Source organism: Paenibacillus sp. BSR1-1, assembly GCF_030403775.1.
Classification (GTDB): Bacteria; Bacillota; Bacilli; order Bacillales; family Cytobacillaceae; genus Neobacillus.
This window is the reverse complement of the sequence record NZ_JAQMWQ010000033.1, coordinates 1-55,637: the sequence shown is the minus strand read 5'-3', so window position 1 is coordinate 55,637 and position 55,637 is coordinate 1. Positions and strand designations below refer to the sequence as shown.

The 55,637-nt window shown below is 35.1% G+C and carries 60 protein-coding genes and 4 pseudogenes; 18 read left to right on the top strand and 46 right to left on the bottom strand.

Annotated features, from left to right (window positions below):
* Positions 1-713: 713 nt before the first annotated feature.
* The 7 genes from PH210_RS27850 to rpmG form a co-directional block, all read right to left on the bottom strand.
* Complete coding sequence (locus PH210_RS27850) at positions 714-1,748, bottom strand: NADH:flavin oxidoreductase (protein WP_289989680.1); 1,035 nt, start codon at positions 1,746-1,748, stop codon at positions 714-716.
* A 182-nt stretch (positions 1,749-1,930) separates the two neighbouring features.
* Positions 1,931-2,263, bottom strand: a complete 333-nt coding sequence (locus PH210_RS27845) for an ArsR/SmtB family transcription factor (protein WP_289989678.1) — start codon at positions 2,261-2,263, stop codon at positions 1,931-1,933.
* Positions 2,264-2,671: 408 nt separating this feature from the next.
* Complete coding sequence (locus PH210_RS27840; protein WP_289989676.1) at positions 2,672-3,196, bottom strand: MMPL family transporter; 525 nt, start codon at positions 3,194-3,196, stop codon at positions 2,672-2,674.
* Between the two features lie 372 nt (positions 3,197-3,568).
* A complete protein-coding gene (locus PH210_RS27835) occupies positions 3,569-4,567 on the bottom strand; it encodes a DUF3231 family protein (protein WP_289989674.1) in 999 nt (332 codons plus the stop codon).
* A gap of 259 nt (positions 4,568-4,826) precedes the next feature.
* A complete protein-coding gene (locus PH210_RS27830) occupies positions 4,827-5,318 on the bottom strand; it encodes a hypothetical protein (protein ID WP_289989671.1) in 492 nt (163 codons plus the stop codon).
* Between the two features lie 213 nt (positions 5,319-5,531).
* Positions 5,532-6,731, bottom strand: coding sequence for a GTP-binding protein (locus PH210_RS27825; protein ID WP_289989670.1), 1,200 nt, complete (start codon positions 6,729-6,731; stop codon positions 5,532-5,534).
* A 120-nt stretch (positions 6,732-6,851) separates the two neighbouring features.
* On the bottom strand, positions 6,852-7,001 hold the full coding sequence (gene rpmG, locus PH210_RS27820; RefSeq protein ID WP_289989668.1) for a 50S ribosomal protein L33: 150 nt from the start codon (positions 6,999-7,001) through the stop codon (positions 6,852-6,854).
* A gap of 313 nt (positions 7,002-7,314) precedes the next feature.
* On the opposite strand from rpmG, the gene PH210_RS27815 reads away from it, so the two are divergent.
* Both PH210_RS27815 and PH210_RS29995 read left to right on the top strand, forming a co-directional pair.
* Positions 7,315-7,446: a hypothetical protein gene (locus tag PH210_RS27815; protein ID WP_289989666.1), complete on the top strand. Its 132-nt coding sequence runs from the start codon at positions 7,315-7,317 to the stop codon at positions 7,444-7,446.
* A 413-nt stretch (positions 7,447-7,859) separates the two neighbouring features.
* On the top strand, positions 7,860-8,189 hold the full coding sequence (locus PH210_RS29995; RefSeq protein ID WP_502306731.1) for a heterocycloanthracin/sonorensin family bacteriocin: 330 nt from the start codon (positions 7,860-7,862) through the stop codon (positions 8,187-8,189).
* A gap of 240 nt (positions 8,190-8,429) precedes the next feature.
* Here the strand turns inward: PH210_RS29995 and PH210_RS27805 are convergent, their stop codons facing one another.
* Positions 8,430-8,837 (bottom strand): DUF6210 family protein, encoded by a 408-nt coding sequence (locus tag PH210_RS27805; RefSeq protein ID WP_289989662.1) that lies wholly within the window; start codon positions 8,835-8,837, stop codon positions 8,430-8,432.
* Positions 8,838-9,599: 762 nt separating this feature from the next.
* Here PH210_RS27805 and PH210_RS27800 point away from each other — a divergent pair.
* Positions 9,600-10,604 (top strand): DUF3231 family protein, encoded by a 1,005-nt coding sequence (locus PH210_RS27800; RefSeq protein ID WP_289989659.1) that lies wholly within the window; start codon positions 9,600-9,602, stop codon positions 10,602-10,604.
* Between the two features lie 182 nt (positions 10,605-10,786).
* Here the strand turns inward: PH210_RS27800 and PH210_RS27795 are convergent, their stop codons facing one another.
* The 4 genes from PH210_RS27795 to PH210_RS27780 form a co-directional block, all read right to left on the bottom strand.
* Entirely contained in the window at positions 10,787-10,957 is a 171-nt protein-coding gene (locus PH210_RS27795) for a hypothetical protein (RefSeq protein WP_289989658.1), read from the bottom strand.
* A 138-nt stretch (positions 10,958-11,095) separates the two neighbouring features.
* The gene (locus PH210_RS27790; protein ID WP_289989656.1) at positions 11,096-11,371 is read right to left on the bottom strand and encodes a hypothetical protein; all 276 of its coding nucleotides are present in this window, start codon (positions 11,369-11,371) and stop codon (positions 11,096-11,098) included.
* A gap of 306 nt (positions 11,372-11,677) precedes the next feature.
* Entirely contained in the window at positions 11,678-12,370 is a 693-nt protein-coding gene (locus tag PH210_RS27785) for a Na-translocating system protein MpsC family protein (protein ID WP_289989653.1), read from the bottom strand.
* 258 nt (positions 12,371-12,628) lie between these two features.
* Positions 12,629-12,802 (bottom strand): hypothetical protein, encoded by a 174-nt coding sequence (locus PH210_RS27780; RefSeq protein WP_289984067.1) that lies wholly within the window; start codon positions 12,800-12,802, stop codon positions 12,629-12,631.
* Positions 12,803-13,139: 337 nt separating this feature from the next.
* Here PH210_RS27780 and PH210_RS27775 point away from each other — a divergent pair, with 337 nt between their 5' ends.
* Positions 13,140-13,319, top strand: coding sequence for a gamma-type small acid-soluble spore protein (locus PH210_RS27775; protein ID WP_289989651.1), 180 nt, complete (start codon positions 13,140-13,142; stop codon positions 13,317-13,319).
* Between the two features lie 457 nt (positions 13,320-13,776).
* Positions 13,777-13,983 carry a DUF1657 domain-containing protein gene (locus PH210_RS27770; RefSeq protein WP_098576330.1) on the top strand — a complete coding sequence of 69 codons (207 nt, stop codon included), beginning with the start codon at positions 13,777-13,779 and terminating at the stop codon, positions 13,981-13,983.
* 349 nt (positions 13,984-14,332) lie between these two features.
* On the opposite strand, the gene PH210_RS27765 is transcribed toward PH210_RS27770, so the two are convergent.
* The 8 genes from PH210_RS27765 to PH210_RS27730 all read right to left on the bottom strand — a co-directional run bounded on the left by PH210_RS27765 (position 14,333) and on the right by PH210_RS27730 (position 19,868).
* On the bottom strand, positions 14,333-14,512 hold the full coding sequence (locus PH210_RS27765) for a hypothetical protein (protein WP_289985984.1): 180 nt from the start codon (positions 14,510-14,512) through the stop codon (positions 14,333-14,335).
* 129 nt (positions 14,513-14,641) lie between these two features.
* A complete protein-coding gene (locus tag PH210_RS27760; RefSeq protein WP_289989644.1) occupies positions 14,642-14,884 on the bottom strand; it encodes a hypothetical protein in 243 nt (80 codons plus the stop codon).
* A 620-nt stretch (positions 14,885-15,504) separates the two neighbouring features.
* Complete coding sequence (locus PH210_RS27755) at positions 15,505-15,684, bottom strand: hypothetical protein (RefSeq protein WP_289989643.1); 180 nt, start codon at positions 15,682-15,684, stop codon at positions 15,505-15,507.
* 161 nt (positions 15,685-15,845) lie between these two features.
* Positions 15,846-16,406, bottom strand: a complete 561-nt coding sequence (gene ybiA, locus PH210_RS27750) for a riboflavin biosynthesis intermediates N-glycosidase (RefSeq protein ID WP_289989641.1) — start codon at positions 16,404-16,406, stop codon at positions 15,846-15,848.
* 176 nt (positions 16,407-16,582) lie between these two features.
* The gene (locus tag PH210_RS27745; RefSeq protein WP_289989640.1) at positions 16,583-17,113 is read right to left on the bottom strand and encodes a dual specificity protein phosphatase family protein; all 531 of its coding nucleotides are present in this window, start codon (positions 17,111-17,113) and stop codon (positions 16,583-16,585) included.
* A 252-nt stretch (positions 17,114-17,365) separates the two neighbouring features.
* Positions 17,366-18,217, bottom strand: coding sequence for a hypothetical protein (locus PH210_RS27740; RefSeq protein WP_289989637.1), 852 nt, complete (start codon positions 18,215-18,217; stop codon positions 17,366-17,368).
* A gap of 280 nt (positions 18,218-18,497) precedes the next feature.
* Positions 18,498-18,971 carry a DinB family protein gene (locus tag PH210_RS27735; protein ID WP_289989635.1) on the bottom strand — a complete coding sequence of 158 codons (474 nt, stop codon included), beginning with the start codon at positions 18,969-18,971 and terminating at the stop codon, positions 18,498-18,500.
* Positions 18,972-19,244: 273 nt separating this feature from the next.
* Positions 19,245-19,868: a DUF3885 domain-containing protein gene (locus tag PH210_RS27730; protein WP_289989633.1), complete on the bottom strand. Its 624-nt coding sequence runs from the start codon at positions 19,866-19,868 to the stop codon at positions 19,245-19,247.
* A 520-nt stretch (positions 19,869-20,388) separates the two neighbouring features.
* Between PH210_RS27730 and PH210_RS29990 the strand changes: the two genes are divergently transcribed.
* Together PH210_RS29990 and PH210_RS27720 are read left to right on the top strand one after the other, a co-directional pair.
* On the top strand, positions 20,389-20,733 hold the full coding sequence (locus tag PH210_RS29990; protein WP_502306730.1) for a heterocycloanthracin/sonorensin family bacteriocin: 345 nt from the start codon (positions 20,389-20,391) through the stop codon (positions 20,731-20,733).
* A gap of 742 nt (positions 20,734-21,475) precedes the next feature.
* Complete coding sequence (locus tag PH210_RS27720; protein ID WP_289989629.1) at positions 21,476-21,694, top strand: hypothetical protein; 219 nt, start codon at positions 21,476-21,478, stop codon at positions 21,692-21,694.
* Positions 21,695-21,903: 209 nt separating this feature from the next.
* Here the strand turns inward: PH210_RS27720 and PH210_RS27715 are convergent, their stop codons facing one another.
* From PH210_RS27715 to PH210_RS27705, 3 genes are all read right to left on the bottom strand, one after another.
* Positions 21,904-22,299 carry a hypothetical protein gene (locus tag PH210_RS27715; RefSeq protein WP_289989627.1) on the bottom strand — a complete coding sequence of 132 codons (396 nt, stop codon included), beginning with the start codon at positions 22,297-22,299 and terminating at the stop codon, positions 21,904-21,906.
* Positions 22,300-22,531: 232 nt separating this feature from the next.
* Positions 22,532-22,990 (bottom strand): SRPBCC family protein, encoded by a 459-nt coding sequence (locus PH210_RS27710; protein ID WP_289989626.1) that lies wholly within the window; start codon positions 22,988-22,990, stop codon positions 22,532-22,534.
* Positions 22,991-23,474: 484 nt separating this feature from the next.
* Complete coding sequence (locus PH210_RS27705) at positions 23,475-24,371, bottom strand: DMT family transporter (protein ID WP_289989624.1); 897 nt, start codon at positions 24,369-24,371, stop codon at positions 23,475-23,477.
* A gap of 116 nt (positions 24,372-24,487) precedes the next feature.
* On the opposite strand from PH210_RS27705, the gene PH210_RS27700 reads away from it, so the two are divergent.
* Entirely contained in the window at positions 24,488-25,360 is an 873-nt protein-coding gene (locus tag PH210_RS27700; RefSeq protein WP_289989621.1) for a LysR family transcriptional regulator, read from the top strand.
* Positions 25,361-25,670: 310 nt separating this feature from the next.
* Here PH210_RS27700 and PH210_RS27695 read toward each other — a convergent pair whose 3' ends face one another.
* Positions 25,671-26,075 (bottom strand): hypothetical protein, encoded by a 405-nt coding sequence (locus PH210_RS27695; protein ID WP_289989618.1) that lies wholly within the window; start codon positions 26,073-26,075, stop codon positions 25,671-25,673.
* Between the two features lie 510 nt (positions 26,076-26,585).
* Positions 26,586-27,062: a hypothetical protein gene (locus PH210_RS27690; protein WP_289989616.1), complete on the bottom strand. Its 477-nt coding sequence runs from the start codon at positions 27,060-27,062 to the stop codon at positions 26,586-26,588.
* Positions 27,063-27,263: 201 nt separating this feature from the next.
* On the opposite strand from PH210_RS27690, the gene PH210_RS29860 reads away from it, so the two are divergent.
* The 3 genes and pseudogenes from PH210_RS29860 (at position 27,264) to PH210_RS27680 (ending at position 29,156) form a co-directional block, all read left to right on the top strand.
* Complete coding sequence (locus PH210_RS29860) at positions 27,264-27,434, top strand: DUF4083 family protein (RefSeq protein WP_354670030.1); 171 nt, start codon at positions 27,264-27,266, stop codon at positions 27,432-27,434.
* Between the two features lie 490 nt (positions 27,435-27,924).
* Positions 27,925-28,726 (top strand): annotated as a pseudogene (locus PH210_RS29945) (tyrosine-type recombinase/integrase).
* Between the two features lie 178 nt (positions 28,727-28,904).
* The gene (locus PH210_RS27680) at positions 28,905-29,156 is read left to right on the top strand and encodes a hypothetical protein (RefSeq protein WP_289989614.1); all 252 of its coding nucleotides are present in this window, start codon (positions 28,905-28,907) and stop codon (positions 29,154-29,156) included.
* Between the two features lie 265 nt (positions 29,157-29,421).
* On the opposite strand, the gene PH210_RS27675 is transcribed toward PH210_RS27680, so the two are convergent.
* From PH210_RS27675 to PH210_RS27655, 5 genes are all read right to left on the bottom strand, one after another.
* Positions 29,422-29,685, bottom strand: coding sequence for a hypothetical protein (locus PH210_RS27675; protein ID WP_289989612.1), 264 nt, complete (start codon positions 29,683-29,685; stop codon positions 29,422-29,424).
* 131 nt (positions 29,686-29,816) lie between these two features.
* A complete protein-coding gene (locus PH210_RS27670) occupies positions 29,817-31,022 on the bottom strand; it encodes an oxalate decarboxylase (RefSeq protein ID WP_289989610.1) in 1,206 nt (401 codons plus the stop codon).
* 544 nt (positions 31,023-31,566) lie between these two features.
* Positions 31,567-32,376 carry an ATP-grasp domain-containing protein gene (locus PH210_RS27665; protein ID WP_289989608.1) on the bottom strand — a complete coding sequence of 270 codons (810 nt, stop codon included), beginning with the start codon at positions 32,374-32,376 and terminating at the stop codon, positions 31,567-31,569.
* Between the two features lie 434 nt (positions 32,377-32,810).
* Positions 32,811-33,023 (bottom strand): hypothetical protein, encoded by a 213-nt coding sequence (locus tag PH210_RS27660; RefSeq protein ID WP_289989606.1) that lies wholly within the window; start codon positions 33,021-33,023, stop codon positions 32,811-32,813.
* Positions 33,024-33,084: 61 nt separating this feature from the next.
* Positions 33,085-33,999, bottom strand: a complete 915-nt coding sequence (locus PH210_RS27655; RefSeq protein ID WP_289989604.1) for a hypothetical protein — start codon at positions 33,997-33,999, stop codon at positions 33,085-33,087.
* A gap of 514 nt (positions 34,000-34,513) precedes the next feature.
* Between PH210_RS27655 and PH210_RS27650 the strand changes: the two genes are divergently transcribed.
* Together PH210_RS27650 and PH210_RS27645 are read left to right on the top strand one after the other, a co-directional pair.
* A complete protein-coding gene (locus tag PH210_RS27650; RefSeq protein ID WP_289989602.1) occupies positions 34,514-35,530 on the top strand; it encodes a DUF3231 family protein in 1,017 nt (338 codons plus the stop codon).
* A 9-nt stretch (positions 35,531-35,539) separates the two neighbouring features.
* Positions 35,540-35,993: pseudogene (locus tag PH210_RS27645) on the top strand (hypothetical protein).
* 413 nt (positions 35,994-36,406) lie between these two features.
* On the opposite strand, the gene PH210_RS27640 reads toward PH210_RS27645, so the two are convergent.
* From PH210_RS27640 to PH210_RS27610, 8 genes are all read right to left on the bottom strand, one after another.
* Positions 36,407-36,904, bottom strand: coding sequence for an HPP family protein (locus tag PH210_RS27640; protein WP_289989683.1), 498 nt, complete (start codon positions 36,902-36,904; stop codon positions 36,407-36,409).
* Positions 36,905-37,993: 1,089 nt separating this feature from the next.
* Positions 37,994-38,479 carry a hypothetical protein gene (locus tag PH210_RS27635; protein WP_289989600.1) on the bottom strand — a complete coding sequence of 162 codons (486 nt, stop codon included), beginning with the start codon at positions 38,477-38,479 and terminating at the stop codon, positions 37,994-37,996.
* A 341-nt stretch (positions 38,480-38,820) separates the two neighbouring features.
* Positions 38,821-39,048, bottom strand: a complete 228-nt coding sequence (locus PH210_RS27630; RefSeq protein WP_289989598.1) for a hypothetical protein — start codon at positions 39,046-39,048, stop codon at positions 38,821-38,823.
* 138 nt (positions 39,049-39,186) lie between these two features.
* Positions 39,187-39,531, bottom strand: a complete 345-nt coding sequence (locus tag PH210_RS27625) for a hypothetical protein (RefSeq protein ID WP_289989596.1) — start codon at positions 39,529-39,531, stop codon at positions 39,187-39,189.
* A 127-nt stretch (positions 39,532-39,658) separates the two neighbouring features.
* The gene (locus PH210_RS29845) at positions 39,659-40,180 is read right to left on the bottom strand and encodes a CBO0543 family protein (protein ID WP_354670028.1); all 522 of its coding nucleotides are present in this window, start codon (positions 40,178-40,180) and stop codon (positions 39,659-39,661) included.
* Positions 40,181-41,010: 830 nt separating this feature from the next.
* Positions 41,011-41,214: a cold-shock protein gene (locus tag PH210_RS27620; RefSeq protein ID WP_098536551.1), complete on the bottom strand. Its 204-nt coding sequence runs from the start codon at positions 41,212-41,214 to the stop codon at positions 41,011-41,013.
* A 452-nt stretch (positions 41,215-41,666) separates the two neighbouring features.
* On the bottom strand, positions 41,667-42,281 hold the full coding sequence (locus tag PH210_RS27615; protein WP_289989593.1) for a hypothetical protein: 615 nt from the start codon (positions 42,279-42,281) through the stop codon (positions 41,667-41,669).
* Positions 42,282-42,721: 440 nt separating this feature from the next.
* Positions 42,722-43,237, bottom strand: a complete 516-nt coding sequence (locus tag PH210_RS27610; protein ID WP_354670031.1) for a TetR/AcrR family transcriptional regulator — start codon at positions 43,235-43,237, stop codon at positions 42,722-42,724.
* A 393-nt stretch (positions 43,238-43,630) separates the two neighbouring features.
* Between PH210_RS27610 and PH210_RS27605 the strand changes: the two genes are divergently transcribed.
* On the top strand, positions 43,631-45,853 hold the full coding sequence (locus PH210_RS27605; protein ID WP_289989589.1) for an MMPL family transporter: 2,223 nt from the start codon (positions 43,631-43,633) through the stop codon (positions 45,851-45,853).
* 436 nt (positions 45,854-46,289) lie between these two features.
* Positions 46,290-46,757, top strand: a complete 468-nt coding sequence (locus PH210_RS27600; RefSeq protein WP_289989587.1) for an HAD domain-containing protein — start codon at positions 46,290-46,292, stop codon at positions 46,755-46,757.
* A gap of 206 nt (positions 46,758-46,963) precedes the next feature.
* Here PH210_RS27600 and PH210_RS27595 read toward each other — a convergent pair whose 3' ends face one another.
* Positions 46,964-47,236 (bottom strand): stage V sporulation protein S, encoded by a 273-nt coding sequence (locus PH210_RS27595; RefSeq protein WP_289989585.1) that lies wholly within the window; start codon positions 47,234-47,236, stop codon positions 46,964-46,966.
* 255 nt (positions 47,237-47,491) lie between these two features.
* On the opposite strand from PH210_RS27595, the gene hbs reads away from it, so the two are divergent.
* The gene (hbs, locus tag PH210_RS27590) at positions 47,492-47,770 is read left to right on the top strand and encodes a non-specific DNA-binding protein Hbs (protein ID WP_179602077.1); all 279 of its coding nucleotides are present in this window, start codon (positions 47,492-47,494) and stop codon (positions 47,768-47,770) included.
* A gap of 232 nt (positions 47,771-48,002) precedes the next feature.
* On the opposite strand, the gene PH210_RS27585 is transcribed toward hbs, so the two are convergent.
* The 5 genes and pseudogenes from PH210_RS27585 to PH210_RS27565 form a co-directional block, all read right to left on the bottom strand.
* Positions 48,003-48,203 carry a cold-shock protein gene (locus tag PH210_RS27585; RefSeq protein WP_007083691.1) on the bottom strand — a complete coding sequence of 67 codons (201 nt, stop codon included), beginning with the start codon at positions 48,201-48,203 and terminating at the stop codon, positions 48,003-48,005.
* Positions 48,204-48,996: 793 nt separating this feature from the next.
* Positions 48,997-49,677 (bottom strand): glycosyltransferase family 2 protein, encoded by a 681-nt coding sequence (locus PH210_RS27580; protein WP_289989581.1) that lies wholly within the window; start codon positions 49,675-49,677, stop codon positions 48,997-48,999.
* 589 nt (positions 49,678-50,266) lie between these two features.
* Positions 50,267-50,583: pseudogene (locus PH210_RS27575) on the bottom strand (MMPL family transporter); the annotation flags it as partial.
* Positions 50,581-50,775: pseudogene (locus tag PH210_RS27570) on the bottom strand (FMN-binding negative transcriptional regulator); the annotation flags it as partial. The pseudogenes PH210_RS27575 and PH210_RS27570, both read right to left, overlap by 3 nt.
* A 68-nt stretch (positions 50,776-50,843) precedes the next feature.
* The gene (locus PH210_RS27565) at positions 50,844-51,788 is read right to left on the bottom strand and encodes a DMT family transporter (RefSeq protein WP_289989580.1); all 945 of its coding nucleotides are present in this window, start codon (positions 51,786-51,788) and stop codon (positions 50,844-50,846) included.
* Positions 51,789-51,951: 163 nt separating this feature from the next.
* On the opposite strand from PH210_RS27565, the gene PH210_RS27560 reads away from it, so the two are divergent.
* Complete coding sequence (locus PH210_RS27560) at positions 51,952-53,328, top strand: aminotransferase-like domain-containing protein (RefSeq protein ID WP_289989578.1); 1,377 nt, start codon at positions 51,952-51,954, stop codon at positions 53,326-53,328.
* Positions 53,329-53,830: 502 nt separating this feature from the next.
* Here PH210_RS27560 and PH210_RS27555 read toward each other — a convergent pair.
* The gene (locus PH210_RS27555; protein ID WP_289989575.1) at positions 53,831-54,031 is read right to left on the bottom strand and encodes a cold-shock protein; all 201 of its coding nucleotides are present in this window, start codon (positions 54,029-54,031) and stop codon (positions 53,831-53,833) included.
* Between the two features lie 333 nt (positions 54,032-54,364).
* Here PH210_RS27555 and PH210_RS27550 point away from each other — a divergent pair, with 333 nt between their 5' ends.
* The gene (locus PH210_RS27550) at positions 54,365-54,757 is read left to right on the top strand and encodes a hypothetical protein (protein ID WP_289989574.1); all 393 of its coding nucleotides are present in this window, start codon (positions 54,365-54,367) and stop codon (positions 54,755-54,757) included.
* 229 nt (positions 54,758-54,986) lie between these two features.
* Here PH210_RS27550 and PH210_RS27545 read toward each other — a convergent pair whose 3' ends face one another.
* Positions 54,987-55,442, bottom strand: coding sequence for an SRPBCC family protein (locus PH210_RS27545; RefSeq protein ID WP_289989572.1), 456 nt, complete (start codon positions 55,440-55,442; stop codon positions 54,987-54,989).
* Positions 55,443-55,637 lie beyond the last annotated feature (195 nt).

The window sequence follows — 55,637 nt, the reverse complement described above, 5'->3', positions numbered from 1 at the left end:
CCTATTTATTATTACGACTAAACTACCCTGTCCACTTTAAAACTATAATTTTATTAAAAAAGATATTGACTAATCGTAAGAAAAAGACCGCCGCAGCGATCCATCTTGAACTCTTGCACCCGTTTGTTTAAGTGTAATCCTTCACAATCTCTTCTACACCTTAATATAACTCTAATCCCTATTAAGTATTGTTCCCGAATCCAGTACCCTACAAAAAGACGCCTTCTTATTCAAGAAAAGCGCCCGATTGTTGCATATCACATTAGTCTATTGAATAGTATCGTTGTACTGTGCATTAATATCTTGTACACAATATTTCATTCTCACATTTACTGCATTGACATACTGATAAAATGTTTTCGGTAGTATTATCAACTTCTATATCCCAGTATTCTATTGAGAATCCATGTTCTAATCCTCTAAGACATCGCATTTGAATCTTGTAGCACCAGTTGAGTCTTTCCAAACTGTGTTCAACTAAGCAAGGAAATCGAGTAAACTAGGCGGGTCGCAGGGACAGGCACTTTGCGACTCGGATTCACGAGCATTAATATCCAAAATAAAGGCTCCGCAGAGTAAAATTATCTCTGTGGAGCCTTTTAAATGAGTAATAGAATCTAATGTCCCATTTACGAGGAACCCATCCTTTAAATTTTCAGTAAATAAGATAAATCCTTAAAAATGAGTATAGGAACCTGTCCCTAAAACACAGATTAGCTCAGCGTACCAAGTGCCTCACGGGTAAATGCTTGAAGTTCATCATTGCGGCCATCGCGAATTTTGACTGCCCATGCCGGGTCGTTCAAGAGTGCGCGGCCTACCGCAACTAGGTCGAATTCTCCGCGTTCAATGCGTTCAATCAGGCTATCGATACCGGTAATTTGTCCACCTTTTCCTGATTCAAACAAGCTAGTGAATTCGGAATCAAGGCCAACTGATCCAACTGTGATGGCTGGTTTGCCAGTTAGCTTGCGTGTCCAGCCTGCCAAGTTAAGGTCAGAGCCTTCAAATTCTGGTTCCCAAAAACGGCGTGTGGAAGCGTGGAAAATATTGACGCCTGCTTCAGACAATGGTTTAAGGAAACGTTCCAGTTCTTCAGGAGTTGCAGCCAGCTTTGCTGTGTAATCAACCGGCTTCCATTGGGAGAAACGGAAAATAATTGGGAAGTCAGGACCGACTGCAGCTCTCACCGCGTCGATAACCTCTACCGCAAATCGGGTACGGCCAATCATATCGCCGCCATACTCATCTGTTCGCTTGTTGGTCACTTCCCAGAAAAACTGATCGATGAGATAACCGTGTGCGCCGTGAATCTCCACCGCATCAAAACCGATGCGCTTTGCATCTGCAGCCGCTTGTGCATAGCTTTGAACAAGACCGCGGATTTCCTCGGCTGTCAGCGGATCAGATACTTGTTTTCCAGTCAGACTCAAGCCGGATGGGCCGATTGGATCGGCATCTGAATCAGGAAATTTCTTTCTTTCGCGAGCCGTGCCAGTATGCCAGATTTGTGGAGCAATTTTGCCGCCTGCTTCATGTACTTCCCGAACAACGTGTGCCCATCCTTCAAGTGCTTCTTCACCATAGAAGTGGGGCACATTATGGTCGGCCGGTGCTGCAGGATGGTTGATAACCGTTCCTTCTGTAATAATAAGACCGACACCATTTTCTGCTCTGCGGCGATAATATCCAGCCACATCGGGACCCGGAACGCCATTTGGGGAAAAGCAGCGTGTCATGGGAGCCATGACAATGCGGTTTTCTAGCTTCAGATTGCCGCCGTCAAAAGCCTCAAATAAAGGTGCTGGTGCTGCTACTTTGGATAAGTTCATCGTACTCTCTCCTCATATCGCTGTTTTTTTAAATCTATAAAAATGAATATACAGATATATAGATTAATATGCAAATAATAAAGCCGTACATTATTAACTTAATCCACTTTTGCGTGCAATCCAGCTGCGAATTGTTCCAAAAACTCAGCAATTGCTTCTTCATTGCGCCTGTAATATGTCCACTGGCCGAAGCGGCGTGACTCAAGCAAGCCAATCTTCTGCATGGAAGACAGATAAGAGGAAATAACAGACTGTGCGAGGCCGGACTTCTCTTGAATGCTTCCTACACATACACCGCCTGGAAATTCTTCTTTGATGGCCGTGGGCAGGTACGCGTTCATTTCTCCTGGTTCCTTCAGCCAACAAAGAATATTGAGTCGCGTCTCATTGGACAGAGATTTCAGCACAGCAAGTATCTCTTCGTTCTTCATGTATTGACACCCATTTCTACTTTGTTTAACTCAGTATACCACAGATGGTTTTTGGGCACAGGTCCTAGATATTGCTTCCACAAAGATAGAAATCTATCACTTTTGTTATCATTACTTACGTTGAATACGGTGGATTTTCATACTATAGATAGCTGCCCTTTATTTTAAGTGAAAAGCTTCACAATATCACAAACTTTGATATTAAAATATGAACAAAACTTAACGAATTTTTGTTCATATTTTCCACAATTAGGAATTGTTGCTGCACAGTATAGGTCTACTACGTAATACATGAGTTACTCCACAATCTGGCCCGATTGTTGAACACAAGTTAAACACCACTCTTCAACTAAACTAACACTTAATATATCAGTATTTGCCAATGTTTGTTTAAGCTGATCTAGATAATCAGCAATTCCAGCACCAGCTGCCCAACCCTGCCAATCTTTTTTGAATTCCGGGAAAAACTTTCAGGGAATTAATGTGGTGGCCAAAAATCCCCAGAAGGGCAGGCAGGAGTGTGCAAGACAGTGTCATTGCAGAGAAAACGACGAGGACCCCTCCTAAACATAGTGAATAAATAATAGGCAATTTAATAAATAACATCCCAAACATTCCAATTAGCACAGCAAAACCTGAAAAATATACAGACTGCCTAGCCGTGGTTGCCGCCATTGCTACCGCTTCTTCCACTGAAGTCTGATGCTTTAATTCCTCGCGAAAGCGGCTGACAAAAAACAATGCATAATCCACTCCGATTGCCAGCCCCAGCATCATCACAATATTCGGCAAAAAATTGGAAATGGAATAATAACCAGTTATAAAGTATGTAATTCCGAGTGTTAAAGAAACGCTGAAAATACCGATAATAAGAGGCAGTATCGCTGCCCATATGGTCCCGAATATAAACAAAAGGACTGTACTTTTGTACATCCTCAAGACCTCCCAGGGTAAGGCAACTATCTTTCCTCTTTTACTCGCCTGATTTACTCTACAAAGTTACGCACATCTTTTGGACTTTAACTTGCTTAGGAGTCTAATCACTTTGCAGAGCCTTAGTATCAGATTTCTGTTCGTCGAGCCAAGATTTTATTCCACGCTTCCTCCAGCCCTTATCTCACGATAAGTACCTTGCGCTTCCTTAGTGGTTGGCTGATGTGTACCCCCACAGTGGACTTTCACCACCTAGATAGTTGCCATGCCTGGCACACTAAGAAAAGGAAGCCTTAATAAGCAGCCATATCTTTAAGGAAAACACCCGTTATTTGAATAGGATCACCGTCTTGTCTTTGTAAGTAAATCTTTTCATTTATTAATGATTTTCCTGTCATCAGCATTAGGGGGCTGCTCCATCCAGTTTCGTTTAATGATTAATTTACCGAAACTACTATATATGAGCAAATCATCTATTATAGCCTTTTCACAATGCATGACAATATCTGCTCTCATACTATAAATCGCAGCAGAACCGTAATAGGATATTGCTGCAGCAAATAAAAATCCCGAATGAAACAGCATTAGTTTTTCAGAAAATGGTGCAACATTTGAATTTGTTATTTCTAAGTCATATGTACGAGGTAAATGAAGGTCTTCTTTAAGTAATAACGTTGTAAATGTCCCAATGTGTTTATTTGCTGCATTAAGACATTTTTCTAAAAACTTAATTATCGCTTTGTCTTTACATACTTGTTTAAAGGCGATAAGACATGCTTTTGTGATTAAGCTTTTCTCTATATTAAAATAGATATTACCACATTCAATAGAATTCATGCTTCTTTTGCTGCCTAATAAATCAGTTACATAATCAAGGGTATTAATAAAATGAATCTTATCTGGTGTTGAATAATAAGGCGGTCTATCAAGAAGTTTTTTTGCTATAAGTACCTCAATGGATTGGTTATATAATTCCATTGTATCTATATTACATTGGTAATAAAAATTTCTAAGGTCTTGGCGAATCGAAAGGGTAAATGCCAGACTATAAGATTGGCTCCCATGCATTGCCATCGTGTGAATATAATATAAGCAAAAATGATCCGTAAACAATGGTGGGGCATCCAAATTAACATCTTCTTCATTAAACCCTTTAGGAACAGGAAAATTTTCTTGATGAAACAACTTCTTCAGTTTGTTTAAATGCTTTTCACAAAGTCCATATGCAGTTTGAAAAACATGATGTATCTGAGGGTCTTGAATGGTATTTAACATGTACTTGATTACACAAAGTCCCATTGTCTCACGTATATAATGAGTCCATAAATTTGCAATTTCTGATGAGGTTAATCTTTCTTTGCTTTGATTCATTTTTTTCACCCTATAATGTTGGAATGTATGATTATTTTCATCTATTTTCCAAGACATTATGTGTTATAAATTTCTTATTTCTAAAAGGGATAATTAAATTCTCTTGTTTAATGTCCTTAGTTGAATAAGTAAAACGCTTTACCACTAATTGAATTAAAGCACCCAGTTAGTTTAAGTACATTCCTTCACAAAGTCGAAAAAGGCAGCCAGAGTGATAATTGTCGGAAGTCATTATTGCTACCTCATCTAATGCTAAACTCTACTTAATTGTTTCTACTTCTTGTATTGCATTTTTCCTTTTATTTTCGTCAACTAAAAGACGGACATAGAATTCACAATTCGGTATTGAAATATACTCGGAGTTATCATTAGTCTTGTTAAAAAAAATAGAGTATTTATTACCGTTGCTCGACTTGAAATTCCATCCCATCCCTAATGCTTCGTTGTTTAAGATTGTATTGTTTGTAATTTTGACAGCATAATATCCATTTGCATCTTTTTTTAATTCCCCAACAAAATATGTATTTGCATCTACTTGAGTTAGTAACAGCTGGTCCCCTTTTGTTGTTTTAATTAAAACAACACTGCCATCAATATTTTCTTCTTTAATATAATTTTGAAATGCTTTTTCTTTTGAAGAGAAATGCACGATTCTGGTATCGTTATTGGAGACATCTGAGCTACAAGCCGTTATAAGAAAAACAGCTATAGTTACCAAAATAACATTCAATTTCTTTTTGTTTCTTCTCATTTTGTGCCATAAAAACAGATACACCACTCCTATTTACAGTAAAATACAATTTCTTTTATTTTCGCCATCCATATGATTTATTCCTTCTTCAGCAAAAACTGCCCCGTTAGCACCACAAGCAAAAAGGATCGCCACAGCGATCCCTTCTTTAACTCTTGCACCTGTTAGCATAAATACATTTTTTCACAAACTTGTTTTTATTAAAAAGATATCTTACACTGCTGTCGTAATAGTCCATACAAAAGGATCATTCATTTCATTCCAATTTTGTGTGATCTCCTCATCGGTCAACAAACATCTGTCTAAAGAGGCTTTTACAAGATTTTTATCCATGTCGATTCCAATGAGGACAAGTTCATTTTTCCGATCTCCATACTTTTCATCCCAATCATCTCTTAATTCAGGATTTTCTTCAAAATACTGAGCTTGCTGTTCAGAAGGTAAAGAAGCTATCCAGTAAGAAACAGGCTCCAATTGTATCGATGGACCAGCTTGCGAGAATAATAAAGCTAAGTCATTTCTAGTTGCACACCATACAATTCCCTTTGCCCTCACAATGACTTCAGGCATTTCCTCTACCCATCGATTAAATCTTTCAGAATGAAATGGAACCGAACTTCTATAAACAAAGGAGCTTATCCCATACTCTTCCGTTTCAGGGTTATGCTCAGGTGCTGCTAATTCTTTTAACCATCCTGCCGACTGGCTTGCTGTTTCAAAATTAAATAAACCTGTACTCAATACCTCTTTAAGTGGAAGTTTTCCGTTTACGGTACGGTGGAATTTTGCTTCAGGCTGGAGCTTTCTTAAAAATACCTCCAGTTGTCTTAATTGCTCCTCTTCTAGTAAATCACATTTATTTAGGACTAAAACATCACAAAACTCAATTTGGTCTATTAATAAGTCCACTACAGATCGATCATCATCTTCGCTTAATGCCTGATTTCTTTCTAATAGCAGGTCGCCAGAGGCAAAATCGTGCCAAAACCTATTTGCATCAACCACCGTGACCATGGTATCTAGCCGACAATACTTTGTCAGGTCAATCCCTAATTCTTCATCAATATAAGAAAATGTTTGAGCAACTGGTACTGGCTCACTAATACCTGTTGATTCAATCACAATGTAATCAATGTTTCCTTTTTGGACGAGACGTTGCACTTCCTTTAAAAGATCTTCTCTTAAAGTACAACAGATACATCCATTGGTTAGTTCTACCAGCTTTTCTTCTGTCCTATTAAGCCCGCCTCCTTGTTTAACCAATTCGGCATCTACGTTAATTTCGCTCATGTCATTGACGATAACCGCAACTCTTAATCCCTCACGGTTTTGAAGAATATAATTTAATAATGTTGTCTTACCTGCACCTAAATAGCCACTTAAAACGGTTACTGGAATTTTAATATCTTTCATTTTATCATTCCTTCCACTTCTCTTAAATCAAAATCATTACGATTTAAACATTATACTTATCCATGAATCATCGGAACATTCTTAATGTCCATAGACTTAACAAATAACTTTGCAAAATATCTACTTCGTTTCTCTATGTATTGTATAGCGTTTCAAACTAGGAGAATATTTTCTCAATTCCAGTCTTTCAGGATTACTTCTTTTGTTCTTAGTAGTGATGTAATTTCTGTCACCTGATTCTGTACATTGAAGAGTTATTTTCACTCTCATAAAACTGCCTCCTTTCAATAAAACGAAATGATTACGATTTGCATTTTACATTAGTCTCTTTTATGATGTCAAGCTCTATATCAAATTTTTGTTTTTTTAATCGTTTTATTTTTAGAAAATTTACCCTTTTAAAATGAATCCAACAAATGCTGCCCTTTTATGTCAAAAAGAAAAGCAGAAAAAGGCAGCGTAAACCATTAGATAAATTAATGAAATCAATATAGTCTAATCCTTGTTGTTGCTCTTCTTCCGTTAATCCTTCTAATGATCATACCTATCCTTCCTCTTTTGGGAAAAGTTTCTTTCTATATTTATGTTTATTATTCCTATAACCACAGGATTTCTTTTCTCGAACAATGTTCTGGACAGCTCTGTTGCAATGAATAGAACAATTAAATTGGGAGCTACCTCTCAACCGACTGAACAAAATAAAATAATTGAATAGTCCTTGAGGCTTAAATATGACAAACCCATTTAAAATTAATAATAAAAAAAGTCGATTTTCCAAAATTGAGAAGATCGGCTTTCTATTACTTTGTGAAGAAATGTACTAAACTAACCTGCCCCGTTAGCACAAAAAGCAAAAAAGACCGCCGCAGCGATCTATCTTGAACTCTTGCACCCGATAGTTTAAGTGTATTACTTCACAATCCTACTCCGATGCAAAACAAGGGTAGTATTCCACCCTTAGTAAATAGGCTTTTAAACCCGTAACAGCCACCTAATTGGAATCATATTTTGTTGAAGAGTGCACACTTAGTATCGCTCTTTTACAAATAGCTGACAAAATTTCTTCGGTCAAATCCTCTTGTTAGATGTCAGTTTAACCTAATCATTAAATAAACATGGGAGGTAAAAATGCATAATTTTCAAAATGAACTTCAAACTTTGGGAATGGATAATTTCCAAGTTGGTCAGTTAATTCCTATGGATACTCAGAGTCAGGATCCACGCATAATGGGTGCTATGCGTTGCGGTGGCATGATGGGTGGCGGTATGCGTTGTGGTGGTGGCATGATGTGTGGTGGCATGCGTTGCGGCGGTATGCGTTGCGGTGGCTTTCGTTGTGGAGGATTCCGATGTTTCAGTTGCTTCGGCTGCTTCGGCTGTGGCGGTTGTGGCGGCTGTGGTGGTTGTGGTGGTTGTTATAGCGGCTACAACGATTACAACGGTTGGTACAATTACTAATTCGCAAAAGAAAAAATGGATATCTATTGAAATAAAGTGCCCATGCATAATTTGCACAAGGGCACTTCTTTACTGATTATCATTTTGGACAAAAAATCGCACACTAACTGATAGTGCACAATCGTAACGATTAGGAATTCGTTCTTTCACTAACCTGCCCCGTTAGCACAAAAAGCAAAAAGACCGCCGCAGCGATCAATCTTGAACTCTTGCCCCCGTTAGTAAAACGTATTAGCCAACTTAATCACTATTACTCCATGTTATTACTCCTTCATCTTCATCGAATCCATTCAGAAATGTTTTATCTAATGTTTCATAATCAATTATTACATTAAGCCAAGCTTCCATTGAATCGTCAAGTCTTTTCCTGTCTATTGACAGAAACTTCCCCGCGTTGTAAGTCATAAGTAATTTGTCTAAGAAATTTGCATCTTCAAGTGTTAACTTTGTTTTGTTTAAACAATACTTAGAAAGGGTTTGCAATAATACTTTTGTATCATCTTCAAGTATTGCAAGTACACCTTCAATTGAAGGTTGTAAACAAGAATAACCCCCAGCTTGGTTATAGTAAATAGTTCCAGACTTTGCCTTGATAATAAGTGCAAGTTGTTCCAAGCTATGTAGACAGACTTCACGTTTTTTAGGCATGAAATTAACCTCCGTTTCCAACATCTAATTACAATATTCGGACCCTGAGTTATAAATTCCTGTCATTGTATTTCTCTTTTAGTCCGATTGTTTGCTTTCTTTTCCATTCCTGTTCAATGTTCCAGTCGCTCAGGCTGCTCCTCCAGAAAATGAATTGAACCAATATTTGGCCAGTATTGGTTGGACAAAACAGGACTTTATACACTAACCTGCCCTGTTCGCTTAATAAGGAAATGGGTATCGTTCTAAGGATAAAACTAAGTCCTTAAGTTCATCAATGTCTTTCCTACTCCACTTTTTTCTTTCAAATGACCTGATTACTTTTTTTGAAACAGACAGGATCGAATTTCTAACTTCTTTAATTGAACAATTTGCCGTTAAAATTACTCGGCGTTTTGCTACCTCATCTATACAAAAGAGTAATTCTAACAATATCCAAACAAAAAAATACCTCTGATCTATAAAATCAAAGGTCAAAGTTGAACTTAGTGGTCTAGACTAGGTCCATTTAGGAGGTCTAAACTCAGAAGAATTTAAACTATTGTTATATTAACATATAATGAATATTTATTCAATGGTTCAAATATTTATACACAATTTTTCTTTGGTTGATTTTCCATTAATTTAATTCTACCCTTTTGAATTCAAGCACCCGCTAGTCCAACAAGAAACTTCTCAACTATTATCATCTAAAAGGTTTAAGTCCAAGGAAACGAATATCTATTTCTGTAACAGTAAAAAATACGGAAGAGGTGAGAACAAATGGAAAATGATAATTTTAAACTTACATCTTCCGAAATAGGAACACTATGGGGGGAGTATGTTAACGGAACTATGACCGAGATAGTAAATAGGTATATGATTTCTATTTTGGAAGACGAATCGATAAAAAAAGTTTTTGAAATTGCCATTGAGACATGGGAAAAGCAAAAGAAGCATCTTGTTTCCTTCATTGAGAGAGAGGGATTTCCAGTTCCTATTGGATTTACTGAGTCCGACCTTAATAAAGGTGCAAAGAGATTGTTTACTGACACATTCTGCTTAAATTATTTACATATTATGACTTTACATGGTTTGTTGGGTCATACAACTGCTTTAAGTGTTTCTGTCAGAAAGGACCTTCGGGAATTTTACAATTCATGTGATAATGATGCAAAAAGTATGTACGATTTAACCATTGAGTTATTGCTTAAAAAAGGAAAATTCCAACGAGACCCCTATTTTTATCCTAACGAAAGCCCTGAATTTATATCTAACAAAGATTTTATTGATGGATTCTTCGGAAAAGGGAGACTTTTATCTGCTACAGAAATAATCAGTATTTCTCTTAACATTAAAAAGAGCATTATGGCAAAAACTCTTTCAATCGGATTCAGTCAAGTCACTAAATCTGAAGAAATAAGAAAGTTTTTTGAGGAATTAGAAAAAAAGGCAGATGAAAACATACATGCCCTTTCAAAAATTATGCACAAGGATAATTTACCAGTACCAATGTCGTGGGAATCAGAGGTTACAACGTCAAAAGACTCTCCTTTTTCAGATAAATTAATGTTGTATCATATGGGTTTCTTGGCTCAAACTGCTCAAGTATATTACGGGACAGGTCTAGCAGGAGCCATGCGAACAGACCTAGCTGTAGTTTATGAAAAAACAATTCTAAAAACATTAGCAATAACAAAAAACTGGTTCGAAATCATGGTGAAAAACAAGTGGTTAGAACAGCCACCACTTGCTCCCAATAGAAAAGAACTTGCACAAGATAAATAAGAAATACCCCTCATTAGTGAGGGGTATTTCTTTAATTAACTTTTTAATTGAAGGGATAATTTCCACATTTTAGCATTGTCTTTTTTATATTTTCACTGTTTTGTACTGTCATGGTAGTTGAGGGTGAAAATGATAGGCCGAAACAACTCAATATAAACTCTTGAAAATCTTAGTTAAAAAAACTATTGATTTTTTAATTTGTTTGTAATTTTATGTTCTATTGAAAAAACTAAAATCAACATTCCAATAAAGATAGGAAAACTATCTAAATATCCAAATTGATGAGCGAGTGAACCAAAAATTAACCCTATTCCTATGCCTATTCCACTATTTGTTTTTAATATGTTCTTCAAAATTACTTTCCCCTTTAACACCAAATAAAAATTATTAACCCATTATATTACAATACTAACATAATTTAAGTGTTTCAGTATAACCATATTTGAACTTTAAATGTTTCACTATTCAACTAACCTGCCACGTTAGTTCAGTTACTCTATCAATTCTTTACCCGTAATTTTACCGTCTCCCATTGTCGATATACGATACTTTTTCCCATCAATTTCGACCACCAAAGTGTATTCGGAAAACCATTCTCCCCATTGCCCAATACTATTTACCGACTTCACTTCGCTTATTTGGGGATTCTCTTTGATTATATTTTCCCTTACGTTACTCAACTTATTGTATGTATATAATTTAATGGATAGGTACCCCGCAAAAAATATAAATGCAACGCAAATACAAATAATCATTACTTTCTTCATACATTCCCCTTCTCACTGTTAAAATCAAAGACTTTATTTACTCCCGTAACTCATTATCCATTTCGTAAGTATTAGAAGAATTATCGTAACATCCTACATCTAATGGTATCATATGTATGCATAGAATTTCTAGGTATATATGAAAATATTGCCATTTCTTATTAAACTAACCTGCCACGTTAGCACAACAGCAAAAAAGACCGCCTCAGCGATCCATCTTGAACTCAAGCACCTGTTAGTTAAAGTGAAACATTTCACATTATAATCTCTATTATAAAAGGGTTCAGGAGAACCCTTTTTATACACTCAATTAGCTAAGAAAAAATAAGTTAGACTTCTATCATCTTTTAAATTCCAATCTACAAAAATATCTGTAATTGGCTTTTTAAATATTTCTTCAAAACGCCCATGTTGGTAGAGATATGTTTTTTCCAACTTATCTTTTGTAACTAGAAGTGTTTGTTCATAACCGTTTTGAATTAGTGCTTTTTCAATTGGAACTAATATTCCATAACGTTTCACCAAAAGAAGCTTTGGAGTTATTTGAAAAGCTTCGATTTTGTCAGGTTTTTTTTCAGTTAAAATACTTAAACGCTCTATTTCATCAATAAAATCATTATACTCTGGAATTTGCCCAACTGGTTCAAAGGATGAGACTTCTTTTTCAAAAACAACAGTAATCATGCCAGTATTATTAAGATAGTTCCAGTCATGATAGAGGCTTCCCACATACTGTTGAAATTCTAATTCGAGAATTCCCTTCAACTCTGTAAGTATTGTTTTCATAATAATACCTCGTGAAATTTTAACATTGTTGATGTCCTTATTTTCAATTAAAACAATTTCCATTGGTGAAAGAAATTCTCGTATGTATAAAACAAAAAAACGGCTTTTAGCAAAGGCATGGCAGGAAAGTGGACCCTTCCCAAAGTTTTTTCTTAGCAACTTACTAATAAAGCTGCTTATTTCCATAAGTTTTTGTTGGATTGGAGTATCCATTGTATGAATCACCTACATGAAAAAAGATTGATTATATTCTGTTAATTTTTATTATAGTGATAAAACAGAGATATAGGAACCCAGAAGAGGAATACAATATTATCCATTTTTCAAGAGTTTTTTTCAGTAATATCCCTTTAACAATCCCTGGGATTACAGAAAACAGTTAACTACCTTTCAACTACTTATTGAAGTAAACTGCACGTTACTGGAATAAGAAAAAAGCGATCCTTCGTTATGGAAGCATCGCAGCCGTCATTATTCCTCGGTTGGTTTTTCATTTTTATAAAATTCTTTTGGCTTTTCCAATTCTTCCTGATGGCGATTCGTCCAACTGTTTACAAAACTCGGTAGCGGGTTCTCTTCTTTCTGTTGTTTCCTCTTGTTTAGCCATTCCCGAATCCGTCTACGCAACCTTGACCGTTTCTTCAACGTTTCCCCCCCAATCACCTTCATATTTCTCCTTCGGCAATCCAACGGGCTTCCATTCTGTATTTCACAAGTGGTGTATGTTTTAATTTTAACAGGTTAGTGGTAATAAAGACAAAAGCTATTTACCTGTAGTTACAGCATTGGCAGAGAAAAAAGCGGAAGTATCTGTTCCGCCGCTCCTTGCCAATCAACTATTACCATTTTTCCTGTAGATTTTATACTCGGCTGTTCGCAAAAGCTACTCTTAGTAAAGTGAAAAATGCTGTAAAGCAATTAAAAATTTTTAGGATAATAAAATTATGTTCAGTACATATTATTGTCGTGGAGGTGATTTATTATGGCTAACAATCAACAACCAAACAAAACTCAAGCTGGAACTAACGCCCAACAGGCTAAACAACAAAATGCTCAAGCTAGAGCTGGTCAATTCGGAACAGAATTTGCTAGCGAAACAAATGCACAAGAAGTAAGACGACAAAACCAACAATCCCAGCAAAATAACAACCAAAACTCTTAATTTATGACTTTATAAAACACCTCTTATAATGGAAATCCTTGAAGAATATGACAATGCATTGTTGCCATTGATTCAGCAAGTGATTGATATTGGAGAGAGAATGTTTTTGGTTATATTGCATTTAATTAAGAATTAAATAACAGATTCTTCGAATTATTCATCAATAGCCCGTACAAAATTGGTGACACATTCATAAATTTTATTAATAAAAGTTTTTCTACCTTATTCAGTTGGAGAAAAAACTCCAGGTGGACCAATCAAGACTCCAAATGGAGTCTTTTTTAAATAAAATCAGCTTCTTCTATTGGAGCAAGGCTTTAAACTCTTCCACCTATTAATTGGTTTTCTATCCCGCCGATTGGAATGTAAATTCTTGCTTAATCTTTTTACATAAGCTAATAACAATTTCCACATACTACTTTCGAAATTCAAAATCTTACGAAAGAAGGATTAACCAATGACAGTTGGAAAACAAGTTCAACAAGCACTAGCAGGTTTAAAAAGTGCACAAGCGAGCTTTGAAGGCTTCGCCTTAGCAACTGATAACCAAAATGCCAAGCAGCTTTATCAACAGGCAGCACAACAAACACAACAGGTTCTTGATAGTCTTGAACCACGTCTTCAAGAAATTCAAAGTGAAGAACCTCAGTACAAACAGCAATAAATTGTAAGCGTTTCTCTTAAATATGATTAATCAACCCTGATTTATTTTCTGAAGATCATAATATGATATTTTATGAAAAATTAGGTCCATTTTCCTTAACCATCCATAATAGGATGGTTTTGTTTTTTAATAAACCATTCTTTGTTTCATAAGTGATTTTACAATAGCACATCCGAAAAAAATGAAATTATATTGGAATAGGAGCGATATAAAAGATCATTTCTTCTTTAACTAAACTGCTTTGTTAGTACGTCAAGCAAAAAAAGACGCCGCAACGATCTATCTTTAACTCTTGCACCCGTTAGTTTAAGTACATTTCTTCACAAACTTAGAACGATATACATATTTTCTAATGTTTGACTGTTCCTTTTTTACCTTTATAGAAAATTAACGTTGAACCAATAATTACACAAATAAGTCCACCTAAACCCGACGTTATCATTGATAGTTCTTCTTTAAAAAAGAATTCACTTATACCCAAAAATATAATAATGAACCAACCTAAGACATTTATTTTGTTAAGTTTCATTCCAACACCTCCATAACATAGAAACTTTATCCGTTCTTCAACTCTACTGCTTCAATAGTTGAACAAGAAAAAAGACCGCCGCAGCGATCTCCGTCTTTAACTCTTGCCCCCAGTTAGCTGAAGAAGAAATCACTTCCAATTTTCAAGTTTCTTTTCAATTAATTTAATTACACTTTGAGAACCTATAAAATCAACAATTGCGTATCCAGTTTCTATTTTCTTAATATTACATACAGCAACTTCATTTTCATTTATATATACTGAATACAAAGTAAATATATCATCAATAGAATATAAATAATTTCTATAAATTTCATCCTTTTCGTCGGCAATATTCTCTATCACTTTTAAGGTTATTTCTGGGATAGGCATACGGATTCCCCTTTAACAAATAGATATTATCTTCTTTAAGAATAGCACCCGTTAGCCATCCATGAAGCACTGCTTCACCACAAAGGATGGAATTTTAAACCGTTCTTCCATGGTAGTTGAAGAAAATTATTCACAAACCTTCCTAAAATGTCTGCTGAAGCTAACATACTTTATAGTAAAACACAGTAATTAACTTTACTGTGTTTTTTCAAGTTTTTTTGTTTCTGAATAAACACAATAGATGACAATAGAAAACAGTAATAATGGAAATATTATGAGACCATGACTGTATTTTGCTGAGTGTGTTGCATATAAACCATATAAATAAATGGACATCCAAGATCCACAACAAATTGATATAACACTGACCAAAAAATTCACTAATAACCCCCCAAAAAAAATTACATTTTTATCCTTTCTTTGAAAATTCTATACAGAATAAGAAATTCCTCTTTTCTTCAACTAAACTGCCCCGTTAGTTGAACAACAATCGGACTATCAATTTAATCAATCTTCGTTTATCCAATCCATAAAACCATATACTTTTAAAACATCTTCTGTCTTATCTTTATTCATTAATAAATTTTCATTGGCTTTGACTTTGTAAATATCATTCATCACTACGCTAGAACTTTTATTTTATACAAAGAAACAATTTCAGATAAATTTCTATTTGACATATGCTCATACAAAATCCCTAATATATGTAAATACTGACTTTCAGTTACACCATTAGGAAAAGCTTTTGTTAGTAGATTGTATGTGCTTTTCAGATGTTCAGGTATTTCTTTTTCAAGCATTCTACCACCCCGTTATCAAATATAATTTTATTATAAAAAATAATCCTTATTAAATTAACCTGCACCGTTAGTGCAAGAAAAAAGAGATCGCCGCAGCCATCCCTATCCTTAACTCTTGCACCCTTAGTTCAACGAGTGATCCACCCAGACTCCGTTGTGGTTTAGCCCTTACTTGATTGCAATAATTGATCGCGTACTTCGGTCAATGCAAATCCAAGCAAGTTTCTTCCTTTCCATTTCAACGGATTTTCTACGTCTGGGTTGTCCTTTGCAAGCCCAATGCCCCAGATAGGATCAACAGGACTCGCTTCGACTAATATTCGATTTTTTGTAGTTTTCATGTAATTCCAAAGATCTGAATTTTGCTCAAATTTCGCAAAGTTTCCACGTTTCACAATCTCATAACAGCGACTTTCCCAAATAGCCCAATTGAAGGACTTCACTAATCGACCAAAATCTTTCATCTCTTTAGGGTGACGGGCATTCATAATCGCTTTTAACATGGCTTTATCGCCAAATAACCTTGCTTTTTCTGCCATCATGAACTGTTCTGCACAACTGTAGGATTCGCCGTCAACAACGAAGTGACAATTCCACCACTGACTGAAGCAACTCTGGTTTATACTTCCATCAGGTAGAGGTGTATGTCCCCAAAAGAAAATGAATTTTCTTCTTTCTCCTTTTTCATAGACATTAATCAAATCTTCGATCGAGTAAATCATTCAATCTCCTCGCATTTTTATGAATTCATTCGATAAAGCATACGAATATAGTAACAGCTAGTTCCGATTAGTGAAGAATTCTGCGTCGTTAGCGGAACAAACAAAAAGCTGCCGAAACAGCTAAATTCATGAATTAGCGACCCCGTTTGTTGAACAAGATTTTATTACAATATTCTTTAGTTGTTAGGTGTATATTTTAATTTCCACTCTTCAAGTAAAGGGATAAAATTCTTATCAGGGTTAATAATGGGTCTTTTTGAACGAATTAACTTATATGCTTTATCAAATGTCCCCATAGTTTCACTAAGATACCAAACAAGTAACATAACTGACCGTGACCTTCCTTGATGACAAGTCACTAATACACGTTTCTTATTCGCCAATTTTTTTCCTAATATTTCTTTTGCTATGGGGAGATAAGTTTTTGCTTCTTCAATTACTCCATCTCTAAATGGAACTGAGATATATTCAACATTTTCTGGCAAGAAGACATTTCTGTTAGAGTCTCGAACATCTCTTAAATCAATCCAAACATCAATTTGAGGAGTCGGCATAGTTTGAAAGAACCCGTTTCCATTAAGATTCCGAGATTCCTCTTTTCCATATAGGAGGTCATCAATGTCATCTTCTCCACCCAGAAAAAGTAACCCATTAATAATTTCTGAGTGACCATATTTATCTATCCAATTAGGCGGTTGATGGTCCATATAAATCACCCTAATATCTTTTTTATTGTTATATTAAATTCGAATCAGGGATTATATATTCCATTATATTGCAAACAGCCACACTATTTTTTCTTGTAGTCTTATTGAAACTAACCTGTTCCGTTAGTACAAGAAAAAAGGAATCGCCGTTGAGCTCAAGCACCCGTTAGTTTAAGTGAAATCATTCACAGCTTTTGGATTTTTACTACTTAGTTATTCTTTAATCGTTTCAATTCGTTTTATTTCTTCTTGTTATGCCAGATCTTCGAATTCTTTTACTACTTCTAAGACATTAGGTTCGTTAACCAAATCACCAAGCCAGATACGTCCTTCTAGACCTTTTTTCCACATGATTTGATAAGCGAATGCTGACTTTGTTTCAGGAGAAGTCGTTTTCATTAATTCAATAACAAATTTTAAGGCAACTTCATTTCTGATTGTAATTAATATATTTGCAAGTATATTTAATACTCTCTCATTTGAAAGATCTAACAGTTCACAAAATTCAGACCAGTTTGTTAGTGAAAGTTTATGATTTTCAATTAACAAGTCCATCTCTCTTAAAATTTTGACCTGTTCATTTGTATTAGGTTTTGCTTTCAGTTGTTTTTGTAGTGTAGCTAATTTTTGCTGTAACATTTTTTTAGAGCCATATTCTCCTTTTAAACATGCTGGGCATAAACATGGAATCTTCCCTTTTGAACTAGGTGAAAATCGCCATCCAAGTGGCGGTATTTTTTTTATTCGAACTATCTCGCTTCGCTCAATCCTCCTTGGTACAATCACTTGATAACCGAGTTGTTCCTTTTCATTTGAAAAAAATTCAACCGCCATACAAGCACTTAATTTTCTATGACCCTGATTGTAATGCCCATACCAAACCTCTTCTTTATCAGGAATACGAAAATAAACCGCTAAAACACTCTTCTTATTCCAACGCATCAACTCTCGTGCCCACTGATGTGTAGCAAAAAAATCCTGCACCACAGGCATGCAAAAAACACCAGTGTCAGCTTCTGGATAATGAATATGACTGGTTTTAATACCTTGGGTCTTAATTCTCTTTAGTGCATCTTCTGGAAAAAGATGAACAAAAACCGCCATACTACACCTCGAATAATAGGTCTGCTCATTAAGTTAGGAACAAAAAAAGAGCTAAACCCAAAATTTTTAATAACATATAAGTAAACCTTGGATTCAATTTCACGCCCCATAAAAAAAGCCAATACCTATTAAATTCTATAAAAACAACCTAAATCCTGTTAAACTAACCTGCTTCGTTAGTGGAATAAGAAAAAGAGCTGCCGCAGCAGCCCTTTTTAAAACACAAGCACCGATTAGTATTACAAAATGAATTAATTACAATTAAATACATAGTGTGAACTTACTCGAACAACTGGACGTTCGGCTCTAGCTTAAGTATGTGAACAATCATTGAGTGCAACTGCCCACGGTGATGAAACAGGTGAGCCTGAGTATCCAACAGCCATTCGTAACGCGAATGAACCACCCCAAAAAACGAAGTCGTTTCCTGCAACAGCTCCTCTTCCATTAATCTTCCTATGCCTTTTTTTAGATAAGAGTAATTGTAAATCAAGGCATTTGCGATTGCCTTCCGATTCGCTTCTGGCTCAGCTTCTTCATAGAAATGGTCCATCTCCTCCTCCGAAGCTCCTGCACCAATCAGAAAGTCGGCTTTACATAGAACCGATATGTGCGAGAGTAACTCACCAATCGACCATTTTCCTTCAGTCGGTCTAATATTTAAGTCTCCTTCGTTCAGTGTATCTATCAGCTTGATAATAGAGTTAATTGCCAAATCCATCTCTTTGAAAACGCCTTTACAGTAAACATTCATATCGTATTCCCCTTTTGTAATATAACAATGTATTCAGCAACAAAGTACATTAATCCTTCTGAACCTACAAAAGTTGTTAATCAACTATCCTGCTATTTAGGTTGAATTTATTTTCGTATTTTCAGCTATTTAAAGTACAATATAAAAAAAATTCGCCACGTTCTTCCTTTTTCCTTTTTTAACTAAACTGCCCCGTTAGCTCAACAAGAAAAAAATGACTGCCGCAGCGATCATCATCTTGAGCAAAAGCACCCGTTAGCTTAATAAGAAAGATTATGACTTATTGAAAATGCCATTAAAATAGTCACGCCAATAATCAACCAACCAATTATTATATTTATGATACATATGTACCAGTTTCTTAACATCATTAGAATGGATTATGCAACCTCTATCGTCATACATATGAAATATCAAATCCTTCTCGGTGCTAATGAAATAAACAGACTGGACAATTGAAGGTTCTCTTCCTTGTTCGTAATTTCCTATTCCCTCAAGAATAGGATTATAATTAATAGACTTGACTTGTGAGTACACAATTTTCACATTGTATTCGTGCTTTGTTTCAATTGTTTGACCAGTATTTTCATCATAATCCTCATCAAATTCGAACAAAGTTCGCACTTCAATATTATGATTTTTTAATAAATCATATACGTATTCTGGAGTAGTATTTCCAAACATTATATCCTCTTTTATTCCCCAATCTTTTATGTAAACATATACATAATCTTCAGGATGGAACACTTCCTCAAACAATGTACTAACTCTGGTAACAACATTGATCCTTTCATCCGTTCCATTTTTAAAGGGCTCACCTAGTTCAAACCTTAGATGTACATCGCTTGTTAGATCAGGAAAATTTCTTTTTAAGTACTTGAATATTCGATCCATCATTGGCGTTACTCCTTAAATAAATAATTCCTTGTCTATTTAAATTCGATATATCTTTATAAGTTTCCTTGTTCGGAAGAGCTGCATCGTTAGTCGAAAAAGAAATAGGCTGCTTTATTTGCATCTTATTTCTTTAAGGAAAGCACCCGATAGTTTAAGTGTATTACTTCACAATCCTACTCCGATACAAAACAAGGGTTGTATTCCACCCTTAGTTCCCAACAAGAATAAGGCTTGACGGGCTACCTTCCTTTTCAGAAGCAAATCTTCCCCCCCAAGAGATATTTCGTTGAGCATTAAAGCAAGTTAAAATTAATTAGCCATCATTGCTTCCAAAACAACATCTTTTGATTCTTTTAACATGAAATAGGCTTTTAAACCCGTAACAGCCACCTAATTGGAATCATATTTTGTTGAAGAGTGCACTATCGCTCTTTTACAAAAAACTGACAAAATTTCTTCGGTCAAATCTCTTGTTAGATGTCAGTTTAACCTAATCATTAAATAAACATGGGAGGTAAAAATGCATAATTTTCAAAATGAACTTCAAACTTTGGGAATGGATAATTTCCAAGTTGGTCAGTTAATTCCTATGGACACTCAGAGTCAGGATCCACGCATAATGGGTGCTATGCGTTGCGGTGGAATGATGGGTGGCGGTATGCGTTGTGGTGGCATGATGTGCGGCGGAATGCGTTGTGGCGGCGGAATGCGTTGTGGTGGCATGATGTGCGGAGGCTTTCGTTGTGGAGGATTCCGATGTTTCAGTTGCTTCAGTTGCTTCGGCTGTGGCGGTTGCGGCGGCTGTGGTGGTTGTGGTGGTTGTTATAACGGCTACTACGATTACAACGATTGGTACAATTACTAATTCACAAAAGAAAAAATGGATATCTATTGAAATAAAGTGTCCATGCATAATTTGCCGCAAGGGCACTTCTTTACTGATTATCATTTTGGACTAAAAATCGTACACTAACTGATAGTGCACAATCGTAACGATTAGAAATTCCTTCACTCACTTACCTCCCGTTCAAATTAGAAATGGGATCCCCACAGCAACCCCGCTGTTCAACTCAAGCACCCGTTAGTGAAACAAGAAAAGTTACCTTAACGACAGCTCTTTTTTGTCCTTTGTTCAAATATTATTATTCCGATAAGGTGGTTGAGTCCTGACGTAGGAATAAAGACTTAAGGAAATTAGAGGGATTTACTTTCCTCTTCTATCTCTTAAAATACATAAAAGGAGGTTTTGATGGTGCCTCCTTGTTTCACCCCTGCATACTTATTACAAGAAGCAGTTAGATTACTAGTACATCTTTTTCATCTTTACGGTGATTAAGGAGAAAGAAAATGAAGATTTATATAATAGACCTTATATTCATTTGTTTAGGTTTTTTATTTGGTACGTATGAATTGTTTATAAATCCGATACAACGGTTAAGTAATGAATTTGCTGGAATCATATCCGTCTTTTTATCATTATGGATATCCATTTCTTATATAAGGTCATGGAAAGAATAAACTAAGAATTACTTTTCAAAATGTACTGTGTAAAAGGTGAAATTCTTTTTTCCATAATAAAAAAAAATTATAGAAAGAGGGAAATTACCTTGAAGGAATTTACTGTTTGCTATACTTTCGATAATGAGATAATAACCGAAAAAGTGGTAAAAGAAATAGATGCTGAAAAAGAAGATGTAGAACAAGCAATTATTGAAAGGATGGAACGTTCAAATTTCTTTAATGTGAAAAATGACAAAGGGAATTATATTATTAATTCATATTTAGTACGTTACGTGCGGATTATTAAGGAAAAGATTTTAGTTTAAAATAACCTCCACAAATAATTTACGTTGTAATCATCCTCTAATAATTAGTTTTTGCCTTCTTTTGTAGTTAAACCCTCTTCAACTATCTGCCTTTAGTGCAATTAGAACAGCTGCCAAAATGGCAGCTGGATCTTTAACTCTAGCACCCGTTAGCTTAAGTGCAATGTTTCACAAACTTACTTTAAAAAAGAAAAAGTCCTCAAGAACCGTTAACTTTCTGATAATCTTATTCCTATTAAAGATGCAATTACACTAAAATAACTTAAAAGTATTGATTGAAAAGAGAAATGTGCTCTCCCAAACAAAAACTCAGTCAGAATATATAGGACCAATAAAGAAAGCAAGGTCACTAAAAACTGGGAAAGTAATTCCTTTATGATTTTGTTTGCAATATTTCTTACTAATTTTTTCACCCACAAAGAAAGAGGTATTCCTAAAAAGAAAAATATTAGCACTATAAAAATATACGAGAATGCTATTTCAAAGATATTTATTGAATTCTGTGGATACATATCAACAATGGAAAGCCCTATATATCCAATTAAAAAAAGTGCTGAACTTAAAAGGCTGCTTTTTACCCAGAATCTACCCCAATCTGAATCCATATGTCACCCCCAACTACAATACTCCATTTAATCCGAGGGACCCTGTATCCCAATTGATTTTTTTGCTTTATTTTTAACTTATACTCTTATCAATTTTACGAAAAAATGTTGCTTTTGACATTATTTTTTTAGTAATTCTTCTTAAACAAACCTGCAAAGTTAGTTCAACAAGAAAAAGCTGCCTCAGTGACAGCTCTGATTTTAAACACTTGCTCCTGTTTCTTCAATAAGATTAATCCATATTTTCTGCAATATTTTTGAGTGCCTTTGCACGAGAAGCAATAAATACTCTCATATACTTCTCCAAAAACAATTTATCGGCTACAACGCCAATTGGTCCAAATGGAGACTTATACTGGAATTTGTCTATCATAATGGTTCCACCTGCTTCTTCGATAAACTGATGAGAGTGAACAAAGGAATGAAAGGCTCCCTTCACCATCATATCTACAAACTTATAGGGCTTTTCCATTAATGTCACTTTGGCTGTCAGCCTTTGTTTAATACCAAAATGAATGGCTTCCCAAGTAACAACAGTATCTCCCTCCTCTAATAACCCTTGTGTGACTCCACCAACAACTCTTTCCTTTGTTGTAGAGGTGGTTTGAGTATGAATATCTGCGTTCCTCGCAAGGTCAAAACATAATTCAACAGGTGCTTTAATAAATTGTTGATGCTCAATAACAGGCATTTTATATTCTCCTTTTATAAGCACTTACTAACACCTTAATTATAATTCAGCGAAGGCAATATTAACTACATCTTCTTAAGCTAACCTGCCCCGTTAGCTGAACAAGAAAAAGGTGTCATCAATTAATTTGACGAAACACCTTTTCAAATTCTCCGTCCATAATTAGTTGCTTGACAACATTCTTGATGTCATGACGACTGATGGTGTTTATTAGTATCATATCCCTTGTCCAAAAATACTTTCCATTTAGACATCCACCTGTTTGTTCATTCTTATTAGAAATACTTAAAATGTTTTTATAACTAATAAGTGTGATACCCGTTCAGTCCCCAATGATTTTTATCATTGGCTTTCTTCAACCATCGCCCCCGTTAGAGCACAACAAAAAAAGAACCGCCGTAGCGATCCACTTTTGGGTAAGCTGCTTCTTTTATCTTTAATTTCAAAAAATTGTCGGGATAGAGTGAAAATTCAATCAGTGGTACTACTCTGTGCATTTCATGTCTCTCTTTTTTGCGTTCAATGGATGTGTTCGTTTCATTTTTATCTCAGCCAGTATAATACCGCTTAGAATAAGCAATGCCCCGATATACCCTTTGAGTGGCAATAATTCTTTCATAAACAGGTAAGCGAATAGTGCGGAAAATACAGGTTCTAATGAAAAAATGAGTCCTGTATGTGTCGGTGTTGTGTATTTCTGTGCCATCGCTTGAATGATGTAGCCAAAAGCACTGCAGACAATACTTAACACCAGTACAGCGATCCAACTCTCTTTAGTGGATGGAAGTTGCGGCTTTTCGAAAATCAGGGCAAAGAGTTCGCCGAAGCCTCCTGCAAATCCCAATTGAAGGATACCAAGCTGCAATGTATTGGCAACTTTAGCCGCCATCCCGGTGACAATAATATGAAAAGCATAAAAAAGAGCGGCGAGTATACAGAGTAAATCTCCAGAATTTATTGTTAATTGGTTGTTCAAAGTCAGTAAACCAATGCCTGTCATCGCAACAAGGGAACTAATGATCAGTCTGTAACTCAGTCGATCTCTGAACAGAACGATAGATAATAAAGGGATAAAGATTACGGTCAAACTGGCTAGAAAACCGGCATGGGAAGCTGATGTCGTTTTTAAACCTAAGATGACCGAAGCAGATACGACAAATAGTAAAAATCCCAGAATAAAACCATATTTTAGGGTGACAAAATGGATTGAACGAAATTGTTTAAAAAAAACAGCGGCACAAATCAAAAAAGCAATACCAAAGCGTAATGCAACAAGGGAAAATGAAGAGACAGTTTCCAATCCGACTTTCATAAAAAGGTAGGAAGAACCCCAGGTCATTGTAACAAGTAAGATCATAAGATCGGCTTTTATAGGTTTCATTTTTAGCTCCCCTTTAGAGTTTTTACATAGTATAATTGTGATTGAAGTATTAGTAAATTGAATATATGTAATGATATACTTGAGCAAAACTCATACATGAGAAAGCAGGAGAATCGATGAGTCTGACTAAATTAGAAATCCTTCTGAAGACAGTAGAAATGGGGAATTTATCAAGAGCAGCAGAAGCACTGAATGTGACTCAGTCAGGTGTCAGTCATGCGATCAGCAGTCTTGAATCGGAGTATGGTTTTCAACTGCTTATTCGAAATAAAACAGGTGTTCGATTAACAGAAAATGGTAAACGTGTGTTAACGCATATTCGTGAAATAGTAAACCATAATGAGCGATTGAAGCAAGATGTTGCAGAGATTAATGGCATAGAGGCGGGAACCTTGCGCATTGGAACCTTTACAAGCGTGTCTACTCACTGGCTGCCTGGAATCATTCATCACTTTCACTTGGAACACCCTCGAATTGAAATCAAATTAATGGAAGGAGATTATGGCACGATTGAAACGTGGATTCAACAAGGTGTGATTGACTTAGGTTTTATGTCACTACCGTCTTCGGTCCATCTGGAAGCTATTCCACTAAGAAAAGATCGAATGCTGTGTGTCCTTCCCAAAGATCACTCATTAAGTAAACAATCCACGATTCGGTATGCTCAGCTTGAGAAAGAGCCTTTTATCATGCCTGCTTCTTCGTGCGGTTACGATGTTAGGAGAGTATTAGAAGCGGCTCGGGTTCATCTCAATATTCAATTCGAAACCGGTGATGATCATGTGATTGTTGCGATGGTGGAGAATGGGCTTGGGATCAGTGTCATGTCTGAACTCGCATTACAAGGACAAAGCCAAAATGTTACGGTTGTGGAATTGGAGGACAGACCTACACGATCACTTGGGATGTCGCTCACTTCAATTAAACACGCATTACCAGCGGCAAAACGGTTTATCGAACATACCCAAAAATGGCTGGATGGAGAGTGAGTATATCGGCAATCAAAACAAAATCAACAGTCAATGATTTTCAGTCCATATATGGCTACTTACGATTTAGTTGTGTTTATCAACTAATTTCCACAATATCATTTAACCAATTTTGTATTAAAGTATCTTTAAATTCCTTTCTCATTTCTCTAACGGTATTTATTGAGGGAGAGTTAATCATATACTTTTCACCTGTTTTTCCTTATATTTCGCATTTCTTCTTCAACTATTCTGCCCGTTAGTACAAGAACAAAGCCGCCAAAAATGGCGGCTGGATCTTAAACTCTTGCACCCCGTTAGTTGAACAAGGTTAGTCATTAAAACTACCCGTTTCAATAAGGATTCCTTCCTTATCAAGCCTTTTGTAATTGTAAGGAATATGGCTTAATTTCTTATGTTTTTCACTCCAAATGATACTTAAGAATGGAGATGGTTCTTTAAGAAAATAGTCAGGAAAAAAGTTTTCGTAACGATAACATTCGTTAGGGTATGTTTCATCGAACCCAAATAATTCAAGAACATCTTCTTCGATTGCAATTCCACCGATTTTAAACTCATAAACGGAATACAACTCTTTAAGAAAACTTATAAAGCCTGTAAATTCTTCTTTCTTTATGCCAATTTGATCCCAATCTGGTGCATCAAATTCATTCCCATAAAACCAAAAATCCACCATTAGTGCGTTGGGAGAAACCATTTCCATTTGTAAGGTCACTTTTCGTTTCCTTGATAAATAGACATATAATCTTAATCTTAATGAGTGTAAATGTATGGATTTCGGGTCTTCTTCATCATATGGATACCCTCTATCAAAAAAATCAATAATATCATCAACGTTTTCGTCAACGATTTCAACTTTATTTGTGACCTTTGATAACTTATTTATTATATCCTGTATTGTTTTTGTTTTCTCTTCTTTAGTTCCAACAAGAAACTAACTTCAAGGAAAGGACCGCCTTGCAACCATTGGGACCACTCCATCTATAACTCCTCCTAAATCTTTGATTAAATACATTATATATTCCATATTCTTATTGAACTAACCTGCCCCGTTAGCACAAGAAGAAAGCCGCCAAAAATGGCAGCTCGATCTTAAACTCTTGCACCTTATAATGGAATAGCCCTGAACTCTTAACAGCAAGTTTAGTTAAAATATTTTTAATCCCATTGTTATCCTAAAACCACCTCTTTTGTTTTAAAATGGGTACAAACAACATTACTTCTTCTAATATTTCTTTACCTCTTTTACAATAGTTCGTTCTACTAATAATTGATAAAGATAAATAACGATTGCTGTTACAACTGACAATATGTAAAAATGTTTTGGTCGCATTTTCTTGAATTCGAATACTCCAACTTTAGTGAAAAATTTTGCGATAGGGAATGCAAGAAGATAATCGAGTACAATATTTAATGTTAAATACTTTATAAAGCTACCGTACGTTAATTTAAATACCCAAATAGTTGTGATAAAAAATAAACCCAAAAGGTAAGAGAAATCTAAACGATAATTTGGGAATAAAGCATTTTTTACTTTCCACCACTTACGTCGATCAGCAATTTCACCTAACAAACTAAAGATATAACCAATAAAAGTTGCGACTGGAAGAAAGCGAACAAAAGAATTTTTCCCAAGCAATGGAGTAGTTAACCAGGGAATAACTAATGTACTAAAAGATAAAGCCTTTCTTTTATTAATCATAAGAGTCCTCACAAGATACAATTTTTCATTTATTATCCCCTTTTGTTAAGAAGATTTATTCCATTAAATGGACCTGTTGTTGAATAAATATTAAACATCACTCTTTAAATAACCTGCTTACGTTAATGGAACAAGTACCTTTTTTATTGCACATTTTTGTTGAACTAAGTAGTACAATATTATGGTATAATTGTCCGAAAAATGGTAAGGGTAGGATTCAACATGAGTATTATTGATTTAATAATTAAATTTGGGATATTCTTTGTTATTTTCTTTCTTTATGGTTTATACCTGAGAAAAAGATTTAACAAATCTAATAACATTGAAAAAAAACTTGATAGAATAATTGAGTTACTAGAAAAGGATACGTGAGAGTAATCTCTGTATCCTTTTTTTGCATTAATACTCATTTTCAGTCAAATGCGTAATGCCATATTATTTAACTAACATGCTCCGATAGTGGAACAAGCAAAAAAAGCTGCCCCGATTACAGCCCTCAATTCTCCTAATTACTTCTTTTTATGTTTCTTGGGATTATGCTTTATTTCTGAGAAATGTACTAATAAAATTTAATGATTTCGTCCTCCATCTTTCACAATTTCACAATAACCAGATTCGTATTTAAAGAGAAGAATGTAATCTTTCCCTTGAAAAGTAATTGGGGTTCTATCCATGTTTATCACCATCAGGCTATTTTAAAATAATAATAAATGATTATTGTACCTAAGTCTGTGGATATTTTGTTACCAAAAAGTTTACCTCCCGATAGAGTGCCCTTTAGCTTAATAAGAACCGCCGTTTCAATTTCGTCAATCCGGTCAATAATTCCTGAAAAAAAAGAATTTTTTGGGGAGAGATGAACTTGTTATTATCTAAAGCGTGGGAAACGTATGAATCTGATAAACGTATTGAAGGCTTTTCGCCGCAAACATTAAAAGCCTATAAACTGCAGTCTGGCTTACTTATACGCTTTTTTAATGATGTTCAACTTGATACGATCACTACTAATCAATTAAAAGCTTATTTAGCAAAATCAAGTGAAAGCCTTAAGCCTGCAAGTTTGGCACATAGAATTCGTTTTATGAAATCTATATTTCGATGGTCTCATGAAGAAGGGCATATTCCCAAAAACCCAGCCGCTAAAATAAAAGAAACCTAAAACAGGGAAACGAATTCCTAAATTTTTGACTGAAATGGAAATTGAACATTTACGGGAAGCCTGTTGTTCCCCAATGGAAAAAGCACTGTTTGAATTCATGTTCTCCACTGGATGTCGAATAGGAGAAGTTGTTACCCTTGATAGAGGTAGAATTAATTGGTCGAACCGGTCAGCTGTTATTAGAGGTAAAGGCGATAAGGAACGGGAGGTCTATTTTAATATTCGCTGTGAAATTTGGTTAAAACGATACCTGGATCGTCGTGTTGACAGAGATCCTGCAATCTTTGTCACGGAACGCGATTCTCATAGAATGAGCATTGCCACGATGCGATACATAATTAAGCGAATTTCCAAACGTGCTGGCATTAACAAAGACATTCATCCGCACCAACTGAGGCACAGCTTAGCGGAAGCATCAGACAGGAATTTTATCGGAAGTATTTTTAAAAATAAAACGGCAACGCATCTCCATGCGTTGCTCAATTTTCACTCTTGCACCCGTTAATTGAAAAAGGTGGATTGTTAGGTTATAAGGTCAAGTAGATTTTCAAACATTCCATATTTTTATAATAACAAAATCATAATGTTTTAATTTTTTACCAACTTTAACATCAATAGGATTCTGAATAATGGTATAATTATTGAAAAGGCTTACAATCGTTGGAGCTTGAGGTGAATAAAAAATGGATTTCTATGAAAAGTTACCAGATGAGTTATTAATTCGTTTTTACTATGAAATTATTAATAATATTGAAAAAGGTATTCTTACGAAAAATATGTATTATGAAATAGGTATAATTATTTCTGTTGCTAATCGTAGAGGAATTTCCTTAGTCCAACCAACTGATTTTAATGAAGTGATTAATCAACAAGCCTTAAATGATTTATTACAACCAGAACAAGTTGGTACAAGGTGTAGTTCTCAGATTGCTTAGCCCTTTAACTAAATTTACTTCCATAAATAAAAACTGTCTTTTAATAATAAAAATGGGTGTTGCCAAATACGGTAACACCTTTTTTGCTCGAATTTTTGGTAAAGCACCCGTTAGTTTAAGTGAATATTTTCACAATTTGACTCAAAAAGGAAACAACTAGGAAATTAATTAAAAATAAATAAGCAAGAACCCTAATGGGTACTTGCCTTTTGAATAAAAAACAACAGCAACTAAAACATCATCACTCTTTGATTTAGTGTTAATACTAAGAGTCATAGTAAGGGGAATATTTAAAAACAATAGGATGACAACAGTTTGATAATGGGAGGAAATAATTCTTCCCCACGACACTCTCATATAACACTAATTGTTCATTTAGCCCTCTGAATACTTTTTTATACAAGTTGGTAACGGCTTCATCACTTAAATAAGTTTCAATTAATTCCTTATCACCGTCAATAGCTTCTCCTCTTGCTTTAATAACATCACGGGTAATCTCAGCAGCGTGTTCGTAAATTGTCTTGTACATAGTAATCACCTCCACCACACAATGGATAACCTTATGCTCAAATATGTTGCTCGATTAAGTGATTTTTCTGGATTACCACAATGCGGCATATCTAAAACCAAGTTTTGTCCTAATGTCATCAAAATTGTTAATTAAAATATCTTTTTATCTGTTCTTTGGACAGAGGAAAATTCGGAATATTTAACAACAGGATATTTCTTCTTGTGTAGAGAATCAATCAATTCTGAACCAACATTTAAATTGCTCTTTACTAAGTCTTTAGGAGTCAGTGCCATCCATTGATTCAGTGACACGTCTTCAAATCGATTACTTTTAAACATCTCTAAAAACCATAATGTTTCAGTTCCGGTGTTTTGTATATAGTGTCCAGTAGCAAAAGGTACATATCCGACATCACCAGCACTATAATCAAAAGTTCGAGCTGCACCGTTTCCTGTAAATACTGTCATTCGCCCTTTTCCGGTAAGGTAATACTGCCATTCGTCGTTATTAGGATGCCAATGCATTTCTCTCATTGCACCCGGTTCAATCTCAACGAGTGCCGCAGCAATCGTTTTTGAAATTGGAAAGTTAGTAGAGTCCACAATTCGTACACTACCACCTGGCGTTTTAATTGGTGTTTGTTTAAAGAGCTCGTGCTTGAAGGTTAAAGGTACGTTTCCATAAGGTGACTGAACTTCTTGACTATCCAGTGAACCTGGTACCTCTCCCTGATAGATATATACCTGTTCAGAAGGAATTGAGTTAAAAGCACTCACTGGTACACCAAAATTGGCGGACAGCACATCTTTTGGAGTATGTGCAAACCAATCGGAGATGGATAAGGTGGAAAGATCGGAAAAGTTCCCGTCATCGAAGACGAGCAGAAATTCGCAATGTTCCAACCCTTGAATCGAATGAGGAATTCCAGGGGGAAAGTACCAAAGATCTCCCGGTCCGATGTCGGCAATAAAATTTCGTCCTTGTTGGTCAACAGAGGTTATACGAGCCCGTCCTAACAGCATATAAGACCATTCTGCTTGTTTATGCCAATGGAGTTCACGTACACCGCCAGCGCTTAAACTCATATTTACTCCAGCAAGGGTAGTAGCTATAGGAAGCTCTCTTACTGTGATCTCACGGGACCATCCCCCTTGATCTAATTTCATTGAAGTGTCTGAGAATGAGAATTTCAAGTTAGGAACCAGCCCTGCATCTGTAATCGGTGGTACGAGCATATCCGGATTTTGTAGATCGCGTATAATATTACGCGGTCCGGAGTCAATCCCTCCAGCTCCATCACTTCGTATAGGTTGAGGAACATTTCCACCCACTTGATTAATCGTTCGTTTTTCCATCAATATGCTCCTCTTTTATGAGATTATTAAGGAAAAATCCTTTATCATAGTGTATGACTTAGGCTTCAAATGGTTACTTTGCCTACAATAGACAAAGGGATCTTGGTGAAGCCCCGTTCCTTCAATAAGAAAAAGCATTTCTGTTGTTCCATAAATTTCCAGTAATAAGCTTCTTAAATAAGAAGATCGGCTTTCTATAACTTTGTGAAGAAATGTACTTAAACTAATCTGCTTCGTTAGTTTAATAACCCGGAAACATTCATTTTAAATTCAAACTGAATTACTGGTCTATGGAAATCTCTTAAATTATTTTTTATCAATGCTGTTCACTAACTGTTACAATTCCTTACTATAGGACCAACTTATATTCTTACTCATTGCCAAAATTAGATGTTTTTTTGCCTCTGATAAACTGTTTGCTTTGTGTTTCCTCCCAAGGAAGCCAATTTTACCGTTCGACGTTTAATTCTTCCATTGAAATCGGAAAATACTTTGTGCTGGGTGCATTAAAATCGATCCGAATTCTCTTCATCATGTACCTCTCCTAACATAAGTGGTTGATCGCACGTACGATGGCAAGCTCATCACAATCATAAAGACCTGAACAATTGATGTTATTATACTCCACTACCTTGTAACCCGCATCGGTCAACGCAATATCGATGACAAATGCCTTTGATAGCGGGAAGCGCTCGACGATGCGCTTTGTGTAAGCCATCATTTCATCTGAATGTTTTCTGCTTGTGTCAAACTCTCCGTTGATTCTATAGCTGCTAGATGTGACAATCGTTTGATCCACGACAAAGAAACGAAATTCCGCTTGGATCTTTTTAAGCGAAGAAATCATTAATGTCTTGCCTGCATATGAACTTTTTTCACCGAGCATTCGCTCCCGTTCCTGCCAGATTAGGAAATCGTCTTTTGAAACCGTCATTCCAGCAAACAGTTTTGTGTTTCCTGTCGGACGGATGATAAATAAGTCATCACTCGGTTGGAAATTAAACAACTCACCAATGGTGAGGTCATGATTCAAAAGCTCCTCTCCCAGCTGTTTTTTCAATACAGCGAAATCGAAATTTTCATTCCAAAATGAACCGGGATATAGCTCCATCTTTTGGGCAAGCTCTGCGAATGCTTTTGACCCATATACCATGATTTTATCGTCTTGAATGAATTCGTTTAAGACAAAGTCGGAATCATCAAGCGGCAATTTCGTCTCTTGATCAAGCACGGTCAGCGTATGGTTTTTATTTAACCTGACTAATAAATAAGCCGTTTCTGTTTTTCCCAAAGCAATCATCATCCGGACCACATTGGAGGGGTTGTTCAAAGACTCCTGCACCAGCCATTTCATTTTCCTTCGCTCCTTTTTGATCACTTCATTCAACATCTTACCAAACTGTGTATTCTCTATCGTTTATTGAATGTCCTACTTCAATTAATATGCACCCTATAGTTAAATAACGATAAAGAAAAAGGACTGCCGAAAACAGTCCATTTTGTTGCCCAATTCAAGCACCCGTTAGCCATCCATGAATCGCAAAAAACAGCTCTCCACCACAAAGAATGAAAGTAGGGTTTTTGTGGTCATACTGATATTGCGACATGATGTTTAATTTTAGGCTCAGCTTTTTTAAAAATTATAATTGCTGGGTCTACTTTAGCATTGTCTTTTTTCGATTTTCACTGTTTTGTACTTTCATGGTAGTGGAACAAGTAAAAAGCTGCCGAAGCAGCCACTTTTCTTAAACCCTTTCCCCCGTTAATGCAGCAAGCTTGAAGGATATTTTATTCAGCTTCTTTCATAGGTGAAACTAATATGCTTAATCCAATATCACCATAATCCCACATCTTAACCCAAGGAAATGTACCTTCGGGTAATTCAAATACTCTTTGTTCTAGGGGTTTGATTGGTTCACTTGATCCAGTACAACCATGTGAAAAAGTAGCTGAATGTATGTTTACTTGTCTTCCTGTATCGTTAAAGTAAATAAATTTCAAGTGATTATTCTCCTCCATTAAAGCACCCAGTTAGCTTAAGTACATTTCTTCACAATTTAAACTAATAATTTATATGATTGTGATCGTAAACTTCATTCCACTCTTCAGAAGCTTGCTTCATATCCTGATAACATCCCTTTACTTTTTCAAGGAATTCTTCGTCCATTAATGGATATTGAACATCTTTTACCAAAGTATAATAATTGATGTATGCCGTAAGAAGATGCTGGTGGGCAAAAGTATAAGCTTCAGGAACATTCATATGAGTCATATAAGAAATCACCCATAGATAAACACTAGTATTACTAAGCATCTTATCTAGAGCACCATAATCCTTTTGATTAACAAAGGGGATAATATCGTGCTCAACGCCGGTTAGGACAATTTCCATTCTGGTTTGTGTTTCATTTTCATAAAACCGTTGATGCTGTAAACTACCGAATATAGGAAAACTACGCCCCTCATTCTTCAAGCTTTCTTTAAAAATAACATACCAATGATCTGAAGCTTGAATAAGTTGTGAGTATGCAGAATTTAATACCAAGATATTCGACTTGGTAATCATTCCATCCTTTTTCAGATTCTTTTGATATGTAGTTAATTTTTTCGAAAAATTTTTATATGAGATTAACAAATCCCTATGTGCTTGTTGGTAGGATTTGGGGACAGGTGCTTTTTCCATATCATCGATGCGTGATTGTAATAATGCCTTTACTCTGTCAATGTCATCATTAACACGTTTAATATCATAGTGGGTTCCACCAATGGCTTCTTGCATAAGAGTCTGTACATTTCCATTAGTTTCAATGTATTCCATTATGCTAGTATCATAAAGTTGAAGTTGTTGTTGTCTATGTTCTAGATATTGAAAACCAAGGTATCCAATTACCAACACTATAAATATAACTAGAGTCCATCTTTTCAAAGTCATTCCCCATCTCTTAAAAAGCTGATTAAATAATCCCAAAATCCCCAATTATTTCCTTCATTATTTTATCATAATGAATCCTAAAACTCTTCTTAAAATTGAATTAGACTTCAACTATTTAATGACTTTTCTATGATCTGAAAAATTACTAGATTCAATTTATTTTCATTTACGGTTGGAAGCTATGTACTTGTTTGTTGTTAATGCAATCTGTTTTGTAGCATAACCATCAAAAGTTTTATTTAGTTCCCCCAATATAAACATCATCCCACCTGAAATAACGATTCATAAGGTTCTTCCTACCCTAAATAATTCCACTTCTTGAACTAAACTGCTTCGTTAGCTCAACAAGAAAAAAGACCGCTGCAGCGATCATCCTTGTGCTCAAGCACCCAGTTAGTTGATGTACATATTTTCACAAATAACTATTTTCTTTAAATGCAATTGATTGAAGCCGTCACTATCTTATTAAAACTAATAACACCACCAATAATCATAAGTATATTATTTTTCTTTAAATAGGGCATTTAAAAAAAACATGCTACCTGGAGGTCAATTTCTTATGAATTCTGAAGATAATATTCGTCTTACTTCTGCTGAAATAGCACAACTTTGGACTGGATACATGAATAATAGTATGTCTAAGTGTGTATTGAAGTATTTTAAAGAAAAGACCCAAGATGAGGAAATACGGACAGTAATAAATTTGGCAATTTCAATATCAGATCAGATGTTACAAAATATAGCAGAAATTTATGTTAAAGAAAATCATCCCATTCCCGTTGCTTTTAGTGAAAATGAGGATGTTAATGTAAATGCACCTGCACTATATTCTGATACCTTCTTTTTAAATTTTGTTCACAATATGTCAAGACACGGCTTGTCTGCATATAGTGCGGCTTTATCTGGTTGTACTCGCTTCGATGTTTTAGAACTTTTCTCAAGTGCAGTAGACCTCACAAGGGAATTATATTTTAAATCATTAAACGTTTCATTAGAAACAGGATTGTATTCAAGAGCTGCTTATATCCCAATTCCAGATAAAGTTGAATTTATAGAGAAACAAGGATATTTAACTGGTTGGTTTGGAGAACGTCGCCCAATCAATTCTATAGAAATCATGCACTTTTATGAAAATATGCAAAGAAATGCTGTTGGTAAAGCGTTACTTTTAGGCTTTGCTCAAACTGCAGGATTAAAAGAGGTTCAAAATTATTTGGTTAAAGGAGCACAAATCGCTAGTAAAGTTGTGGAGATTATGGCACATATTTTAGCAGAAGAAAATATATCTGAATCACCTACATATGATTCAGAAGTTCTTAAATCTACGACTCCACCATTTTCGGATAAATTAATGATGTTCCAAGTATCTATTCTTTCAGGAATGTCACTTGGCTATTATGGATCAGCAATAGGAACGGTTGCTAGACGTGACTTGGGTACAAAGTTTATACGGATACTTCTTGAAGCCGTTCAATATGCGGAAGATGGAGCGAACATTATGATTGAACATGGTTGGATGGAAAAGCCCCCTGCATCCATTGATGAAATTGAAATAGCTAAAACCAAAAAGAAATAGGGATTATGATTGAATAAGAATGCGATTGAGAAATTATTATGGTCCATTGCTTTGCCTGGCTTCGGACAATTATTAAATCAAAAATATGTTAAAGTGTACTGTTCATTTTCCTTGAATTTCTTGTAAATATCCAATCAAATTTTTCATTTCAAGCTTTCATGGTAATACTGATACTTCCATTGAGCAAATCAATTTCAAGTGGCTAATGTTTTATCCCTGTTTGTACTTTTTTGCTTTGTGGGATGCAGTAAAGGATGCAAATGAAGGAGTTGAGAAATCTCCTTTTTTATTCCTTCCTTTTGTTTTTGCAGCGTATTTTGTTACTATTGGTTTGATTTATTCCACTGATATTAAAATTTTCGGTTTATTGTTTGGACCTATTTTTTTACCAATATTATTTGTTATACCAGGAGTGATAATTGGATTAGTTGTGAAAAAATTCATTACTTCGTTCATTAAATAAGAATGCCAAGTTTTTTTCATTAGATGAAATCTATGGCGTTCTTTTTTGTGCCTATTAACAAAAACGCTCTTACCACTAACCTGCCCTGTTAGTACAAAAAAAAAGGAGATCGCCGCAGCCATCCCAATCTTTAACTCTTGCACCCTATAGTTTAAGTGCAATATTTCACAAACTCTCTTGGAAAATTTATTTATTCGCTAACACACCACTTTCTGAACACGTCCTTTTTTATTTAAAAAGATTAACACTGTTAGATATGAATGTTTTAAGGTTAAAAAACCAAAATGGGAGTTCTATTTTGGTTTTTTAATTATTATTTTTTCTCAGCAAGCTAGGAATCAATAGCTTCTGCTTTTTCTTCTGTAAGAGGTCCTCTAAACTATTGTCTTTTCAATCGTAACTTACTTCATTTGTTATATCCAAAACACAGGATAATTTCTATCACTTCGCAAATTATTAATCAATAATGCGACTAGCACAATAACAATAGAGCCTGATAATACTGGCGTAAATAAATATTCCCATGTATGACTACTCCCAAGAATCACAATAATCGGATCAGCCCCAGCTGGTGGATGCGTAGTTTTGGTTAACATCATCAAACTGATGGCTAATCCAACTCCTAAGGCAAGAGACCAAGGCTCATTTCCAAATACATAATAAACAATTAATCCCATTAAAGTTGAAATGAAATGTCCGCCAATAATATTTCTTGGTTGTGATAAAGGAGAGTTCCAAAGAGAAAAAGCCAATACACAACTTGCTCCAAATGAAGCAATTAACCATGGAGTCGATGTAGAAATGGCTAATAAACTCAAAATAAAAATAGTAATAGTACCACCTATAAATCCAGTTAGAACATCTTTCGTATTTACTTTTAAAGGACTCTGTCCTTTTCCCCTCATTTTCATTAGGTAGACAGGAACCTTATACTGAGTTGTTTTCTCTGGCTGTTCTTTTTTCGCTAGATTTCCGTCTGTAATCAAATTTAATCTCCCCATCCCTAAAAAATTCTCTAAATTATATTACTATTTTTTGAAATATAACGAAAGGAGCAAATTATAACATTATTTATGATCTATCCCTTCAGGTTTATATAATCAGTGCAATCTACAATTCAAACACGAAGGGTATTTGAGGCGCTGGCAAGCTTATTTTCAGGCAGTACAAATTATCTGAATGATATATGAATCCAAATACTAGTATTTCCATTAGCAAAACTCTTTTTGGTCTTTTTCCAATGCTGTATGGGTAAAGGCAAAAGAGAATTCAACTTATGTCAGGAGTAACGTCAGGAAAATGCATATTTACAACGATAAGGAAATCACCCATTAAAAAAGTCGATTCCTCAATGTTATAGAAAATCGACTTTTTTATTTTGCCTTGTTCAAGTAAAGCACCCCTTTACTTTAAGTGAAAAGTTTCACATTACATACATTTATTCAATCCTTCTTGGGTGATTTAAAAATAATTTCAAAAATAACAAAATAGAGTGTAGGATAAATAACTATTAACCATAAAATATATTTATGGGGTATAGTATGATAAATTAAACCACCTAGTATTAAAAAAATTATAAGTGCAAATAAAAATCTAACCACCATTTATCACCTTTATCTTCCTTCAATTGCCTTTATTTACAATAAAAACTTATGTGTTACTTTTATTTCTTAATTGTCGTATTAGTTCAATTAAGGTTAAAACAAAAACAATCGCCATAAATGTCCCATTTATATATCTTTGATCTGTTAAATTCAATATTGATACCACCAAAGATAAAACTACTGAAATAATCAAAGATATTCGCCCCATACTATTACCTCTTTTCACCCAATACATTATTCATTAAAGTTTCCAACTTCTTCTTCAACTAACCTGCTCCGTTAGTAAATAAGCGACTGTTCATATTGTACAATCGCCCCCGTTAGCTTAAGTACATTTTTTCACAATCTTTTTTATGACACTGTTAAGCAAAATAAAAAACCTTCGTGTTTGAAGGTTTATCGAATCCACTTTTTATAAAAAAACGATTTCTTGAGAGGATTCAACTCCGTTATATATTGAAAAGCATATAGAATCAAACACCTGAAAAAGCTTAATACCAAGTATTGAAATTTGGTTAATTGTTCTAAAGAAAATATTTTAAAGCCTTCTACAAATTTTAATCCTCCAAAGATAAATGTAACATGGAGAAGAGTATTTGAAATGATGAATAATGGTAACTTCCCAAAAGTCAGTTTTAACACCCATAGACTAGTTACAAGGTATGCACCGAAATTCATAAAGTTCATACTATCAAAAGGTCCGATGCCATTATAAAATTTCCACCAATTTTTCTTCTCACCATAAAAATCTAAAGCTTTAGTGAACGTACACATAAATATTGCAGTTGGAAGAAATCTTTTAAATGCTTTTCTACCTAGTAAAGGTAACGTTAACCAAGGAACAACTAACAAAGCTATCATAAACACTTTTGGATTTTTCATTATTTTCACCTACTGATTTGTCTTTGTTCGGTTAAGGACTATTTTCCGCAACAAATCCAGTTTTATACAAATAACACTTACATCTCGGATAAAACTGAAGGTGATAAAACTCCTTTCGTTTTTTTAGAACTCAAATATTTACTTTTTTTCAGTCAAAATTTATTGTTGGGTAATAAAGCCTCTTCCACCTCTACCACAGCAGGTTATTGATTTAACAAAATATTACACTAAACTTCCCTGTTAGCTCGACAAGAAAAAAGACCGCCGCAGCGATCTCAACTTTAACTCTTGCTACCCGTTACTTTAAGAACAATTCTTCACAAACTTTTAACCAATTACTGTTACTTAAGATAAGGCAGTATTGTAGCTAGAATACTCAAGATTATTCCTAAAATAATCGAAGTAATCACCCAATACAAACGTTTAACCCACTTTTTCGCTAATTCATCTGTAATAACTTGGTCTTCATCTAGTTTTTGAAATTCTTTTTTAAAACGATACAACTGTATAGGTCCTAACAACAAACAAATAACAGATAGTATTAGTCCAAAAGTTTTTATCCATTCCATAAAATCTTCACCTACTTACTATCACTTATTTAAGCTCATTCTAAAATCATATCCAAAAGAAAGAGGACCATAGTTAATGAAGAATAGCACCCCGTTTGTTGTAAGTATATTTCTTTACAATCTAAGCTGAACCATAAGCTAAATAACAGGGTCATAAAAGTTTTTTAATTCTAATAATAGATTTAATCTCCTTTTACTTTCCTGAAAATCTTTTAATGCAAGGTCATAATACATCCTAACGTCCATTTCTCCTTTTGGTTTAAAGAAATGTGTATCCCCATAGGGATCTACAGAAGAAAATTCTTTTCCTTCAAGAGCTTTTTCCCAATAGCCAATTCTCCATTGATCATGCTTAAATTCCTCAAACGAAATAAGATATTCTTGTTCATAATTTTTCATCTGCTCAATTATTTTCAAGACTTTTTTAATCTTATCATCTTCGAGTTCACTTATAATTTTTAGCAATTCTTCCCTATTTGACATTTCAATCACAGCCTAAACAAAATATTTTTCATTACTATATTTTTTACTAGTTCTAACTAAAGTAAACTGCTCCGTTATTTCAATAAGAAATGCCTCCGAGGGCGAACTCAAATAAATAGGGGAATCATTAATCAAATGATTCCCTGGGCAAATTAAATATGTTGGAAAGAAAAATTAAAAATAAAATTGAAATTATCCACGCTAACCAAGGTTTACTAACATGAATCTTTAGGACTGTAAACATTATTATATTGAAAAGTAGTGACCAATAAATGTTCCAACCGTAATGATACTCAATCGAATTTAACTTATTGCTAGAAATTTCAATGAAAGTATAAATTAAGACCCACAGCAATATCCAAAAAAGTTGTTTTAATCTTTGATGTGGAAATCTCCCTAGGTATATTAGCAGGGTGGATGTATAAGAAAAAAACATTACAAAAAGGCTAATAATAAGATGACCGTGTAGTATATCATCCCCGATTATACCTTTGGTAAAATTCCAAAATCTATGGTTTCGAAGTAAGGCATTATAAAAAAAATCGCCACCTATCCAAAATAAGAAAGTGGGATAATATTTGCGCCAATTTTTCCAATCACCCCACTTATAAGCAGCAAAAATAAAAGCTGAGTATAAAATAATTCGCATTCTTATCTCCTTACAATGATGGAGTTTAAAAATATTATTAGGATTTATTTAGTGCTTTTTGTATCTTTTTTGATTTGCCAAATAAGATATTCTGTCTGGAGTTGGGACCATACAAATCCACCAATCATTAATTGCAATATATATTTTACGTTCTTGCTTAGTTTTTTTAGAACGGTTTAGAAAAAAGAAAATGGCGATGAAACTCGTCGCCCCATGTAATTAATATCACAACCCATGTTCATACCGGTTCTACAGTTTTTAAAAGTATTTGTAAAACTAGAAAGTATAATACACCTTATCAAATTATAACTATGTAATTGAACAATTCGAACTTATTATGTTTATTGAAGTAAACTGACTTCAACAAGCATAATTGACTGCCGCAGCGATCATTCTTGAGCTCAAGCACCTGATAGTTTAAGTACATCTCTTCACAAAGTTAAACTTCAAACCTTTTCAATTCCCATTCCAGAAACAACAAAATGAGGACTATTATCTTTTCGGTTAAAGAACCTCCAGTGTTCGCCTTGATCATCATCTTCCGAACTATCTGGAAATGCTTCTAGTTTGTAACCCTCTGATAAAAAGACCTTTAATCCACCAATATCAACAGATTCAATGTTCTTTACCTGTAATCGTCCTTTGTCCTTTATAAAAGTTTTAATTCGTTCATCAAATCTATTCTTACCTTAATTATATGCTACACTTGGTTTACCATTTGATTTACTGTTTTTATGTTCCCTACTCCTTTACCAGTGGGGGTTCTTTGTTTCACAGAAAAAAGAAAAGCAGACTCCCATAAAAGAGCCTGCCTTCCCTGTTTTGTAAAATTAAGAAGCTTTACGTACGTTTGAAGCTTGAGGTCCACGTTGACCTTGCTCCACATCAAAAGTCACTGCTTGACCTTCTTCTAAAGTTTTGTAACCTTCGCCTTGAATCGCTGAGAAATGAACGAATACATCGTCTCCACCTTCACGTTCAATGAATCCGAAGCCTTTTTCGCCATTAAACCATTTTACATTACCTTTTTCCATTTGTATTGCCTCCTAGTGTGTAAACACACACAATGTAATACTACCCTTGCTCTCAGTGATCATCAAGATCAAAAGTTACAAATCCTTTACACCGAACAAAAATAATTCTTTTTAATCATAACATTTTTTGTAAGAAATGTCAAGATTCAGAAAAATTCATTGAGCTCACTATTTCTTTATGATAATCCTTGCCGAATATTTTGTATTAGGATTCACTCCATATTCTGTGTGCATGATTACAGCAAGAGGAACAGCATTGTAAAAACTGTATGAATATATCCATTGTTCCACCTTCATAAATGTAAACTTTACTTATTATTCTATTTAAGTTGAACGAATCCCTTCTTCAAGTAACCTGCCACGTTAGCTGAACAAGAAAAAGACCGCCGCAGCGATCTCATCTTTAACTTTGCACCCGTTAGCTTAAGTATAATTTTTCACAAATTTTCCATTTATTTTCCCTTAACCTTATGAGCTGAAAAATTCTTAGCAACAACATAGGAGTTACCCATAACTAACAGTTTATAATCCGTATCCTTTTTATAGTCCTTTTCATTTCTATAATTTAGTGGATACACATTTGTCTTATATCCGTACTTTGTTAACACATTCCTATATGAATCCAATAAATTTAATGGACCATAAGCAAATAGTCCAATTCCGCCATCTAAAAGTTTATCAATTCTATATACCAAATGATTTATGTATTCACCAAACGGTATGTAACCTTCGGTATTGTTATAATGAGCTTTATAAAGTTCTCCAATGACATCTGTAGTCGAATTAGTTTTTCCGTTAAAGTATATTGAAACGTATTCTTTGTTATAATCCCATAGCAATTCATGATCACTGAAGATCTCCCATTCTTCAACCACTTCGAATTCAAATCTATGAGTTCCGTTGTTTTCGCAAACAATCTTCCACTCCTCTTGAATTTCCTCTTCACCATAAAAAGTTAGGTTAATATCAACTGTTATTTTGTCTAAGTATTTTTTAAAACCAACAAGATGTATATCCACATCAGTCTTTTTTGTTAGTTTTGTAATTGCAGCATCTAAATCCTTCAAAACTATAGCTCACCTCATTAATTCTCATTTGATTTCTAAAATATATATTCAAAAAAAAAGGAGCATATTCCCTCCTTGAAATAATGCCCATCCATATTTGACATATGAAGCTAACCTGCTTCTTTAGTACAATAAAAAAGGGAACGCCGCAGCCATCCCGTTCCTTAACTCTTGCACCCGATAGTTTAAGTACAATACTTCACAATCTGCATTGTAATTGAATAGGAACAAGACAATATCCCGCTCGATTGTAATGTATAAATAGCGAAGCACAATCTAAACCACATGAATAACTGTAAAGATTATAAATGGTAACTCATTGTAATAAGTTCACCTTTTTTCCAATTCTTCGTACCCCTTCATTAACAAATCCACGTTTTTTTCTATAATCCTTGTGATGCATCATTTTTTGAGATGTAATAAAAGATAGAACAGCTGTATCATGAATTCCCCAAATTCCTTCTATCTGTTGTCCCATATGGAAGAATCTCGTATATTTTTGCAGCAAGTGCCTGGGGAGATTCCCTTGCCCCTCTTTTAATCCAATCGGTAACAATATTAAAGATACCGCCTGCTAAAAACAGGAGTTGCATTCTGCTCATGTCATGATTGCGCGTAATATCCGCTTGAAAGACCTTTTCCATTGCATAATTCAAATAATCAAGCAGCATACTTGATATATTTGCATCAATTAACGTTTCTGACGGCTTATGTGCAGACACAAATCCCTCAATGATATATTCAATAATTAGCTGCATACTAACATACGGATCCAAACTATCAACCACTTTCAAGAATTGTTGAACAATTTCATCCACAGATGCTTGCACGACGTCGTAAACGTTGCGGTAGTATTTGTAGAATGTGACTCTGGCAACCCCAGCCTTTTTGCAAATAGCTGTTACGGTTATATCTTGCAGTTTATGTTCCTGCAACAGTGCGCTCAATGCCTCCATAATGTATCTCTGAGAGAGTACACTGTCTTCTCTTGAATTCCTCAAAGCTAACACATCCCTTCATTCTGTTCGTTTTAAGTGCAAATCATCACATAGTGCTTGAAAGATGAAAATTCACTGCTATACTTACACGTGTAAGCGCAATTGTTAGTGTAGTGATATTGTCATTGTATAAAAGGACATTATTGCTGTCAATGTGTACCATTTTGTTTGTTTCCTACTGGCGATTTGCCGCCATTCTGCAAGCTATTAATAGGGAGGGATATCAGATACAAGTTATAATATACATTTTTAATTTTTTTATATGAATAATATATGGTTTGGTGTTTGTGCGTTTCTAGATTACAACGTAAGGACAAGACAAATTATCAACAAGAATAGGGTGAGATTCAATTGGCAAAATATCTGTATAATTTAGGACATTGGGCAGTAAACCATAGGAAAAAGGTTGTATTCAGTGCACTCGCAATTCTTATTGCATTAGTGCTTTTTGCAGTCAACATAGGTTCCTCCTTCAAGGGTGAGCTGATCATTCCGAATACACCGGCAGATAAAGCAGGAAAAGTAATTGAAAAAGAGTTTAAAGGGATGCAACCAGCAGGTGCCCAAGTAAAAGTGGTGTTTCAAGCATCTAAAAACGAAACCTTGGAGTCAGCGGAAGTACAACAGAAAATTGCAAAAGTTCTAGATGAGATTAAAAAAGATTCAGCTGTTGATTCTGTGGCAGCACCGATGCAGCTGCAAAACCTCAGTAAAGATAGGAAAATCGGATATGCAGTTGTTACGTACAAAGTGAAAGCGGAAAAGGTCACAAAAGCTTCTAAGGATAAGATTTTAAATAGTATTGAAACAACAAGGGATGCCGGCATTCAAACGGAATTATCAGGGGGCGATATCCAATTTTCTGATTCAGAGACTTCAGGTATGACTGAAATTGTCGGAGTGCTTGTTGCCTTCGTAGTCCTGGCATTTACTTTTGTGTCTTTTCTAGCAGCTGGACTGCCGATTCTCACTGCGATAATCGGATTAGCGATTGGAATGCTAGGAATCATGATTGGGACCAATTATGTGGAAATCCAATCTGTTTCCTTATCATTAGCAGCCATGCTGGGACTCGCAGTGGGCATTGACTATGCGCTCTTCATTATCAATCGCTTTAGACAACAGCTTGCACAAGGAGATTCTGTTCCAGAATCTGTTGCTATCGCAACGGGAACAGCGGGAGGTGCAGTAATCTTTGCAGGATTAACAGTTATTATTGGTCTTTTAGGACTGTCTGTTACAAAGATTCCATTTCTGACAACGATGGGCGTATCCGCGTCCTTTACTGTTCTCGCAGCTGTGTTGGTTTCCGTCGTTATATTACCAGCCATATTGGGACTTGTCGGCGATAAGATTGCCCCGTCTAAACAAAATCGATTCTTACAAAAGATGAGTGGGGCAGGTAAGAAACACGCTGGTTCAAATAAATGGGGGGAATTTGTCACAAAGCGTCCTCTGATCGTTACAATTTTCGCAATCGGACTACTTGCAGTGATTACGATTCCATTTTTCCATATGAACCTTGGACTGCCTTCGGATGGAACAACAAAGTCCACAGCAACGACAGAAAGAAGAGCATATGATTTATTGGCGGAAGCATATGGAGAAGGATTTCATGCCTCTTTAGTGGTAGTGGCAAAATCAGAGCAAGCAACAGCTGAAACGCAAAATGCTATGAACACCATTGCAAAAGAATTGGGTACCCTAGCTGATGTGAAAAGTGTGACACCAGCTATCCCTGGACCTTCTGGAAAGATTTATATGATTTCCGTCACACCAAAAACAGGACCAGACGATACAAAGACGAAGGATTTGGTAAAAGCAATCCGGGACAAATCGAACCAGACCGAGAAAGAAAATGGAATTGAACTAATGGTAACGGGCTCAGCAGCGATGAATATTGATATTTCACAAAAGCTGAGTGATGCCTTGCCGGTTTTCGCTGCCCTTATTGTGGGACTTGCATATGTACTCTTAGTTCTAGTGTTTAGGTCTCTGCTCATTCCATTAAAAGCAGTTTTAGGGTTTCTACTTTCTCTTGGTGCAACGTTGGGAGCAGTGGTATTTTTCGTGCAGGATGGGCATTTCCAAAATATATTTGGTTTCCCGGCTGCCGGTCCGATCTTAGCCTTCTTGCCTGTCATTCTAATTGGCATCCTGTTCGGACTCGCCATGGACTATGAGGTGTTCCTAGTGAGCAAGATGCGGGAAGTATATACGCATAAAGGCGACCCAAAGAGAGCTATTTTAGAAGGAATGCTGGAGAGCGGGAGAGTCGTAGTCGTAGCAGGTTTAATTATGATGTCTGTATTTATTGGATTCATGTTGGCACCTGATACCATCATTAAATCCATAGGCATGTCTCTTACACTCGGTGTTTTCTTTGACGCATTCATTGTGAGAATGACAATCGTACCTGCGGTTATGACTCTCATGGGTAAGTCAGCCTGGTACTTGCCAAAATGGCTGGATAAAATTTTGCCTAACATTGATGTTGAAGGAGAAAGCATTATACAACACATGGACAACAAAAGTGAAAAGATATATAAACAGAACCCGCTTCCTATAAAATAGAAGCGGGTTTTTTAAGAGAAGGTATAGGTCCTCCTTCATCTATTTGAGTAACATCTATGGAACTTATACCCATAATGATCCTTATTCCACTAACCTGCCCCGTTAGTGCAACAAGAAAAAGACCGCCGCAGCGATCCATCTTGAACTCTTGCACCCGTTACTTTAAGTGTACTCCTTCACAAGATTAATGTGAATTTAACGGTTTAGTTTTGTATAAGAGGTGATTCACTTGGAATTGCAAAATAAAATAGAAAACAAATAGAAGTACAATTCGCTTATGAATTAACTTCTTACTTTGCAAATAAATTAGAAAAAGGCGACTTTAGCCACATTTCGTGATTGGAGAAACTGTCAACTATTCAATGAATTTAGGATAATTCAAAGGTGAATATTTTAATAGGAGCATGCGGTGGATTATGATTCCAAGGAGGATAACATGAAAATCATTTTCTTAGATATCGATGGTGTTTTAAACACGGACAGACAAATTAGAATGAACAATTTGGAACAAATCAAAGATATTAAATTCGACCCAATTGCGATGAAAAACTTAAAGAAAATCGTTGAAGAATCACAGGCGAAGATTGTCATTACCTCTACATGGAGAGTTCACCACCAAGACAATGGATACCTTTGGAGAGAACTCATTAGAAATTTCGAAATGTACAACTTAGACACCAATATTTTGCTAGATATCACACCTGTTATTGATACGAATATGAAAACCGAATTACGGGAGAAAGAAATATTGGATTGGCTAACCAAACACAAAAACATTGAAAAATTCGTAATTCTAGATGACCAATGGGATATGGGTAGATTAAACAGTCATTTTGTTCGGTGTCTTTCTTTTAGAGGCTTAACAAATGAAAATGCAGAAGTGGCAATATTAAAACTAAAATAGAAGCCGTCTATGACGGTTTTTTGCCTATTATTAAAATAATTTCAACATATACTACTTCAATTAACATGCTTACGTTAGTGGAACAAGAAAAAGAGCCGCAGCTACGACTCTTTGTTAAACTCAAGCACCCGTTAGCACTACAAGCTAATATAGTATCAGCGAAATTTTTAAAAAATAATTCTTTTATTGATCGTCTCAACGCAAATCTATCGTTTTTTTCTAGGACCTACCAATAATTTGATTGCTGTTCTATTTTCATTATTGATTAAAACATCTGTAAATGCAGGAACAAAAACCAGATCAAGACCACTAGGAGCTACGAATCCTCTTGCAATCGCAATTGCTTTAATCGCTTGATTTAAAGCACCCGCTCCAATCGCTTGAATTTCTGTATTTTCTCTTTCTCTTAATTGTCCTGCAATTGCACCTGCAACTGAATTCGGATTTGATTTTGATGATACTTTTAATACATTATCCATATAAATTTTTCCCCCTGTTATTTAATTGCTTGATATGATCACTGGAAAGAAGAATGTAATTAAGTATCTTTTAATAATATTCAAATTCAAATCAAACAGAACTATTGATCTTATTCCTTTGATTCTTTTTGTGCTATCCTGCTTCTTTCGTTGAACAAGAAAATATAAGGTTAGAGTTGCGAACTAATGTACGCTATGTTACAACTAAGGTACGTCCCCTGTGGATTGTAAAGTCTTTAAAGGAGTGCTTATTAAATGAATAAAACAGATTTCATTAATCAAGTAGCAAAAACCGCAGAACTTTCACAGAAAGAAGCATCTAAAGCAGTAGATGCAGTTTTTGATACTATTTTGGAAGCATTAAAAAATGGTGATAAAGTTCAATTGATTGGCTTCGGTAATTTTGAGGTTCGTGAACGTGCTGCACGTACAGGTCGAAATCCACAAACTGGGGAAGAAATTCAGATAGCAGCTGGAAAAGTTCCCGCTTTTAAGGCTGGTAAAGCTCTTAAAGATGCAGTAGCTGAAAAGTAATAAATAATGATCTTTAGTGTTGCATACAAAAAAACTCTTAACTAAATCAGTTCAGAAATCTATATGACCTATGATAATTAGGAGATTTCGTGTTTATGTGATACACTTGATTTACCATTTGATTTACTGTTTACATGTTCCCTACTCATTCCTGAGTGGGGTTCCTTGTTTTTAAGGTAAAAAAACAGACTCTAAAATAGAGCCTGTCTATATCCAACATTATTATTTATTATTAAGCTTTACGAACGTTAGTAGCTTGGGGTCCACGTTGACCTTGCTCTACTTCAAAAGTAACTGCTTGACCTTCGTCTAAAGATTTGAAACCTTCGCTTTGGATTGCTGAGAAGTGAACGAATACATCGTCTCCAGCTTCGCGTTCGATAAATCCGAAACCTTTTTCTGCGTTAAACCATTTTACTTTACCTTGTTCCATTTTGTTTCCTCCTGCTGTGTGCTTTGCACACAATGTGTTACTATCCTTGCACTCAGTGATCATCAAGACGAAAAGTTAATCTTATACTATCCTTTACACCGATCAAAAATAATTCTTATAAAGTTTAACATTTTTTAAAAGTATTTGCAAGAAGACATAAACGCATCCATTTTTGCCACTCATGAATTTTCGCAATTAGTTTGGATTATTATGTTGTTCTTATTCAAGTAAAGCACCCGTTAGCTTGAGAAGAAACTTAGAATCGGAGGTAAGAACATTAATAATATTGAAATGGAAATAAGCACTTTTGATACATTTGTGGGGAGTTTTTCTCGACCTTTACCTATGTACCATCCACTAAACTGATATTTATTCCTATACAGTACAAATAATAAAATAAGAATCGCAATTATTCCCATCCAGCCATAGGTGTCTATGTTTGTTCCTAATTTTGAGTACACATAATTTATAAAGGCACTTAAAATTCCTCCGATAAATACAAATATTAGCACTATTCGTATTAACTCCAATAGTACCTTCATTAGTACCACTCTCCACCTTTATTATTTGCATTTATTTTACCATACATTTCCAAATTGTTGTTAAACTAAACTGCCCCGTTACTTTAAGTACAATTCTTCACAAGCTTACTTTAACATAAAAAAAAGAGTTGCTGTAGCAACTCAATATTACCTTAACCTGTTGCAGGGATTTTGCTTTTCTCACCATTTAAATAATTCCTCACTTTTAAGCACGAGATCGATCACCAGCTAAAAATTGAAAAGAAACTTAATTAGCGTTCTCTAATTATTTTTAACATTTCCTCTTTGTTTCCATTGGCGAACATGTACCGAGCAACTAGAGCATCGTTTCCACCACTATCTGGATTGTACGCTGGTGGATGCCAAAGATGAAATACTTTAGCGTCGTAGTTCACAAATTTCCCGCACAGGGTATTCACTGACCATGCAAATGCATCATCTTCTCCTCCCCAGCCGACAAAACGTTCATCAAAACCACCGACTTTTTCAAATTTCCTTTTTGGAATAAGATTTACTTTACCGGCAAATCCATCGTACATCCAATTAACTTTCTGGCACTCTTCTAATTTTACATTTAGAGGCCAGCCCGGTTTCATTCTCATTACTCTTTCTGTAATTTCCACTGGAAGATCATATACTTCCGTAAATGGAATTACCCATGCTGCATCACGCAATAATTTTATTGATTCTAGAATAATGCAAGGGTCGAACACAGTATCAGCATCAACAATTAAAAGAATATCTCTTGTTGCTTCTTTTGCAGCAAGATTTACCGCCTTGCCTTTATTAAATCGACTACCTTTTGTTGTGCCAACAATCAATTCGGCGTTAGGCATTGTGGTTTGAAAGAATTTTTTTACCCATAAAAATGCTTCAAGCCGAGGACCAAAATCATTTTGAAAAGGTATTATTATTGAAACATTCTCAAACATATAACTTCTCCTTCATAGGTAAAAGTACATTCCTTGTTATATTCATATTCATTTGAAAAAACTTCGATATGGCAAAACGCCTGTCCAAGATAATATTTCTTCTATGACTCATTCTTTTGGATTATGGCGATATACATGTAAGCAGATTAACCAACGAACATAACTCTGAAAAAGGCTGTAAACAATTAGTGCATAGAACTATAGTGAAATGGTAGCTTTAGAATTTCAGCAGTTCGAAAGAAGGAAGGCTTAAAGAGGAAGGGAGTTAATAGCCAATTGGGCAATAGTTTAAATAGTTTAAATACATCCATATGTGCGTAAGGATGTTTTTTTCTGTATTTATATAGCTTTGTAATAACATTTCTCATTAAACTTACCTGCCCCATTAATTTAAGTACAAAACTTCACAATCTTAGAAATACAAAAAGGCGAGCACACAAGCCCGCCTATATTTCCTTTATTTTTTCAGTAATATCCCCTACTTACAAAAGTGTCTTCATTTGAAAACAACAATGTGAACACACCTGGATCTTGTCTTCCTATTCGACAGAGTCGCCTTTAGACTGTTATATATATATTTACCTTCCTTTTATAGCCATTTAGGAGCCCACCAATTGGCACGACCAAGCAACTTCATTAAGGCAGGTACTACGATGATACGAATGAACGTTGCATCAATGAAAATGGCACAAAATAAACCTACACCCAAAGCTTTCGTTATTTCAATGTCGGTAAAAATAAACGATCCTACTACAACTATTAATATCAATGCCCACTGCTGATGAGAGTACCTGTTTTCTGCAGTCCAATTGCCGTACTTTTATTGTTATCACCTGACCGGTCAAATTCCTCTTTAATTCGGGAAATTAAAAATACCTCATAATCCATTGAAATGCCAAACACAATGTCTTTCCACTGAGGATTAGGACGAGCAAAATGTCCATATAAATATGAATTATCCTTGTTCAAAATTAACGGTAAATGAGTTGCAAAAGGCATTCCATTATGTTGAGAAAAAAGAGTTGCAAAACTATGTTCCTTCATGATGTCGAATGCAATTGCTTCCTCTTTTATTTTAAAATGTGCAGGAATATACATGTTTTTTCTCCTCTCAGAATATTTACTTATCATTAAACCTTAAAATTCTCTATAAGATAACCATTTTTTTAACCATGGTCTTTATCAATGACAACTTCCTCATCTAATACAATTTGGTCCTCTGATACAGTTGCTTTTTCTGATACGGGAGCATTTTTGCCAAATATAACAGAAAAGACAACAATCACTGCTATTACAAGAGTGAAAAATGTGATGGATTCATGGAGGAAAACTGCTGCAAATAGTATCATCAAAAATGGTTGTAAGTATTGAATCTGACTAACCCTTGCTATTCCGCCCATAGCCATTCCGCTATACCAAGCAACATATGCTAGAAATTGGCTAACCACTGCTAGATAAATAAAGCTGACCCAAGCTTGTAAAGGAGCATGTAGCATTTCAGTTGTAAGGTTTAGCCCAACTGGAATAATGAAAAATGGGGCACCAATCATAATCGACCAAGCAATTACTTGCCAGCTACCTAATTCTTTCGCTAATTTCCCACCTTCTGCGTAACTAAGTCCAAGTATAATCACTGCTGCTAGTAAAGCTAAATCCGCAAAATGTAATTGCCCGAACCCTAGATGCAGTGCATACATAATAACTGCAAAAGAACCGATTATACTGGAAATCCAGAATTTAAGAGAAGGGACTTCACCAGCTCTAAACATTGCAAATCCTGCTGTGGCTAATGGCAACAGGGCTAATTCCACAGCACCATGAGAAACAGGCAAAGATTCCATTGCCCAAGAGGTGAGGAGAGGAAATCCTAAAACTGCACCAACAGCAACAATAAATAAACTTTTGAATTGGCGAGGAGAAGGTAGTTTTTCTTTACGAACAATCAATACAACAGTAACTAAAATAGCGGCTACAACGGTTCTTCCTAAACCGACGACCGTAGTCCCAAAATACTCTACTGCCACTCTTGTAGAAGGAAGCGTTAAGCTAAAACAAATGACACCTACTAATCCCAATAATAATCCAAATTTCTCTCTGGTCTCTCTCTGCATTTTATCCTACCCCTATCTTTTTATTTTGTATCATATCTGTACCATTTTTCTACTTTTATTAAAAATAGTTCTGATATAATCAAAATAATAACGGGTACACTCAATAAAAATAAACCATTTTTTTACCCTTCTGTACTGGTTCAGTTAAAAGGAGGATCAAGATTTGAGCTCAAAATATATTAGGATAATGGAAGAAATTAAGCTTCGACTAGGAGATGGATCGCTCCGTGCAGGTAGTAAACTCCCTTCTGTTCGTCAGCTATCTGAGCATTTTTCATGTAGCAAAAATACGGTCATTAAAGCATACGAAGAACTAGAAAAAGAGCATCTAATTTATTCTGTTCCTAAAAGTGGCTACTTTGTTTTGAATGAAATTCAAAATGCGAAAAATGAAAATGAGGTGATTGATTTTTTGTCTGCTGGTCCAGATAAAAATGTTATGCCTTATCTTGAGTTTCAACATTGTATGAATCAAGCAATTGAACAATATAAAGAAGAGCTTTTTACATACTCTGATCAACAAGGGCTTTACTCATTACGAGTACAGTTAGTGAAATATTTGGAGAATTTACAGGTGTTCACTCAACCTGAAAGATTAGTCGTTGTATCTGGTTCGCAGCAAGCCCTTAATTTATTAGTTTCTATGCCATTTCCAAATGGAAAAAACAATATTCTAATTGAACAGCCTACTTATTTTGGATTCATTGAGTCCATCAGTCTGCACAAAGCTACTACTTTTGGAATTGAGTTATCGATGGATGGGATTGATCTCGAACGTCTGGAATACATTTTTAGAAACAATGATATAAAATTTTTCTATATTATCCCAAGATTTCACAACCCACTTGGACATTGTTACACGAATAGTGAAAAGAAAAAAATCGTTGAGTTAGCTGAAAAATACGATGTATATATAGTGGAAGATGATTTTTTAGGAGACCTTGATCCAAATGCAAAATCAGATCCTTTATTTTCTTTTGAACCTTCTGGGAGAGTTATTTATATTAAAAGCTTTTCGAAAGTTTTTCTCCCAGGGCTAAGGATTGCTACTGTCGTTCTTCCTACATTAATGATTAACAATTTTTTACGATATAAATTTAGTTCGGATTTTAATAGTGCAGCACTTTCTCAAGGCGCTCTTGAAATTTATTTAAAAAGTGGGATGTTTAATAGCCATCTAAAAAAAATAAAAGAGGTATACCATACTAAAATGCAAATCCTTCAAGAAGCGTGTGAATTATTGCTACCCGATAATACTCGTTTTTCTAAACCGACATCAGGATTCTATCTATCCATCAATTTGCCCGAAAATGTGTCAGCAAAACAGGTAGTCCATATGCTAAACGAGGAGCATATATATGTTGATGATGCCTCAAGAATGTTTTTACCAGAATATAAAAAGGATAATCTCCTTCGATTAAGTATCTCTCAAGTGAAAGAAAGTCAAATTAAACTAGGGGTGGAGCGATTGGCTCACTGTATTGCTTTAATTGACAGTAGAAAAAATCATATTGCTCCAAATAACTTTTTACTCTTTTAGAATGGGTATGTTTATATTGAAGTTAGCGTTAGGATTAAGCAATTTCCTACGTTAAGAAAATATGGATAGAGTCCTGATTAACAAGGACAAAACGGTGTCTTCTTCTGACGAGATAACTTTTGATTGAATAACGAATCAGTGTGAACGATAAGTATCCGAAAAAGGCTAGATATTTATTTCTAGCCTTTTTATATAACTTTGTGAAAAATTCTACTTAAACTAACCTGCTCCGTTAGTTCAACAAGAAAAGCTGCCAAAATGACAGCTCCGATCTTAAACTCTTGCCCCCGTTAAATTAACAAGAGAATTTTATATTCAAGTTTTTCTATTTGTAATAAATTCAAAGAAATTAGGAAATCCACAATTTATATGCTACACTTGGTTTACCATTTGATTTACTGTTTTCAGATACCCTACTCATTTTTGAGTGGGGTTATTTGTTTTTCTAAGTAAAATAGATAACAGACTCTAAAAAAGAGTCTGTCCATGTTTGGCGTTATAATTAAGCCTTACGAACGTTAGCGGCTTGTGCTCCACGTTGACCTTGCTCAAGATCAAAAGTCACTTCTTGACCTTCTTCTAATGTTTTGAACCCTTCGCCTTGAATAGCTGAGAAATGAACGAATACGTCTTCTCCACCTTCACGTTCGATGAATCCGAAGCCTTTTTCGCCATTAAACCATTTTACTTTACCTTTTTCCATGTTTGTTGCCTCCTAGTGTGTTAGCACACACAATGTATTACTATCCTTGCTCTCAGTGATCATCAAGACGAAAAGTTATTACTGATACTATCCTTTACACCGAACAAAAATAATCCATTTTATGATAGCATTTTTTGAAATTGTTTGCAAGGAACCCAAATTCTACTAAAGCACCCGTTAGTTTAAGTGCATTTATTCACAATGTTCGCTGTCTATACAAAGAAGAAGCTTGCTGACTCTTACAAGTTAGTGAGACTAATAGCAATTTTGCTTAAAATTTCCAATTGTTGTAGAATAGTGTAAAGTAATTTTATTTTAAGGAGGGTAATGAAAATGAAAATTTTGTATGATGAAACATACACTTCGAATGAAGGAAGGCGAGCAAGCAGGAATATTTGGTATGGAGATGCTGATATAACAGTTGATGGTGAGCATGGAAAAATCATTAATCTAAATGAAGATTTTATGGATAATTTATGCGAAATAATAAAAAATGATTTATCTAAAAATGCAGCAAATAAGCCTACTGAAACTAACTGGTATATTTATGGAAGTGGTGTAACTCTGGAAACTATTGGAGACAATAACCTTCCGACAATTATGGTTCGTGAGAAATCTGACGAGTTTATAACTAATTTTAATATCAGTGACCACGATTTTGCTGTAAATATTGATGCTATTCTGCTGTTTAAGGCTGAATTTGAAAAACGTTTAGCTAGTAATTGAGGAGTAATATCACTATAAGCATTTTCAAACTATTTTAGGGGATGATTACATAATGAAATCATTCTCCTTTTCATGTGATGGGAGTCTTTTTGTGTGGAGGAAAAGGACATTTAGAAATACGGATTGTGAATAATTACACTTAAATTAACCTGCCCCGTTAGTCGAATAAGAAAAAGGCTGCTTATTTAGCAGCCAGATCTTAAAGGAAAGCACCCGTTAATTGAACAAGCTAATTTCCGTTTTCTGCGATTCTTCTTAGTTCTCTTGCACGAGAAATTATAAAATCAGTCATATACCTTTCCAAAAATAATTTGTCCGCAATAATTCCAATTGGTCCAAAAGGTGACTTATACTCAAATGTATCAATCATTATAGTCCCACCTTTTTCCTCTTTGAATTGATGGGTATGTGTAAAAGAACTAAAAGCTCCTTTTACCATAATATCAACAAACACAGTGGGCTTTTCCATATGAATTACTTTTGCTGTTAACCTTTGTTTAATACCAAAATGAGTAGCTTCCCAAGTAACAGTATCGCCCTTTTCTAAATGCCCCTGCGTAACTCCACCAACAGCCTTTTCCTTTGTTTTAGAAGTTGTTTGAGTATGAATATCTACGTTCCTCGCAAGGTTAAAACATACCTCAACCGATGCTTTAATAAATTGTTGGTGCCGAATAACAGGCATTACCTATTCTCCTTTTATAAGCACTATTTAACATTATAATTATAATTCTTGAAGGAAAAATTAACTATCACTTGTTCCGCTAACCTGCCCGTTAGCTCAACAAAAACATACTAAGATTAGTAGTGCAGACCAAGGCATTGGTTAGCACTACTATTTTTTATATAGTAGAAGTGAAGAATAGGTCGACGGTCTTTT

What these genes read in the sequence shown, in the direction of transcription:
- PH210_RS27740 (WP_289989637.1), bottom strand. Translation starts at nt 18,217, where the DNA reads ATGGCGGTTTTTGTTCATCTTTTTCCAGAAGATGCACTAAAGAGAATT.
- PH210_RS27735 (WP_289989635.1), bottom strand. Translation starts at nt 18,971, where the DNA reads ATGAATGTTTACTGTAAAGGCGTTTTCAAAGAGATGGATTTGGCAATT.
- PH210_RS27760 (WP_289989644.1), bottom strand. Translation starts at nt 14,884, where the DNA reads ATGCCTATCCCAGAAATAACCTTAAAAGTGATAGAGAATATTGCCGAC.
- PH210_RS29860 (WP_354670030.1), top strand. Translation starts at nt 27,264, where the DNA reads ATGGTAAGGGTAGGATTCAACATGAGTATTATTGATTTAATAATTAAA.
- PH210_RS27830 (WP_289989671.1), bottom strand. Translation starts at nt 5,318, where the DNA reads ATGAGAAGAAACAAAAAGAAATTGAATGTTATTTTGGTAACTATAGCT.
- ybiA (WP_289989641.1), bottom strand. Translation starts at nt 16,406, where the DNA reads ATGATTTACTCGATCGAAGATTTGATTAATGTCTATGAAAAAGGAGAA.
- PH210_RS27840 (WP_289989676.1), bottom strand. Translation starts at nt 3,196, where the DNA reads ATGTACAAAAGTACAGTCCTTTTGTTTATATTCGGGACCATATGGGCA.
- PH210_RS27600 (WP_289989587.1), top strand. Translation starts at nt 46,290, where the DNA reads ATGAAAATCATTTTCTTAGATATCGATGGTGTTTTAAACACGGACAGA.
- PH210_RS27815 (WP_289989666.1), top strand. Translation starts at nt 7,315, where the DNA reads ATGTTTATTATTCCTATAACCACAGGATTTCTTTTCTCGAACAATGTT.
- hbs (WP_179602077.1), top strand. Translation starts at nt 47,492, where the DNA reads ATGAATAAAACAGATTTCATTAATCAAGTAGCAAAAACCGCAGAACTT.
- PH210_RS27715 (WP_289989627.1), bottom strand. Translation starts at nt 22,299, where the DNA reads ATGGATTCAGATTGGGGTAGATTCTGGGTAAAAAGCAGCCTTTTAAGT.
- PH210_RS27635 (WP_289989600.1), bottom strand. Translation starts at nt 38,479, where the DNA reads ATGAAAAATCCAAAAGTGTTTATGATAGCTTTGTTAGTTGTTCCTTGG.
- PH210_RS27650 (WP_289989602.1), top strand. Translation starts at nt 34,514, where the DNA reads ATGAATTCTGAAGATAATATTCGTCTTACTTCTGCTGAAATAGCACAA.
- PH210_RS27785 (WP_289989653.1), bottom strand. Translation starts at nt 12,370, where the DNA reads ATGGATACTCCAATCCAACAAAAACTTATGGAAATAAGCAGCTTTATT.
- PH210_RS27745 (WP_289989640.1), bottom strand. Translation starts at nt 17,113, where the DNA reads ATGGACCATCAACCGCCTAATTGGATAGATAAATATGGTCACTCAGAA.
- PH210_RS27620 (WP_098536551.1), bottom strand. Translation starts at nt 41,214, where the DNA reads ATGGAAAAAGGTAATGTAAAATGGTTTAATGGCGAAAAAGGCTTCGGA.
- PH210_RS27665 (WP_289989608.1), bottom strand. Translation starts at nt 32,376, where the DNA reads ATGAAATGGCTGGTGCAGGAGTCTTTGAACAACCCCTCCAATGTGGTC.
- PH210_RS27625 (WP_289989596.1), bottom strand. Translation starts at nt 39,531, where the DNA reads ATGTCAAATAGGGAAGAATTGCTAAAAATTATAAGTGAACTCGAAGAT.
- PH210_RS27670 (WP_289989610.1), bottom strand. Translation starts at nt 31,022, where the DNA reads ATGGAAAAACGAACGATTAATCAAGTGGGTGGAAATGTTCCTCAACCT.
- PH210_RS27825 (WP_289989670.1), bottom strand. Translation starts at nt 6,731, where the DNA reads ATGAAAGATATTAAAATTCCAGTAACCGTTTTAAGTGGCTATTTAGGT.
- PH210_RS27765 (WP_289985984.1), bottom strand. Translation starts at nt 14,512, where the DNA reads ATGAAACTTAACAAAATAAATGTCTTAGGTTGGTTCATTATTATATTT.
- PH210_RS27770 (WP_098576330.1), top strand. Translation starts at nt 13,777, where the DNA reads ATGACAGTTGGAAAACAAGTTCAACAAGCACTAGCAGGTTTAAAAAGT.
- PH210_RS27595 (WP_289989585.1), bottom strand. Translation starts at nt 47,236, where the DNA reads ATGGATAATGTATTAAAAGTATCATCAAAATCAAATCCGAATTCAGTT.
- PH210_RS27565 (WP_289989580.1), bottom strand. Translation starts at nt 51,788, where the DNA reads ATGCAGAGAGAGACCAGAGAGAAATTTGGATTATTATTGGGATTAGTA.
- PH210_RS27610 (WP_354670031.1), bottom strand. Translation starts at nt 43,237, where the DNA reads ATGGAGGCATTGAGCGCACTGTTGCAGGAACATAAACTGCAAGATATA.
- PH210_RS27555 (WP_289989575.1), bottom strand. Translation starts at nt 54,031, where the DNA reads ATGGAAAAAGGTAAAGTAAAATGGTTTAATGGCGAAAAAGGCTTCGGA.
- PH210_RS27835 (WP_289989674.1), bottom strand. Translation starts at nt 4,567, where the DNA reads ATGAATCAAAGCAAAGAAAGATTAACCTCATCAGAAATTGCAAATTTA.
- PH210_RS27680 (WP_289989614.1), top strand. Translation starts at nt 28,905, where the DNA reads ATGGATTTCTATGAAAAGTTACCAGATGAGTTATTAATTCGTTTTTAC.
- PH210_RS27545 (WP_289989572.1), bottom strand. Translation starts at nt 55,442, where the DNA reads ATGCCTGTTATTCGGCACCAACAATTTATTAAAGCATCGGTTGAGGTA.
- PH210_RS29995 (WP_502306731.1), top strand. Translation starts at nt 7,860, where the DNA reads ATGCATAATTTTCAAAATGAACTTCAAACTTTGGGAATGGATAATTTC.
- PH210_RS27675 (WP_289989612.1), bottom strand. Translation starts at nt 29,685, where the DNA reads ATGTACAAGACAATTTACGAACACGCTGCTGAGATTACCCGTGATGTT.
- PH210_RS27845 (WP_289989678.1), bottom strand. Translation starts at nt 2,263, where the DNA reads ATGAAGAACGAAGAGATACTTGCTGTGCTGAAATCTCTGTCCAATGAG.
- PH210_RS27580 (WP_289989581.1), bottom strand. Translation starts at nt 49,677, where the DNA reads ATGTTTGAGAATGTTTCAATAATAATACCTTTTCAAAATGATTTTGGT.
- PH210_RS27630 (WP_289989598.1), bottom strand. Translation starts at nt 39,048, where the DNA reads ATGGAATGGATAAAAACTTTTGGACTAATACTATCTGTTATTTGTTTG.
- PH210_RS27755 (WP_289989643.1), bottom strand. Translation starts at nt 15,684, where the DNA reads ATGCTTGAAAAAGAAATACCTGAACATCTGAAAAGCACATACAATCTA.
- PH210_RS27700 (WP_289989621.1), top strand. Translation starts at nt 24,488, where the DNA reads ATGAGTCTGACTAAATTAGAAATCCTTCTGAAGACAGTAGAAATGGGG.
- PH210_RS27850 (WP_289989680.1), bottom strand. Translation starts at nt 1,748, where the DNA reads ATGGCTCCCATGACACGCTGCTTTTCCCCAAATGGCGTTCCGGGTCCC.
- PH210_RS27775 (WP_289989651.1), top strand. Translation starts at nt 13,140, where the DNA reads ATGGCTAACAATCAACAACCAAACAAAACTCAAGCTGGAACTAACGCC.
- PH210_RS27710 (WP_289989626.1), bottom strand. Translation starts at nt 22,990, where the DNA reads ATGCCTGTTATTGAGCATCAACAATTTATTAAAGCACCTGTTGAATTA.
- PH210_RS27730 (WP_289989633.1), bottom strand. Translation starts at nt 19,868, where the DNA reads ATGATGGATCGAATATTCAAGTACTTAAAAAGAAATTTTCCTGATCTA.
- PH210_RS27705 (WP_289989624.1), bottom strand. Translation starts at nt 24,371, where the DNA reads ATGAAACCTATAAAAGCCGATCTTATGATCTTACTTGTTACAATGACC.
- rpmG (WP_289989668.1), bottom strand. Translation starts at nt 7,001, where the DNA reads ATGAGAGTGAAAATAACTCTTCAATGTACAGAATCAGGTGACAGAAAT.
- PH210_RS27640 (WP_289989683.1), bottom strand. Translation starts at nt 36,904, where the DNA reads ATGAAAATGAGGGGAAAAGGACAGAGTCCTTTAAAAGTAAATACGAAA.
- PH210_RS27585 (WP_007083691.1), bottom strand. Translation starts at nt 48,203, where the DNA reads ATGGAACAAGGTAAAGTAAAATGGTTTAACGCAGAAAAAGGTTTCGGA.
- PH210_RS27800 (WP_289989659.1), top strand. Translation starts at nt 9,600, where the DNA reads ATGGAAAATGATAATTTTAAACTTACATCTTCCGAAATAGGAACACTA.
- PH210_RS27805 (WP_289989662.1), bottom strand. Translation starts at nt 8,837, where the DNA reads ATGCCTAAAAAACGTGAAGTCTGTCTACATAGCTTGGAACAACTTGCA.
- PH210_RS27690 (WP_289989616.1), bottom strand. Translation starts at nt 27,062, where the DNA reads ATGATTAATAAAAGAAAGGCTTTATCTTTTAGTACATTAGTTATTCCC.
- PH210_RS29845 (WP_354670028.1), bottom strand. Translation starts at nt 40,180, where the DNA reads ATGCGAATTATTTTATACTCAGCTTTTATTTTTGCTGCTTATAAGTGG.
- PH210_RS29990 (WP_502306730.1), top strand. Translation starts at nt 20,389, where the DNA reads ATGCATAATTTTCAAAATGAACTTCAAACTTTGGGAATGGATAATTTC.
- PH210_RS27790 (WP_289989656.1), bottom strand. Translation starts at nt 11,371, where the DNA reads ATGAAGAAAGTAATGATTATTTGTATTTGCGTTGCATTTATATTTTTT.
- PH210_RS27550 (WP_289989574.1), top strand. Translation starts at nt 54,365, where the DNA reads ATGAAAATTTTGTATGATGAAACATACACTTCGAATGAAGGAAGGCGA.